General features: G+C 40.1%; 34 protein-coding genes and 3 tRNA genes. 26 read left to right on the top strand and 11 right to left on the bottom strand.

The window, feature by feature from the left end:
• Nucleotides 1–163: 163 nt before the first annotated feature.
• Complete coding sequence (locus Q1A31_RS18360; protein ID WP_299880353.1) at nt 164–913, bottom strand: GntR family transcriptional regulator; 750 nt, start codon at nt 911–913, stop codon at nt 164–166.
• Nucleotides 914–1,102: 189 nt separating this feature from the next.
• Here Q1A31_RS18360 and Q1A31_RS18355 point away from each other — a divergent pair, with 189 nt between their 5' ends.
• The 6 genes from Q1A31_RS18355 to pta all read left to right on the top strand — a co-directional run bounded on the left by Q1A31_RS18355 (nt 1,103) and on the right by pta (nt 8,671).
• Entirely contained in the window at nt 1,103–2,692 is a 1,590-nt protein-coding gene (locus tag Q1A31_RS18355) for a tripartite tricarboxylate transporter permease (RefSeq protein WP_299880350.1), read from the top strand.
• Nucleotides 2,692–3,153, top strand: a complete 462-nt coding sequence (locus Q1A31_RS18350) for a tripartite tricarboxylate transporter TctB family protein (RefSeq protein ID WP_299880348.1) — start codon at nt 2,692–2,694, stop codon at nt 3,151–3,153. Before Q1A31_RS18355 ends, Q1A31_RS18350 begins: the two co-directional genes overlap by 1 nt.
• A 146-nt stretch (nt 3,154–3,299) precedes the next feature.
• Entirely contained in the window at nt 3,300–4,262 is a 963-nt protein-coding gene (locus tag Q1A31_RS18345; RefSeq protein ID WP_299880345.1) for a tripartite tricarboxylate transporter substrate binding protein, read from the top strand.
• A 105-nt stretch (nt 4,263–4,367) separates the two neighbouring features.
• The gene (locus Q1A31_RS18340; RefSeq protein WP_299880342.1) at nt 4,368–5,786 is read left to right on the top strand and encodes an aldehyde dehydrogenase family protein; all 1,419 of its coding nucleotides are present in this window, start codon (nt 4,368–4,370) and stop codon (nt 5,784–5,786) included.
• A gap of 26 nt (nt 5,787–5,812) precedes the next feature.
• Nucleotides 5,813–7,345 carry an AMP-binding protein gene (locus Q1A31_RS18335; RefSeq protein ID WP_299880339.1) on the top strand — a complete coding sequence of 511 codons (1,533 nt, stop codon included), beginning with the start codon at nt 5,813–5,815 and terminating at the stop codon, nt 7,343–7,345.
• 354 nt (nt 7,346–7,699) lie between these two features.
• Nucleotides 7,700–8,671 carry a phosphate acetyltransferase gene (gene pta / locus Q1A31_RS18330; protein ID WP_299880337.1) on the top strand — a complete coding sequence of 324 codons (972 nt, stop codon included), beginning with the start codon at nt 7,700–7,702 and terminating at the stop codon, nt 8,669–8,671.
• Between the two features lie 168 nt (nt 8,672–8,839).
• On the opposite strand, the gene Q1A31_RS18325 is transcribed toward pta, so the two are convergent.
• Genes Q1A31_RS18325 through Q1A31_RS18315 form a run of 3 tightly spaced genes read right to left on the bottom strand, consistent with a single transcriptional unit; the run spans nt 8,840 to nt 11,406 of the window.
• On the bottom strand, nt 8,840–9,880 hold the full coding sequence (locus tag Q1A31_RS18325) for a hypothetical protein (RefSeq protein WP_299880335.1): 1,041 nt from the start codon (nt 9,878–9,880) through the stop codon (nt 8,840–8,842).
• Nucleotides 9,873–10,592: an arginyltransferase gene (locus tag Q1A31_RS18320; protein ID WP_299880332.1), complete on the bottom strand. Its 720-nt coding sequence runs from the start codon at nt 10,590–10,592 to the stop codon at nt 9,873–9,875. Before Q1A31_RS18320 ends, Q1A31_RS18325 begins: the two co-directional genes overlap by 8 nt.
• Nucleotides 10,593–10,650: 58 nt before the next feature.
• A complete protein-coding gene (locus Q1A31_RS18315) occupies nt 10,651–11,406 on the bottom strand; it encodes a Crp/Fnr family transcriptional regulator (protein ID WP_299880329.1) in 756 nt (251 codons plus the stop codon).
• Between the two features lie 179 nt (nt 11,407–11,585).
• On the opposite strand from Q1A31_RS18315, the gene Q1A31_RS18310 reads away from it, so the two are divergent.
• The 4 genes from Q1A31_RS18310 to Q1A31_RS18295 all read left to right on the top strand — a co-directional run bounded on the left by Q1A31_RS18310 (nt 11,586) and on the right by Q1A31_RS18295 (nt 14,923).
• Nucleotides 11,586–12,221, top strand: coding sequence for a DUF1287 domain-containing protein (locus tag Q1A31_RS18310; RefSeq protein WP_299880326.1), 636 nt, complete (start codon nt 11,586–11,588; stop codon nt 12,219–12,221).
• A gap of 173 nt (nt 12,222–12,394) precedes the next feature.
• Entirely contained in the window at nt 12,395–12,658 is a 264-nt protein-coding gene (locus tag Q1A31_RS18305; RefSeq protein WP_299880324.1) for a hypothetical protein, read from the top strand.
• Nucleotides 12,659–12,806: 148 nt separating this feature from the next.
• Nucleotides 12,807–13,487 (top strand): response regulator transcription factor, encoded by a 681-nt coding sequence (locus Q1A31_RS18300; RefSeq protein WP_299880321.1) that lies wholly within the window; start codon nt 12,807–12,809, stop codon nt 13,485–13,487.
• A gap of 23 nt (nt 13,488–13,510) precedes the next feature.
• Nucleotides 13,511–14,923, top strand: a complete 1,413-nt coding sequence (locus tag Q1A31_RS18295) for an ATP-binding protein (RefSeq protein WP_299880318.1) — start codon at nt 13,511–13,513, stop codon at nt 14,921–14,923.
• A 290-nt stretch (nt 14,924–15,213) separates the two neighbouring features.
• On the opposite strand, the gene Q1A31_RS18290 is transcribed toward Q1A31_RS18295, so the two are convergent.
• From Q1A31_RS18290 to Q1A31_RS18275, 4 genes are all read right to left on the bottom strand, one after another.
• Nucleotides 15,214–15,289 (bottom strand) — tRNA-Glu (locus tag Q1A31_RS18290).
• 66 nt (nt 15,290–15,355) lie between these two features.
• Nucleotides 15,356–15,430, bottom strand: a tRNA-Glu gene (locus tag Q1A31_RS18285).
• A gap of 66 nt (nt 15,431–15,496) precedes the next feature.
• Nucleotides 15,497–15,769 carry a hypothetical protein gene (locus Q1A31_RS18280; RefSeq protein ID WP_299880315.1) on the bottom strand — a complete coding sequence of 91 codons (273 nt, stop codon included), beginning with the start codon at nt 15,767–15,769 and terminating at the stop codon, nt 15,497–15,499.
• 83 nt (nt 15,770–15,852) lie between these two features.
• Nucleotides 15,853–15,928: transfer RNA gene (locus Q1A31_RS18275), tRNA-Ala, on the bottom strand.
• 314 nt (nt 15,929–16,242) lie between these two features.
• Here Q1A31_RS18275 and Q1A31_RS18270 point away from each other — a divergent pair.
• From Q1A31_RS18270 to Q1A31_RS18235, 8 genes are all read left to right on the top strand, one after another.
• The gene (locus Q1A31_RS18270; protein WP_299880313.1) at nt 16,243–18,924 is read left to right on the top strand and encodes a CBM9 family sugar-binding protein; all 2,682 of its coding nucleotides are present in this window, start codon (nt 16,243–16,245) and stop codon (nt 18,922–18,924) included.
• 52 nt (nt 18,925–18,976) lie between these two features.
• Nucleotides 18,977–21,373, top strand: a complete 2,397-nt coding sequence (locus tag Q1A31_RS18265) for a sugar-binding protein (RefSeq protein ID WP_299880304.1) — start codon at nt 18,977–18,979, stop codon at nt 21,371–21,373.
• A 397-nt stretch (nt 21,374–21,770) separates the two neighbouring features.
• On the top strand, nt 21,771–23,369 hold the full coding sequence (locus Q1A31_RS18260) for an isocitrate lyase (RefSeq protein ID WP_299880301.1): 1,599 nt from the start codon (nt 21,771–21,773) through the stop codon (nt 23,367–23,369).
• A 154-nt stretch (nt 23,370–23,523) separates the two neighbouring features.
• On the top strand, nt 23,524–24,030 hold the full coding sequence (gene rraA / locus Q1A31_RS18255) for a ribonuclease E activity regulator RraA (RefSeq protein ID WP_299880298.1): 507 nt from the start codon (nt 23,524–23,526) through the stop codon (nt 24,028–24,030).
• Nucleotides 24,031–24,185: 155 nt separating this feature from the next.
• Nucleotides 24,186–24,938 carry a hypothetical protein gene (locus Q1A31_RS18250; protein WP_299880295.1) on the top strand — a complete coding sequence of 251 codons (753 nt, stop codon included), beginning with the start codon at nt 24,186–24,188 and terminating at the stop codon, nt 24,936–24,938.
• Nucleotides 24,939–25,063: 125 nt separating this feature from the next.
• A complete protein-coding gene (locus Q1A31_RS18245; RefSeq protein ID WP_299880294.1) occupies nt 25,064–26,653 on the top strand; it encodes a vWA domain-containing protein in 1,590 nt (529 codons plus the stop codon).
• Nucleotides 26,654–26,680: 27 nt separating this feature from the next.
• Nucleotides 26,681–27,064, top strand: coding sequence for a hypothetical protein (locus Q1A31_RS18240; RefSeq protein ID WP_299880291.1), 384 nt, complete (start codon nt 26,681–26,683; stop codon nt 27,062–27,064).
• Between the two features lie 163 nt (nt 27,065–27,227).
• Nucleotides 27,228–28,397: a GGDEF domain-containing protein gene (locus Q1A31_RS18235; RefSeq protein ID WP_299880288.1), complete on the top strand. Its 1,170-nt coding sequence runs from the start codon at nt 27,228–27,230 to the stop codon at nt 28,395–28,397.
• A 66-nt stretch (nt 28,398–28,463) separates the two neighbouring features.
• On the opposite strand, the gene Q1A31_RS18230 is transcribed toward Q1A31_RS18235, so the two are convergent.
• The 3 genes from Q1A31_RS18230 to Q1A31_RS18220 all read right to left on the bottom strand — a co-directional run bounded on the left by Q1A31_RS18230 (nt 28,464) and on the right by Q1A31_RS18220 (nt 31,879).
• Complete coding sequence (locus tag Q1A31_RS18230; protein WP_299880284.1) at nt 28,464–28,802, bottom strand: multidrug efflux SMR transporter; 339 nt, start codon at nt 28,800–28,802, stop codon at nt 28,464–28,466.
• A gap of 123 nt (nt 28,803–28,925) precedes the next feature.
• Nucleotides 28,926–29,858: an amidohydrolase family protein gene (locus tag Q1A31_RS18225; protein ID WP_299880281.1), complete on the bottom strand. Its 933-nt coding sequence runs from the start codon at nt 29,856–29,858 to the stop codon at nt 28,926–28,928.
• A gap of 2 nt (nt 29,859–29,860) precedes the next feature.
• Nucleotides 29,861–31,879: a hydantoinase/oxoprolinase family protein gene (locus Q1A31_RS18220; protein ID WP_299880279.1), complete on the bottom strand. Its 2,019-nt coding sequence runs from the start codon at nt 31,877–31,879 to the stop codon at nt 29,861–29,863.
• A 247-nt stretch (nt 31,880–32,126) separates the two neighbouring features.
• Here Q1A31_RS18220 and purU point away from each other — a divergent pair, with 247 nt between their 5' ends.
• From purU to Q1A31_RS18180, 8 genes are all read left to right on the top strand, one after another.
• On the top strand, nt 32,127–32,975 hold the full coding sequence (purU, locus tag Q1A31_RS18215) for a formyltetrahydrofolate deformylase (protein ID WP_299880276.1): 849 nt from the start codon (nt 32,127–32,129) through the stop codon (nt 32,973–32,975).
• Nucleotides 32,976–33,061: 86 nt separating this feature from the next.
• On the top strand, nt 33,062–35,512 hold the full coding sequence (locus Q1A31_RS18210) for an FAD-dependent oxidoreductase (RefSeq protein ID WP_299880273.1): 2,451 nt from the start codon (nt 33,062–33,064) through the stop codon (nt 35,510–35,512).
• A gap of 108 nt (nt 35,513–35,620) precedes the next feature.
• Entirely contained in the window at nt 35,621–36,250 is a 630-nt protein-coding gene (locus Q1A31_RS18205) for a helix-turn-helix domain-containing protein (RefSeq protein WP_299880270.1), read from the top strand.
• 155 nt (nt 36,251–36,405) lie between these two features.
• Complete coding sequence (locus Q1A31_RS18200) at nt 36,406–37,503, top strand: thioredoxin fold domain-containing protein (RefSeq protein WP_299880267.1); 1,098 nt, start codon at nt 36,406–36,408, stop codon at nt 37,501–37,503.
• Nucleotides 37,504–37,741: 238 nt separating this feature from the next.
• Nucleotides 37,742–38,890, top strand: coding sequence for a GGDEF domain-containing protein (locus Q1A31_RS18195; RefSeq protein ID WP_299880264.1), 1,149 nt, complete (start codon nt 37,742–37,744; stop codon nt 38,888–38,890).
• A 149-nt stretch (nt 38,891–39,039) separates the two neighbouring features.
• Nucleotides 39,040–40,212, top strand: a complete 1,173-nt coding sequence (locus Q1A31_RS18190; protein WP_299880261.1) for a GGDEF domain-containing protein — start codon at nt 39,040–39,042, stop codon at nt 40,210–40,212.
• A gap of 525 nt (nt 40,213–40,737) precedes the next feature.
• Nucleotides 40,738–41,547, top strand: coding sequence for a hypothetical protein (locus Q1A31_RS18185; RefSeq protein ID WP_299880258.1), 810 nt, complete (start codon nt 40,738–40,740; stop codon nt 41,545–41,547).
• A gap of 191 nt (nt 41,548–41,738) precedes the next feature.
• The gene (locus tag Q1A31_RS18180; RefSeq protein WP_299880255.1) at nt 41,739–42,491 is read left to right on the top strand and encodes a Crp/Fnr family transcriptional regulator; all 753 of its coding nucleotides are present in this window, start codon (nt 41,739–41,741) and stop codon (nt 42,489–42,491) included.
• Nucleotides 42,492–42,628 lie beyond the last annotated feature (137 nt).

The following is a 42,628-nucleotide window of genomic DNA, read 5'->3' as shown; positions in this document are numbered from 1 at the left end:
AACCAGATCCTCCCAGACATAAGAAAAGCGAGCCTCAGATGAAGTTCGCTTTCTAATGGTAAACTGTGGGACAGTAGGGGGGTGTCATTTGGATAATTAAGTATTCAGTTTTTAAACTTACTAGTCATATTAGCCATTCTTCATTAGAGAAACTAACAAGGAACTAGCGAATTTCACGTTTATAACTAAATTGATCTGCACGACCTCGTGTTGTTCTCACCTCTACTATTTTACTACCACTGGTAAAAGTCGAACGATTCAGAACTACTACTGGCGAATCAATCTTGATATTCAGTTTCTCAGCGGTGTATTTATCACAGGCTTCAGCGGTTAATGTTTCTTCCGCACGCACAATTGGAATTTTATAGTGATCGACAATTAACGCGTAAAACAGGTCAGGAATATGCGTTTCTTCTTTCTCCAGATTAGGGACTAATTCGGCTATCCACCATGAGCTCTCAATAAATGTCGGCGTATTATCGACAGAACCAATACGCTCGATAAAAAGTAATTCAGTGCCCTCTTCTACTTCTAACTTCTCACAAATTTCTTTAGGACCTTTGCCCAACCAGCGATCAGTTGTTGTTTTTCTAATTCTAACAGCATGCCCTTCAGCATCCGCATAGGAGAAAAATCGAAACAGGCTGTTATTAAAATCGATGCTCGATACAAAGGTTCCTTTACCTTGATGTCGATATAGCAAACCCTGCCAGACTAGGTTATCCAAGGCTTTTTTAACGGTACCTATACTGACATCCAATTCCTTGGATAGACGAGGTTCAGACAGGATTAAATCTCCCGGCGTGAGTTCACCCTGCTCTATTTGATGCTTTATATGTTCTTCTACTTTTTGATAAAGAGGCTGCACTTGTCTTTGATTAGCACTTTCATCAATGGTTGGATTTTTAGTCATTTGTATGTGTATTTTGGTTTTTTAATAATAAATATTTGACAGTTAAACAGAGTACTACTATCTTAATATGACCAACTCATATATATGAGTTGTATGACCTTCAGATTAACTTAACTATAGTCCAACTAATCTGATATTTCTACTTACAACAATAATATAAAAAAAGACAAGAAGCATAAGAGGACCGCAGTGGAATTTCTAAATTATTTTGGTAACGTATTTACCATTTACCATATGTCTTTATTGATTGGTGGCACGCTAGCTGGTCTAATTCTTGGCGCATTACCGGGCCTGAGTCCCACAATGGCAGTCGCACTAATGATTCCATTTACCTTCCATATGGAACCTGCAGCAGGATTAATTTTATTGGGTGCCATGTATACCGCAACCGTTGCTGGTGGTGCTATCAGCGCTATTCTGGTTAATGTTCCAGGTGCCCCGGCAAATATTGCCACTGCCTTAGATGGACATAAGCTTGCTAATCAGGGTCGGGCAGCAGAAGCTCTATACTATTGTTTTACCAGTTCGTTTATCGGTGGTGTGATCGGCATCATCGTCCTGATTTTCTTCACTCCCCCATTAGCCAAACTAGCACTTAAATTTGGACCCACTGAATTATTCTGGATCGCTATTTTAGGCATTACCATCATCGGAACAATTGGTAGTAAGTCCGTCATTATGGGATTGCTCTCGGGTATTATCGGCATTGCTCTTTCCACCATTGGCGCAAATCCGATGCTGGGTGAAGATAGATTTGTTTATACCGAACACCTGGAAAGCGGTATCCATATCGTTGCTGCTTTAATTGGTTTATTCGCCATTCCACAAGTTTTAAATCTGATTGAAAAATCCAGAGATGCCAAAGATGCAGCCGTCCATGATCTGGGTGAATCCAATGTATTACAGGCTGTTTTATTTAATCTCACACGAATAAAAGCACTTTCTATTGGCTCAATAATTGGTGTCATTGTTGGTGTTATTCCAGGAGCTGGTGGACAGATAGCGGGGTTAGTTGCTTACGATCAAGCGAAAAAACTGAGTAAAGATCCTGATAAATTTGGTCACGGTGAACCTGATGGCGTGATTGCTGCAGAATCCGCAAACAATGCAATGGTAGGACCATCGCTGGTTCCGCTACTTACACTCAGCATACCTGGCAGTCCAACCGCAGCAGTTCTACTTGGTGGTTTATTGATCCATGGCCTATTCCCTGGCCCCACTTTATTTACAGATCATGCCGAAGTCACTTGGACGTTCATCAATTCATTGCTGGTCGCACAGGTCTTCATGCTCATTATCGGCCTATTCCTAAGTCGGCATAGTGGCTGGATCATAAAAGTGCCTGCGCACTTTATGGCTGCTACCATATTCATTTTAGCGGTGTTCGGCACTTACAGTATTCAATCGAGTTATTCCGATGTATTGATTATGGCCACTCTTGGTGTATTTATGTATTTCGGCAGCAAACTTGGCTTTAGTCCGGCACCTGTTGTACTGGGTATTATTCTGGGACCAATAGCGGAAGATAACTTCCTTCAGGGTAAACTTATCGGAGAAGCAGGAGATGGCGTTTTTGCTTACTTTACCTCTGGCGTTCTTAACATCACCATGATTACGCTGGTGATTCTATCGATAGCGTACAGCGCATACTCTGAAGCCAAAATGAATAAATTAAAGCAAAAGGTCTTAGCTGATAAAGAACGACGCCTTAAAAATAACAATATCAAAGGCAATAACAAAGATGATGATAGTGACAATAAAACCCAAGGAGCAATCTAATGATCTGGTTTAAATCAAAAGAACATATAGCCGCAATAGTTACTGTTGGTATAGCACTTCTTGCACTAGTCACCTCTTTTTATAAAACCGATGCTGAAGTCTATCTGTTCCCCAGAATAGCGGCGATTATCATTACTATTTTAGCGACTGTATTGATTGTTAAGGTCATTAAGAATACGACAAATATAGGATCTAACTTTCCAAAACTCATAAAATGGAAAACCCTTTTACCCGGATTAGCTGTAGGAGCTGTCTATCTATTTTTATTAGAGATAGTAGGCTTTTATGTCACCTCATTTTTCGCTTATTTTTCGATCTGTGTCATTTACGGCAGATGCGATATGACAAACCGTAAGCGTGGAATTTTCAAACTAGTCGTTTCAACAATTTTCATGATAGTACTGTTTTTACTGTTCTGGAATCTCTTGCATGTACGTACACCCACAGGATGGTTGATATAACTAACCCCTGATTAAAATAATAGACATGACGTCACTTTACACATGCGCAAATATCCTATGGAGGAAATATGATGTATCAACTAAGAAAAACGTGCCAACGAAAAAGAATGTATCAACTAACGAGTAAACTTTCAAAGCTGAGCCTTATGCTAGGGACCAGCCTATTAACTTTGGCCGCTGTCACTAATGCGAATGCCGAGGGTTACCCTGAACGTCCCATTGGTGTGATGGTTGCTTATGGACCGGGTGGCGCAACAGACTTTCAGGCACGAATTGCCACTTTATCGTCAGCCTTAGAGGACAAAGAAGGAAAGCCAGTATCCATCGGACAACCGATCTATGTCACCAACAAACCAGGTGCTGGAGGACGCAAAGGCTGGAATTGGTTTGCCAGTAAAGCACCTAAAGATGGTTATATGTTGGCAGCTTATAATGTACCCCATTTCATTGCCCAATCGATTATGTTCGACACCAAATACAATGTTGATAACCTGGAACCTGTGGGCAATTGGGGAGCTGATCCTGCTGTTCTTATTGTGGGTAAAGATAGCGAGTTCAATACCGTTAAGGATCTGGTTGATTTTGCCAAAGCAAATCCGGGGAAAATTACAGTGAGTGGCGCTGGTAAATTTGTAGGTCACCATATAGCACATCTTCAACTCGCTAAAGCCGCTGGTATTGATATCAAATATGTTCCGGGAAAAGGTGGCGTAGATGCCTTAAAACTGGTCAAAGGAGGTCAGGTAAAAGCAGGGTTTAATAATTTATCGGATGCTGCCCGTGCCAAAGGTGATATTAAAGTACTGGCGGTAGCTGACAATGAACGACATACGTTTTTGCCAGATGTACCAACATTGAAGGAATCTGGCTTTGATGTCGATGATTCCAGTGTTAACTTCCGTGGCTTGATGGTTCCAAAAGGGACACCACCAGAGGTGATTAGTTATCTTGCTAAAACAGTACCCACTATGTTCAACGATAAGAAAACACAGGGCAAAATGAAGCAAACCAACTCACCTGTAAAAACAATGAATCGCGACGAAGTAAAAGCCATGTGGGCAGCGCGTGCCAAGTCGCTTCCAGTGTTACTAAATGATTTGAAAAAATAATCTTACTGATTCAGAAAGTATCAAAATAGAAACTCTAAACCGGCAATCTCTAAACGGGATTGCTGGTTTTTAAAAAATATTTAATTAATACAATCCAGGTAGACCATGTCCAGTTCAACAAATACAGTCAGCGAATTAGTAAATAGAGCTCGCAAAGCGCAACTCATTTACGAACAATATACTCAGGAACAAGTCGATGAGGTTGTTACAGCCTTAGGCTGGAGCATTATAAAATCTGAGAATAATCAAGCGCTGGCAACCATGTCCGTCGCTGATACAGGCTTGGGCAATGTAGAAGACAAAATTATAAAAAATCACCGTAAAACACTCGGCCTTTTACGTGATTTAAAGGGTGTAAAAACAGTCGGTGTCGTCTCTGAAAACATTGAGAAAGGCATCATCAAAATAGCTCGCCCTGTCGGTGTGGTTGGTGCGGTTGTACCTTCGACTAATCCTGCAGCAACACCGGTTAATAAAACCATCAACGCACTAAAATGCAGAAACGCAATAATACTCGCCCCCTCTCCCAAAGGTGCTAGCAGTTGTGCCAAATTGGTTGAATTCATGCATGCTGAATTAGAACGTATCGGCGCACCGAAAGATTTAGTCCAGCATTTACCTTTCCCCATTAATAAAGCAGATACGCAGCAATTAATGAAGGAGGTGGATTTAGTGGTGGCTACCGGTTCGCAAAATAATATGCGCGATGCCTATGCCAGTGGTACTCCGGCATTTGGCGTCGGTGCAGGCAATGTGGTATCGATTGTAGATGAAACTGCCGATCTGGATTCAGCCGCACAAAAAATCGTCGCATCAAAATCCTTCGATAATGCAACCAGTTGCTCATCAGAAAACCAACTTGTTATCGTTGATGCTGTATACGATCAAATGATAGAAGCCTTGGCAAAACAACACGCGATTATGCTTAACGATAATGAGCGCGATCAAGTCTGTGAAAAACTGTGGCAAAATGGTTATCTTAATCAAGCGATTATCGCGAAAAAAGCCAATGAAATTGCACAGATTTGCGAATTAGACGCACCTAATCAGGACAACGCTAAAGTACTGTGCGTAGCGGCAACAGGTATCGGAGAAGGCAATCCTCTCTCGGGAGAAAAGCTATCGCCGGTATTGACGGTATATCGTGCCAGTGATTATGAAGATGCCAAAAATATCACCAATCAAATTTTAGACTACCAAGGCAAAGGACACTCTATCAGCATTCATTCAAGCAATGATGATCGAATTCTAGATCTTGGTTTAACCATGCCAGCCTGTCGAATCATCGTTAATCAAGCTCACTGTTTTGCTACTGGCGGCAGCTTCGATAATGGTATGCCATTCTCTCTCTCAATGGGTTGTGGCACTTGGGGCAATAACAATATGTCCGACAATATGAATTACAAATACTACTTAAATACCACCCGTATTGTTCGCACCATTCCTGTCAATCAACCGACTTTAGAGAGCTTATTTGGTGATTATTGGCAAGCGCATCACATATCCGCTGTTGCTGAATTTTAATCGATAAGAAATAGAGGTCTAACAATATGCCTACCAGATTACAAACTGTCAGAAAGATCATTGACCAGGGTGCAGCAAAGCATCCCGACAGACCTTTTCTTATTGCCACCGAAGGAGTAGATGAATATCTGACCTGGGCACAATTACAGAATCATGCAAAAGAAATTGATGCATTGTTGGATGAAGAACAGATAGACGTTGGTGAAACAGTCGCTTTCCTGCTCGATAACGGTTACTGGACAACAATTCTTCTTTTAGGTGTGATGTACAGCGGTCGAGTAATATTAGCGTTAAATGCGCTGAGTGGATCAGAAGCACTTAGTTATGTGACTGATCATTCAGATGCTAAAATGATATTCACAAATGAGAAGTTCACTACCAAATTTAGTGATGTTTTTGCAAAAATTCCTGCCTCGACTAAAATCATTGATACCGACGAAATGACCGGACCATCAATAAATTTTCCTGAAATAAACCCAAATAAACCTGAGAACAAAATTTGCCCAGATAGTATTGCCATTTTGATGTACACATCTGGGACCACAGGCAAGCCCAAAGGAGTTCTGCTCTCACATAAAAACGTCATAGCAGGTGGACGTAATACAGCAGTCGCACATCAGCTGACAAATGAAGATATCACCCTTTGCGTTCTGCCGCTATACCATATCAATGCGCAGATGGTTTCCGTGATGGGCGCCTTAGTAAGCGACAGTAAACTAGTGATATCAGAGAAGTTTAGTACGCGTCGTTTTTGGCAGGATATTCATCACCATCGTTGTACCTGGTTTAGTATCGTCCCGACTATTATTTCCTATTTGATTGATCATGATGGCGAAGGAATTAGCGATAAAATGATGCTGGATATAAAACTACAGGTTCGTTTTGGACGCTCCGCATCCGCCGCATTATCTCCCTCCAAACATCAACAGTTTGAACAACGCTTTGGTATTCATATTATTGAAACCATGGGATTAACCGAAACCGCTGCACAAATTTTATCTAATCCACTTCCGCCCAAAACAATAAAATACGGTTCACCTGGTACGGCTTTTGGTAATGAGGCCAAAATAATTCTCGAAGATGGCTACGATGCCCCGAGTGGAACCATTGGAGAGCTGATGATTCGGGGTGATAACGTCATGCAAGGTTATTACAAAAACCCTGAAGTCACCAAAGAAACAATCACCGAAGACGGCTGGCTGCATACAGGAGATCTTGCCTACGAAGATGACGATGGTTTTTTCTTTATAACTGGCCGACTTAAAGAACTCATTATCAAAGGCGGTGAAAATATAGCGCCACGAGAAATTGATGATATTTTATACGGTCATCCAGCAGTGCTTGAAGCTGCCGCTTTTGGTATTGATGATGAACATTACGGTCAGGAGGTCATGGCGTCAGTCGCCTTATGTCCGGGAATGACAGTCAGCCAGAATGAGTTATTAGAACTGTGCATAGACAAACTCGGAAAGTACAAATCTCCCAAACAAATCACCATTATGGATGAATTACCCAAAGGGCCTTCAGGCAAGATACAACGATTAAAATTGAGCGCTTAGCGCATAGTAATTGATCAATACCTAAGTCAATACATACTCAAGCCAATAAAAATAAATAAAAATGCCCCCCTACTTTTAAGTGACTTTTTATTTCGCTGTCTAAAATAACCAAAGGACCTTATGCTTTGCGGAACGATATTTCTACCGCTGAGGCTCGCTCGTTTTGGTCGTTTAGCAGACTTAAATAGAATTTATACTTCGCGAAGGCTGTTTTTTTTATTAAACTACCTGACCTAATATGATCAAGTTAATAACTGAGCAATGCCTTAGCATTATCCTTTGACCTGCCTTGATCTTTAACTAGCCTTGTTTCTACAAATAATCAGCTAACCAGCCTAACAAAGAAGATACACAATGAATCCTGATTTCATCGCACTAGCAAAACAATCACCTAAACGCATCATACTTCCTGAAAGTAGCGATGATAGAATTCTTCATGCTGCTGTCGCCGCAGATCAACAAGGAATTGCCAAAATTACGCTACTGGGTGATTCAACAATAGTTAAGGCACAACTGGAAAAACTAAACTTAAGTTTAGGAAATATCAACATCGTCAACCCTGAAACCAGTGACGATAAATATTCGACGATTCTATTTAAGTTACGAGAAAAAAAGGGCATGACTGAAGAACAAGCAGTCAAGATGAGTAAGCAACCACTCTATTTTGCAGACTTAATGGTGCAAGCAGGCGATGCAGATGCCTGTGTCGCTGGAGTAATCAATTCCACCGGAAATGTAATTCGTGCGGCATTGCATGTATTAGGCACAGAAACACCAACAACGCGTTTATCTAGTTTTTTCATCATGCTGCTAGAACCGCCGTTAGAAAGCCCAGTAATATTTGCTGATTGCGCCATTAATATAGATCCGGATGCAGAAATACTTGCCGACATTGCAATCCAGAGCGCAAAGAATGCTAATAAATTACTAGGTATAGATCCTAAAATTGCGATGCTGTCTTTCTCAACCAACGGCAGTGCTAAACACATCGCGGTAGATAAGGTTCGCGAAGCAACCGACTTAGTACGCAAGCAAGCCCCCGACCTCAATGTGATTGGTGATATTCAACTCGATGCGGCAATGTCAAAACGCGTGCTAGCGACTAAATGGCCAGATTCTGATTTTCAGGCACCCGCCAACATCTTTGTATTCCCATCACTGGAAGCGGGCAATATTGGCTATAAAATAGCAGAGAGATTTGGCGGAGCTACAGCGGTTGGTCCAATCCTCCAGGGATTAGCCAAACCGGTTAATGATCTATCACGTGGAGCTGATGTAGAGGCCATAATCAACACGATTGCAGTGACTTGTTTGCAGTGTGAATAATTCACTAAGTCACCCCCCTACTTTTAAGCGATTTTTATGCGACTTCGTCTTCCCTTTGGGTAAACATTATACGGCAATGCTTTTGTCTCGATAAATCTCGGCTCATTTTGTTGTTTAAAAGACCAAAGGAATTTATGCATAAATAGGCCCTATTTATATATGAAATATTTACACCACTGTTCTCCTAAGCAATAACAGAAGTAAGCTAAAAGCTCCGGATACAATACTGCTAAGTATGCTTAGCAGTAGTTCGGTGGTTCTTTTCAACACTTTAACTGTTCTTAATGCGCCTTTACCAACGAGTTTCATCATCCCTTTAGTTTGGCTACCGTATTTTACGGTGACTTTCTCTAAATGACGCAGGTCATCCGTGTTCTCAACGTATTTGAGTAAATGCAAAGTGTCAGCTGCAGAACTTGATTTACGAATTCCATTCACTTGGGTCGCAACTTTTTTGAGTGATTGAATCGCATCAGGGTGATATGCGCGTTTTGCTGCGCGTTGAATATTATTTACGCTTCTATCTTGTTTAACTAATCTGGTAAAAGCAGGCCAATCGAATATTTTCCTGCCAAGTTTTAGCAGCTGTTTTTGAAAACCTTTACTGATTCTTTGAGTTTTTACAGCCAGCTTCATCATTGAAGCACCTGTTTTGGCGGGTGCAGCAGTCCCCATAGAACCTATGGTTAATGCTGTTAAACCAATACCCGTTCCGGACAAGATAACGATTAACTCATTTACATCTTTTCCATCTAGATATTTATTGGTTTCTTTCTTTAAATCTCGCACATCACCAACCACTGTAAAATCAGCACTAATAGCACCTGCGATTCCGGCCATGTTTGAGCCATGACCTTTAAGAAATCCATCTATAAAATTAGAGGTATTATTGACGATGCGTTTAACTTGAGTGTCTTGTTCTATTAATTGTTGTTCGTAGCTTGAAAAATCTAGTGGATAGTTATGATTCTTGGCAATTTTAAGGTACATGCGAACATCATCAAAGTCTGAACGTGAGAATGCTTGTTTAATTTCAGACTCAATCGCTTGTTGGCTCACATTGCTTTTTAATTGCTTAGAAAGATCAACTAAGACTTCCTGATAATTCCAGTATTGAGTGACTTGATAAAGACTAAGCGCGAATGCACCTAAAGAGAGAATAAATATACCAAGTCCGAGTTTTGTTTTAAAAGTTTGCCACTTAAGCATCTTTTTGCAAAGCGATCCACTTTCCTTTTATTAAACCTTCGATAGGCTGGTATCGCGTTTTATAATTCATTTTTCGGCAATCTTTTATCCAAAAACCAGGATAAACAAATTCTAGCTGTTGTTGCTGTGCATATTCAACTTGCCATAAAACAGCGTAAACACCTAAACCCCGCTTATTCCCTTCTTCAGGATCAAAAAACGTATACACGGCAGATAAGCCTGATTTAACAACATCTGTTACGGCTACACCTATAAGGTTTTTATTCCCTGACTCATCCTCTGAATAGAATTCATAAAAATCAATATCACACCAATCTGCTAACAGAAATTTTTCAACACCTTCGTAGTCCTGACTTTCGTGACGACTCTCTAAATAACGTTGGTAAAGCGGTAAATATTCTTGACGAAAACCGGAGGTGTTAATTTCAACAGTTAAATCACTGTTTAGTTTCCAATTACGTCGCTGACTTTTGCTTCTGCTAAAGTCAGCGACAGGAATTCTTGTCGTTACACATTCTTCACAAGTATGACAATAAGGACGATAGACTTGTTCGCCGCTGCGCCTGAAACCATTCTGTATTAGATAATCATACACATGTGGCGTCATTTCATAGTCAGGGTCGACTACTGCATTTCTAGCAATTAAACCTGGCAAGTATGAACATGGATGCATACCTGTTGGAAATATTTTAAGTGGTTGATCAAGTTTCATAGCTAAAGATTTGAAGTCACAATTTTCAGAAGTTTTTTAATAAACATCCAGGAAACTTTTAATTACAGGCTCCCTGAGTGCACGCAGCATCTTTTAATCCTTCTGCATCTAGTATTTGAATACTACCCTTTTCCTCCTGAATGAAACCTTTACGTTTCCAGTCAGAAAAGAATCTACTGACAGTTTCGATGGTTAATCCTAACAGAGAACCAATTTCACTTCGAGATAAGTGTAGTTTAGCCCATTCTGAACCCGGCTTTCCTTGTAAAGAATCGACACTAAAGGATAAATTTTGATCAGATAAACTCAAACGCAAAATAAAACTGGCTAGTTTCTCCGACGCCTTTTTAGCACCAAGTTCTAGTAACATATCTTCTGATTGGCGTACATTCTTTATCAATCGAGCCACCATGGATTGATCAATCCCGGGCATAGACTTTCGTAAAACAGCTAATTCAGCCATTGGTAGTCGGCAAACTTCACAGTCAGTTAATGCTATTGCGGTGTTATTATAACTTTCATTGGCAAAGCCATCAAACCCAAACAGGTCACCTGCGACCAGGATACGTACTATCTGTGTACGTCCATCGGGTAAACTTTTAGTTACTTTGATTAATCCTTTTCTGAGAGTAAAAGCACTCTCTGAACTATCATCGTATTGACGAAACAACGTTTCACCGGATTCATAGGTTAAAACGGAGGTGTGAAAATCTTTAATCGTCTCTTCCAGCGTATCTTCTGGCAATTCAGAAAAAATACTTTGATGACGAACAGGACACGTATAACAATGTCCTTTGCACTTAACATGTGGCACTAGTTGTTACCTTTTTTAATTCCCTTAGATGAGTCTGTATTTACTACCTAAAGGGATAATTATTCTTTATTGGTGTCATTTTACTGAAAAAAAACTAATTCCGATATATTATTACTATCTTCAAATGATGGGGCTCATTTGAAAAACATCCAGACAATATACTAATAAAGGCTAATCTAATGAAATTTGGGGCAAAATTTTTAGCAATAACGACCTGTTATATCCTTATAACCAGTAATGTATTTTCTCAAGGAAGATCATCAGAACCTGACATTAAACGTTTTGCGTTTTCTTTGGATTTAGTTGATGCAGCACTTGAGAGACTCAAGTATAGAGTTAGATATGATGGTCGTTATGTGGCAATACCCTTTCCCTGGGGCGATGTTCCTCAGAATATAGGTGTCTGTACCGATGTAGTCGTCAGATCCTATAGAAAGCTAGGAATCGACCTTCAAGAACGTGTTTTCCATGATATGAAGCAAAGCTTTTCACAATACCCTAATTTACCAAAATGGAATCTAGTACAAGCTGACCCTAATATTGATCACCGCAGAGTCCTTAATTTACGCGTTTTCTTTGCCAGAAATGGTTCAGCACTACCCATAACAAACAGAGCTAACGACTATTTACCCGGCGATTTAGTCACCTGGGACATCATGCCCGGAATGCCACATATTGGCATCGTCACGAATAAAGTCAGTAAAGATAGAAAAAGGCCATTAATTGTTCACAATATTGGCAAAGGCCCCAAACTCGATGACGTCTTGTTTACCATGAAAATTACTGGTCACTATCGCTATCAACCTGATTTATAAGTTATTTTAGTACAAGCTTATTAATTAACTGAACTTCTGTTCAGCTTTGGTTAATTGATCAAATGATATATAGACTCTATACCAATAAATAATTAAATCTCGGGGTCATTATGAGGATAACGTTGCGTAAGCATCCTCTTATAAAATCATTACTTTTCATTTTTATAATGGGAATGAGTAGTCTTACAACTTTTTCAGCACAGGCTGAAATTATCAGTATTCCTCTAAAGAGGACTATACCTACCCAGCCTATTACTCAACTAGAAGTCATTGCTATGGTCAAAACCATTTTGAATGGTCGTGTGCTTTCTATAAAGAAACAATCTAGCTATACAAACCCAGATTGCCACCATGTAAAATTTCTAGAAGATCAAGGTGAATTCCAGATGATTAAACTGGGTTGTTACGTTGAAACTATTGCTCAAACAGAAAAATAAATGCTAACCCCATAAAAAAAATTATGCGCAGTAATTTACTGTGTATAATAACCCTCAAAGTTAATTTTTTTCGTTGCTAATTACTTGATAATTAGACAAAAGAATAACTATCAGAAGATCATAAAATACAGAAACAAATGGGGTTATTATGAGAGTACTGGTTGTCGAAGATGATGCAGATATTCGTGAACAACTCATCGATACATTGCAAGGGGAAGGCTATGTGGTTGATGCAGCAGCGGAAGGTTCTCAAGGTTTATATTACGCACTAGAATACCCAATTGATATCGCCATCGTGGATTTAGGTCTACCTGAAGTCAGCGGTCTAGACATTATTAAACAATTACGAGATGCTGGAAATGATTATCCTGTGATTATTCTTACTGCACGTACGCGCTGGCAAAATCGCGTAGAAGGTTTAGAAGCGGGCGCTGATGATTATGTGGACAAACCTTTCCATCATGAGGAATTATTAGCACGTATGCGCGCCCTACTTCGCCGAACGGGTCGTTGGTCGCAGGCAGAGTTTTCTTGTGGTCCTATTCGTTTAAATACTTCAGAGCAACGTGTTCTGGTTCATGATGAAGAAATTTCATTAACGGCTTACGAATACAAAGTCATTGAACATCTAATGATGCATGCAGGAGAAGTTATTTCAAAAACTGATTTAACCGAAAGCATGTACGATGATGAATCTGATAGAGACAGCAACGTGATTGAAGTATTTATTCGACGCTTAAGAATGAAACTTGATCCTGATGGATCGATTAATCCAATAGAAACATTACGTGGACGCGGCTACCGCTTTACACTTACTCGTAACACTTAACAAAAAACCTAAGAAAGATTTACATGAGTTCTCTTCGTAGTAGGCAATTCCTAAGTGCCCTTGCAATTATATTCCTGGGCATTCTGCTTTTAGGCAGTGTTTTATATTATGTAACACAACATAAAATGCTCAAGGACGAAGAATCATCATTAAGTGAATCTGGTCTTGAGCTAATGGGCTTTATGGATTTCAATGACGGTAAATTCGTTATTGATAACAGCTCCAAAAACGACTTCCTCGCCTTCCTGACTAAAAATAATTTCAGTAAATTAAGCTCGGAAAAGTTTGCCTATATCCAACACACTGAGACAGGAAATATTGTCTGGCATAGCCAATACCCTTTTAATGACATCAGTGCAGGACGTTTCGCCAAAGATAAGCGAAAAGTTTTCACCACTTTTTTGTTGAATATGCCTGCAGAAGTTGAAGGGGTTGATATCCTTAACCCAGAGGATACACAAGGCAGGAACGTCTCTAAGCTTGATGGCGCTGAAAACTATATCGTTTACGCACGTGGGTTTAATTACAAACCAAACGGCGCATATCAATTGATATTAGCCAAATCCGCCGAAACATTACAAAAAGGTCACGATGAGATTATCCGTAATATTTTATTACTTTTTCTCATTACAACTATTCTGGTTTTAATCTCGCAACTAGTCAGTAGTTATCTTGTAATTACACCGATTAGAAAGTTTGAACAAGAGATCAATAAGATTGAGTCTGGCGAACAACAACTTATCAGCAAAGAATATCCTACGGAACTATCAGCAGTAAAAAGTGCGGTTAACGCCCTTATAAATGCAGAAAAAGGTCAAAAACAACGATATCGCGATGCACTCGATGATCTTGCTCACAGTCTTAAAACACCTTTATCTGTACTCCAGAGCTCTGCAGAGAAAAGCCATAACGATATAATACGAACTCAAGTTGAGCGTATGGATGATATTATCGCCTATCAGCTAAGACGCGCCGTCGTTAATGAGCATGGTGGTACAATCATTAAACAACAGGCAGTAAGACCGGTTCTGTACCGTTTAAAAGACTCTTTGATTAAAGTATATCGAGACAAACCTTTTGAGTTTGTGATTAATGTTGACGATGTCTCTAAATGCCGTATGGAAGAAGACGATATGATGGAAGTCTTTGGCAATCTCGCAAACAACGCCTGCCGTTTCTGTGAAAAGATTGTAGAAATAACCGGCACACAAAACGGCGACACGTTGATTATTGATATTGATGATGACGGACTCGGTTTCCCTGATAAAAACCCTTCTGAATTATTACAGCGTGGTATTCGTGCAGATAGCCAATCAGAAGGCCAAGGCATCGGTTTAGCTGTAAGCACTGAAATAGTAGAAGCTATCGGCGGTAAAATAGAATTACTCATTTCACCCTATGTAGGTGCGAGAGTAAGATTACATCTACCTATGTAATGAGCTAGTCAGCATATCCATTAGCAACATATATTTAATAATCTCTTCCTGATTAGCTCATTCATAAGATAACTTAAAGCGCATAATTAACTTTAAAAACAATTGCGCACGATTCGTATCACTTAATAAGCACTAGATACATAAAGTCTAAATCCACTTGAGATACAAGAACACAAACGCACACACGCTATTTATCAAAATCTTTAATAAAAAAGTGCTTATAAGTAGGGGGGTGTGTTTTAAATAATTGATAACTGCCAGATTTGACAGTTAATGTATAAAGCCTTGAATGGCGTCCCCACGGGGACTCGAACCCCGGTTACCGCCGTGAAAGGGCGGTGTCCTAGGCCACTAGACGATGGGGACCTTGGATCTATTCAATTTTTTTATTCTGTGAGAATATAACAGAACAATGTAAAACTATGTAAAAAATGGCGTCCCCACGGGGACTTGAACCCCGGTTACCGCCGTGAAAGGGCGGTGTCCTAACCGCTAGACGATGGGGACACATACTTTAATGTGCTTAATCTAATCTTTACTTGATTTAACAAGTGCAGAATCAAATTAAGGACGCTACTTTTTTACATTTGGATCTAACACATCTTCGTGTAAATCCTGTAATGATCTTTTCTTATTCAGATCAGAATCATCACGGGGCGAGAACATAACAGAAGTTGCCAGACCAGTAAATAAAAAAACGAAACCAGTTGGTACTGCCATCAAAAATCTCATTGCCCATTTATCATTCCCCTGAAACATAAAGGTAAAACCTACTATGAGTCCGACGACGGTTAAAACTAAACCGATGATAAATAATATTTGGCCAATGCGTGCAAGTGTTTTCATGATCTAAGTTTCTCTCATCTCAATCGACTCTTACTATACATCGAAACTACTACTCTTATGAGCGACCATTATACATAATATAATGGTGGAGCTAGGCGGGATCGAACCGCCGACCTCTGCAATGCCATTGCAGCGCTCTCCCAGCTGAGCTATAGCCCCACTGCCAAAAGAGCGCGAATTGTGAGGCAAATCTTAAAAGCTGTCAAGCATATTATGCTGATTTTTTTAGTCTATTTTATGGTTTAACTTTCTATAGTTATTCATCTGCTAATTACACCTTTAGTCAGCGTGTATTAAGCCAAAGCCATGTACTCTTGAGAACTATAAAAATTGTAATCTCAGAAATCTGTCTATTGGGCATGAGAACTTACTGCTAGAATACTGATCATTATTATTCACTGAGGGGATTCAGGTGAATAAACCGATAATGATGCATAGTTTGCTAATTAACATGGATTGCTAAAACAATAATAATGAATGACTTACCAAAGAAGCTAAAGCCAAATTCACTGCCAAAAACAGGAGTTATCGGGCTATTATTTATTTTACAGTGCATCTTTTTCACGCACTATAGCTATGCCGGACCTAATACGCGTTCCCCGATAGGAGTGAACAGTAACGAGGTCATGGATGATGATGCCAGCATTCCTTTCATTGACGTTTTTAAAACCTCCATTCCATTTGAAGAAGCGCGCCCCTGGCTAACTAAAGGCAAGGTTGAATATGATGAGCACGGTTGGCCTAAAAATCTTAATGGCGGACAAGCAGGTACTCGCTTCCTTTATAAACTTCCTAAAGAAACAGTACCTGAAGGTAATTACACCGTCCTTTATGATGGCGAAGGTATTCTTACATATAGCGATGATGCAAAACTGGTCAGCCGCGAACCTGGAAAAGATATCATTTCAATACACGCCGGAAAAGATAATGAATTCCGCGTTAAATTAATCATCAAAAATAGTAATGCAAAAAACTATCTACGTAATATCCGTGTAATCATGCCAGGTGGCGTATGCTCGAACAATCCGTTCAAACGTGTAAAAGATAAGCGCTATTGTAAAGGCTCTCGTTATTTAGCTTTTGAAAATTACCATGAAGGTTTAATTTTTAATCCTGCATACCTAGATTATATGAAGGACTTCAAAGTCGTTCGTTTCATGAATATGTCTGGAATTACACGTAACCCTATTAGTTCTTGGGATGAACGTCCTAAATTAAAAGATGCCACTTGGGCTGGTAAACAAGGCGTGCGTGGAGCTCCTCTTGAGATTATGGTTGCATTAGCCAACCGCTTAAATGCCGACCCGTGGTTTACCTTACCGCACAAAGCAGATAATAATTTTGTTAGACAATACGCAAAGTATGTAAAAGACAACTTAAAGCCCGGATTGAAGGCTTATGTTGAATACACCAACGAAGCATGGAACTCAATTTTCACTCAAGCCCATTACGTAAAAGATATGGGTGAGCGTATGCAACTGGATGAAGACAGAGACAAAGCAGGTTACAAATACTTTTCACTTCGCTCAGTACAGATCTTTGATATGTGGGAGCAGACTTTCGGTGGCACAGATAGAATCGTTCGAGTAATGGGCAGTTGGACTGGCTGGACACGATTATCTGAAATGCTTTTATCTTACAGAAATGCTTACAAAAAGACTGACGCGGTTGCGATTGCGCCCTATTTCTTTCCTAGCAAAAAAAGCGCTCAAAAAGCACGTTCTGTTAGCCAATTATTTCAATTGATGTATGACCCAAAAGAGAAATACTCGATTCCAAAAGTACTGGGTTACATTCATAAGAATGCAGAAACAGCCAAAAAATTTGGTGTTGATCTAATAGCCTACGAAGGCGGACAACACCTTGTGGACTGGAAAAGTCGTAACGTAACGTCTCACCCTACCAAACTGATGATACAAGCCAATAAAGATTGGCGTATGGCAAAGGCATACAGCGTATTTATGCGTGGCTGGAGAGACAACGGTGGCAAGTTATTCGTCAACTTCTCTGCACCTAGAACTTATCAGTGGTTTGGTAGCTGGGGAACGAAAGAATACATTACACAGCCTATCAACAAAGCACCTAAACATCGTGCGTTATTGCAATACGCTCGCAAGAACCCTTGTTGGTGGAGAGGTTGTAGCAGCCCTACTATCGCAAGATTAGATAAACCTGCAAACAATCCTGTTGGCGATGTGTATGCATTAGTTCCTTCAAAGAAAAAGAAAAACGTTCCGGGTAAAACGCTTGCTAATCCAGCTATGATAGCTAAAGCAAAGGCACAAGCTAAACCTTCTACTAAACCTAAAACAGTGGCAAAAGTCACTACGCCTAAAGTTATAGCAAAAACACCAGTAGTTGCTAAAGCGGCAGTCAAAACTGCGACTACTGCCGCTAAAACTGCTGTGGCAATTAATAACCCTGCAACAAAAGCTGTGGTTGCAACAACAGTAGCTAAAGCTGCAGCTAAGCCAATTTGGGAATCGGCAACAGCTTCATCAGGCAATGCTCAGAACAAAGCTCCAGCAAAAACACCAAAGCCAGTTTCAAAACCTGTAACTGCTTCAAATGATCATGATGCGGTTGTTCATCGAGTTAAAGGTCGTGGACGCTTCTGGAGCAACAAAGCTGCCCTGCATTTAAGAAATATAGTGGATGGCCAGATAAATGGAGGCAGTGACCTCTCCGGCGTATGGCAAACACATTGGGATAATAAATATCTACATGTTCGCGTCGATGCACTCGATGATAAATTTATGCGTGATTCAGCAGCTCCCTGGGGAGATGATTCAATAGAAATTTTCGTTGATGCTGATGGAAGCCGCAATAATAAATTTGACGGTAAAAATGATTTCCACTTTATCTACCGCTGGAAAGACAGAAACGTCAACCTTAGCAAAAGCTCGCCTAGAAAAAGAATGCTAGGTATCAAGCAAACCATGACCAGAACAGACAAAGGTTACACCCTGGAAACGTCTATACCCTGGACTACATTGGGAGTACGCCCAGTAGCTGGAAGAAATATTGGCATTGATGTTCAAATCAATGATGATGACAGCGGCAGTGGACGTGATGGCAAGCTAGCATGGCATGCGACAAATGATCAGGCATGGAAAAACCCACAAACATTTGGCAAGTTGGTATTAGGCATATAATATGCCTAATATATAATAGAGCTCATCTCCTTCAACTTCCAAACCACTTTACATGCAGAAAATCATCAAGGGATTATTTCTCCTTGCAATTGTTTTATTGACACTTGCAGTGGGTGCGTATCTTAATCAACACTATCAAAACTATAAAAACTTTAATATGCCCGCTGCAAAACCACCTTCTGCAGAGCAATTAAAATCAGTACTCAATGCTAAACGCACTGCAAACAATCTCGATAAAAAAAACAAGAAACAACAAGATGTTTTTCTTGGAATAAATACTGCCGATATCAGAGAAGACACTTCAAGCGTTCAGTTCTTAAATTTATTTAAACCTGCAATTCCTTTTGCTGAAACAGTGCCCTGGGGTAGTAACAAAGATGTTGAATACGATAAAAACGGCTATCCAACAGACCTTAAAGGAGGCCAAGCCGGTACCAAGTTTTTAAATCGACTACCTGCTGAAACTATAGAAGACGGTTTCTATACGGTTTTATATGATGGTGAAGGCGAGATTTTTTATGGTAATGATGCCCGCTTAATCGTACATCGCCCTGGCAAAGATGTGATAGAAATTAAAGCAGGAGAAGATAAAATCCTCAACGCATCGCTGTTTATCAAAAAAACAACTAAAGATAATTACATCAAGAATATTCGCATTCTCCCTGAAGGCGGTATTTGTGATGGCTATCCTCATATAAAAGTAAAAATAGCATCAGACTGCAGCAAAGGTGAATTCCTCTCCTTTGAAAAACACCATGACAAAATTTTATTCAATCCTGATTACTTAAACTTCATGAAAGATTTTCAGGTTTTGCGCTTTATGAATATGTCTGGGATGACTCGAAATCCGGTAGAAAACTGGAGCACAAGAAACACCCTTGATAAAGCAACCTGGGGAGGACGTGCTGGACTATATTCTCGCGGAGCACCCGTAGAGATAATGGTGGCTTTAGCCAACCAGGTTAATGCGCACCCTTGGTTCTCAATGCCATACAAAGCAAATGATGATTACATTAGGAAGTTTGGCGAATATGTAAAAGCCAACTTAAACCCAAATCTAAAAGCTTACATCGAATACAGTAATGAAGTATGGAACCCGATCTTCATTCATCATGATTACGCCATAGAAAAAGGACTCGAAGAAAAACTAGATACGAGTAAATCACCCGCAGGTTACAAATGGTATTCAAAACGCAGCGTTGAAGTATTTAAAATCTGGGAAAAAGCTTTTGGAGGTTCTGAACAATTAGTGCGCGTTTTAGGTAGCTGGGCCAGTAATCAGAACATGTCTAGCCAGATACTCGCTTATGAAGACGCTTATAAACACACTGATGCAATAGCAATAGGCCCTTATGTATCTGCTCACCCGAAAGTGTTACGCAAAGCTAATAGCGTCGATGACGTATTTAAAGCAATGATGGACAAAAACTCTAAATGGGGCATGAAAACCATCATTTCCTATATTCAGAAACAACAAAAAGTAGCCTCTTCTTTTGGTGTCGACTTAATTGCCTATGAAGGTGGTCAACACCTTGTAGATTGGGATACACGAAAAGTAAATCAGCACCCTAACCCATTGCTTTATGCCGCGAATCGTGATCCACGCATGGGAATTGTCTACGATGAATTAATGAGAGAGTGGAAACAAGCTGGCGGAAAACTGTTTGTAGCCTTCAGTGCACCTCGAATTTATAGCTGGTACGGAAGCTGGGGTGTTAAAGAACACATCAGACAAGCACGTGCAGACGCACCTAAGTATGATTCTTTATTACGCTATCTAGATAGCAATCTACATCCGGAAGAAACCGAAAATGCTACGGCGCAAAGTGTCATCGTCGCAGAACAAACTGAGCTTCCAGTACCTTATGCTAAAAAACCAGAGCTAATCTGGAATATGCAACAAAGTAGAACCATACCCTCAAGATTATCTGGGGTATCTGCTAGTGACATTAGCGCGAAATGGCAATCAAACTGGGATACCAAACACCTCTATTTCAGTTTTTCAGTGAATGATAATGATATTCAAAAAGGTGATGAAATAATCTTAACGCTTGATACGAGCAATGAAAATAAAAGTAACGACAAAGACCCAAAAAACACCATAGCAAATAAAACTGACGATAATGTCAGTCAATCAGAGGATAAAATAGGGTCAGATACCGAAGAAATTAAAGCTAAGACCTTCACCTTTACCCCATTTGATTCTTTAGGTTCTCAGACACATTTAATTCAAACAGATACAGGCTATCAATTAAACGTAGCGATACCCTGGAACGAAGTTTTTGCTGAGAAATCTAAGATTCATGCTAGTAATGGCACCAAGATTGGAGTAAATATTAACGTGATAGATATTGATGAAGATATTAAAGGGAGCAAATCTTTGCATTGGGCTGATACCAATAAAGCTCTGCCAAAACTGATTTTAAAGAATACGCCTGTTACTCAATAATTATTTATTTCATTTTTTCAACTGAATTAAGTACCATTTCAGCTCTCATTTAAGTACCAGCATTACTTATTTTAGGCTTTGCAAATATAAACTAATTTAATAACTTTACTGCTTTAGTATTAACTTTTCCGTTAAAGTTATAGGATTAAAGTTAAATAAGACTATTCAGCCATAAACAATTCTAATCAGCTATCTAAAGTTCTATTTGTTACTATTCATGAGGTGAATAGTAAAAATTTAAATAAGTTACTTGTTTAATAATCCAATTCTACTACTCTTAGCCGCCACTGATGTTGCAGAGCAACATTTTAGCGGTAGTCATTTATTACGCCTTCTCAGGCACATATGGCTTTATTTTTTTAGCTCCATAAATCAATATTTAGAAGGAGGAGAACACATGTCACAGTATCAAGACGATATACAAGCTGCATCAGCTCTTAAGGATAGTAACGGATCTTCATGGGATGCGATCAACCCAGAGTCAGTTGCACGTATGCGTGCTCAAAATAAATTCAAGAATGGTTTAGACGTCGCTCAATACACAGCAGACATTATGCGTGCTGATATGGAAGCGTACGATAAAGATTCTTCTATGTACACACAATCGCTAGGTTGTTGGCATGGGTTTATTGGTCAGCAAAAAATGATTTCTATCAAGAAGCATTTTGAAGGCAAAACTGACCGTCGTTACCTATACCTTTCTGGCTGGATGGTAGCTGCGCTACGTTCTGAGTTCGGTCCATTACCTGACCAGTCAATGCACGAGAAGACTTCTGTTGCCGCTTTAATCAAAGAACTATACACATTCCTACGTCAAGCTGACGCTCGTGAATTAGGTGGTCTTTTCCGTGAGCTAGACGCTGCACGTGACGCAGACGACATGGCTAAAGCAGCTGAAGTACAAGATAAAATTGATAACCACGTAACACACGTAGTGCCAATAATTGCTGATATCGATGCAGGTTTCGGTAACGCAGAAGCAACTTACCTTATGGCTAAGCAGATGATCGAAGCGGGTGCTTGTTGTATCCAGATCGAAAATCAGGTTTCTGATGAGAAGCAATGTGGTCACCAGGACGGTAAAGTAACTGTTCCTCACGAAGACTTCCTTGCGAAGATCCGTGCTGTACGTTACGCGTTTCTTGAGCTTGGTATCGACAACGGTGTTATCGTTGCACGTACTGACTCACTAGGTGCTGGTCTTACTAAGCAAATCGCTGTATCTAACGAGCCAGGCGATCTAGGCGACCAATACAACGCATTCCTTGATTGTGAAGAAGTATCTCCAGAAGATATGAAAAACGGCGATGTTGTAATCAACCAGGGTGGCAAGCTTGTACGTCCTAAGCGTTTACCGTCTAACCTATTCCAGTTTAAAGCTGGTACTGGTGAAGCACGTTGTGTTCTTGATTGTATTACTTCATTACAAAACGGCGCAGACATGATCTGGATCGAAACTGAGAAGCCACACGTTGCTCAAATAGGCGGAATGGTTAACGCAGTTCGCGAAGTTGTTCCTAATGCTAAGCTTGTTTACAACAACAGCCCATCATTCAACTGGACATTAAACTTCCGTCAACAAGTATTCGATGCAATGGCTGAAGCAGGACAAGACGTTTCTGCATACAACCGTGACGAGCTAATGGATGTTAAATACGATGGAACTGAGCTAGCAACAACAGCTGACGAGAAAATCCGTACATTCCAGGCTGACGGCGCACGTGAAGCAGGTATTTTCCATCACCTAATCACGCTACCGACTTACCACACAGCTGCATTGTCTACTGACAACCTTGCGAAAGAGTACTTCGGCGACCAAGGAATGCTTGGATACGTACTAGGTGTTCAACGTAAAGAGATCCGTGAAGGAATCGCATGTGTTAAGCACCAAAACATGTCTGGTTCAGATATGGGTGATGATCACAAAGAATACTTCTCTGGCGATGCTGCACTGAAAGCGGCTGGTGAAGACAACACCATGAACCAGTTCTCATAATTGAGAATGCCAATTATCTATTTATAGATGATTAAAAAGTTCGACAACACGGCACACCTTTTGGTGTGCCGTGTTGTTTCTGGAATTTAAATATTGAAAGTAAAACGTTTTAAATCTTACAATCGAAAATACAAATTTAAAGGAGTAATACCCGATGCCATTTTTAACAGCCGATTTATGTGATGAGTTTTGTGGGGATAATTGTGATGACGTACAAGTTGTAGGTTCTTGCCTTAACAATTATGGCGGACGTCCGAGAATCCATGGTGAAGTCGTTACTTTAAAACTATTTGAAGATAACCAGTTAGTTCGTGATCAGGTTAACTCGGATGGTCATGATGCAAATGGTAACGGCAAAGTGCTTGTGATTGATGCAGGCGCATCTATGAATCGTGCTGTATTAGGTGACATGCTGGCAGCAAAAGCCGCTGAAAACGGCTGGAACGGCGTTATCATCAATGGCTGTGTGCGTGATTCAGTTGAAATGTCTACGATGGAATTAGGCGTTAAAGCCTTAGGAACTCATCCCCTAAAAACCGTTAAAAACGGCGTTGGTCAAACCAATGTTAAAGTGAGTTTTTTAGGATTGCACATCAATGCGGGTGATTACATCTATGCTGATGAAGATGGTGTAATTGTCTCACCAAAAGCATTAGTTTAAAGCCCTTTTAACGCGCCAATACCAAAAGGGTGTCTTTTTAATTATAAAAGGACACCCCCCTACTTTTAGGCTCTTTTCCACAAATCACATTATAAAAATACTGATTTCCTAAACTAATACTATATCCAGATTCATGCTTGGTTATAATCGGGGTATTGCAACGTGTAAAAAATACTCGGGATTTTCTTATTTTCAAGAACATATTAAAACTGACCTCAACGGGAGCCATAATTTCAATTATTTTAATTGGCTTGTTCGCGTGGTGGTTTCAAACATCATGGGTCTATATTTTAGGGTATGCTGGCATTTCTTTAGTTGCTCTTGTTTCTCTGCCATTGCTCTATCGTTTATTTGGTTATCGGCTTCAGGACGAACTCAACTGGTTAAAAAATAGAGAACTCAAAGAACATTATGAGATGCTAGATCGTTTAAAAGCAGTGACTAGTGAACTCACAAAATTAAACAATAAAGAAGGCATGCATCAAGCTAAAGTACTCACTGATATTATTGAAGACTATCACCATGTCGTAGAAACACGGTTTATGGGAAATGAACACGGCCCACTTAGCTACCTGTCATCAGCACGTACGGTGCAGTTGAATGCGCTACAAAACTTAACCGACATGGTAGCTATCGATCACAGTATTTCCAGCATTATGCGGAATAAACTAGATGAAGAAAGCGTCATTACTGATCAAATACAACAGCGTCAAGACAAGCAAATAACGTTACGCGAAGGTCAGGGAAAACGCATGGAAGAACTGGTTGAAGAAAATCGAAAACTCTTTAATGCGTTAATGGAAACTGCTGTTGAAGTTGCCAATATCCCATCTTTTAGTAAATTTGAACGCATCCATACATTGAGTAGACTGGTTAGTCTGGCAGAAGTAACAAAACTCAGAAAGTAATAAAAAAGGTATAAATGAGGGTATTAGATATGTATTTTAAGAAGTCTAACTTAGCTATTTTTAGCATTGTTTTTAGTAGCATCCTATTAAGTGCATGTGGGGATAATTTACTACCCAACTCGAATATGAGTAAAGAAGATGCATACAGCGAAATCAAAAAATTCGAAAAAAGCGTCAATCCCAGTTACAGAGAAAATAATGTACGCGCCAATATAAAACTGAGCAAAACCAACCTACTCTCTATGTTGCCTAATTTAGATGACTACCCTATTCAAGGTAATCAACGAGATAGCTCAACCGTTGAAGTTGTTGAAATTTTTACTTCATCAGAAAAAGGTGGCACCGATCGTGATGGTTTATTTGTAGATATGGCAGAAAACTTTAATCGGATGGGGCAAAAGACATCTAACGGTAAACAGGCATATATAGCTATCCGTAAAATAGCATCAGGACTGGGCGCACAGTTCATTATCTCTCAAAATTATGTTCCAGACGCATTTTCACCTAGCAACAATCTATGGGGTGAAATGCTCAATGCCAACGGCGTTAAAACCGAAACAATCGCTGAAGCAACGGCTAAAAATACAGCAGGAATTGTCGTTAAGAAATCCAAAATGGATATGATTACCGAAAATGGCAAACTGGATATGAGCAAATTACTCACCGTCGTCAGCAGTGGTGATTTTGCAATGGGTTATACCAACCCTTATCAATCAAGTACCGGACTTAACTTTTTAATTACCGTGTTGAATGCTTTCTCTGATGGTGATGAATCACAAATGCTATCACCCGATGTTGCTTCATCCTTCGAAACCTTTCAGGGCGGTGTTCCTTATGTAGCCCAAACCACATTACAAATGCGTGATGAAACGGGAAATAGCGGAGTGTTAGATGGTTACGTCATGGAAAAACAATCCTATATAAATCTTAAAGGTATGAATGACTATCAATTTATCCCTTTCGGTGTGCGCCATGACAGTCCGCTCTATGCAACGCCTGAAGCCGATGAAAGCGAACGCGAAGTGCTAAAACTCTTTGCTCAGTTTTTAGAAACTCAAAATAAACAATTGAAGAACTACGGCTTTGATCAGACCCCAGAATATAAAAGCGCCTATCAAATCAAAGATAACAACATCATTGGCGAAGCCCAGAAACTCTGGAAACAAAGAAAATCCGGCGGCAAGCCGATCGCTGCAATTTTCGTGGCTGACGTTTCGGGTTCGATGGAAGGTATACGAATTAAAAATCTAAAACGCGCATTGATAGACTCGTCTGATTTAATCAGTAGTAAAAACGCCATTGGCTTAATTACTTACAACGATAGAGTTAATGTAGATCTTTCTATTCGTCCTTACAATGTTCAACAGAAATCACTATTTATCGGCGCGGTTGAACGATTATCAGCGGGAGGCAAAACGGCAACTATCGATGCTACAGTGACTGCAATGTCTGAGTTAATTAAGTTTGACGAGAAGAACCCAGGCTATAAAAAAATAATTTTTGTACTCTCTGATGGCGAACGTACTGCCGGTCTGGACTATGACAAAGTCAAAGAAGCATTTGAGTGGTCTGCTATCCCCATACATACCATCGCTTATGAGCTAGATTCACCAGAAATGAAGGCCATGTCTGGTCTTGCAGAAGGCGCTTATATCAAATCAACCAGTAGTTCAGCATCTTACCGAATAGGTAACCTGCTCAATTCTGAAATGTAATCAACTCTTTTAACTAAGCTAAAATCGATGAAATATCTCAAAGTATTCTCGCTCTTTATTATTTTCCATGTCACAGCCTGGGCAGGCGCGCACACGTATTTCAATAGTAATAAAGAGCAAATACTCATCGTGGTGGATACTTCATATTCGATGAAACAAAAGTTTCCAGAAATAAAACAATGGATTGAAGACTACGAAAGCAGTGCGCGCTACAAAAACATCATGATCGGCACTGATAAAGCCATGTTAGGTAAACTGAGCGAACTTCGACGTAAAGAAGAAATTTTCCGGACTGCTTTTGGCATTATGAAAGAAGATAACCTTAAACGTTACCTCAATCAAAAAGGTAAAAAAATTCTATTATCTGATGGAGTAATAGCACCTGAAGGCTGGGAGATAGTAGATTTTTAATTTCCTAATGACCACTTGTCCTACATTTTAATAATAAGCTAATAAAAATGATAAAATGATTGCACACAAGTTGAACTAGCTCTTTTTAATAAAAGATAGTGTAATGCTACTAATTGCGTAACGCCACTTACAGCGTTAAACCACAAATAATAAAAAACAAAATATGGACAACATTCAATTAACTGCAGAACAGGAACTGTCCTTTCAGCAAAGCTTGAAACGTGAAAAGAAACATTCAGCACGAATTATTTCATTTCTTGGCGCAGCTTTATTTATTTGCCTGACTGCTATTAATTACCTGGCTTTACCCGCCAATGAGTTTTCTAATATTCTACCGACAACTCTCGTTACATTATTTGTTTTAGGCACTTTCTACACGCTGACGTATCGAAACTGTTTCTTCAAGCACTATAGCTTAATCGGCATGGCTACTTTTCTCGCTGTAGGCTTAGCTATTTGCATGATGATTGCGTTATCAACACCCGGAAGATATTCACACAACGTTTATTACTTAGCGCTGATGCTGTTGATCATCACAACATTTAGCTGGAGTTATATGCCACGCAGGCTATCAATTCTGGTCACGGGAATCCTGATTACGACATTTACCGCCATTAAAATTGTGATGCATAATGCATTAAATGAAGAATTATTGATTCTGGTTGTCAGCGTGTTTTTCTTAATCGCATCGGCAAGCATTGTCGCAATGGCTCAAGTATTACGTGATAAATACATCTTTAAAAACTTCCTGCTTCAGGAACAGTTACAAATAAACCTTGAAGAAAAAGCACGCGAAGCAAAACACCAAAAAGAACTCGCCAATAAGGACGCACTCACCGATTTACCAAATCGTCGGTACATTACCAGAACGCTTGATCATGCCATGCATCGAGCCAAAGAAAAGAATCTGGATTTAGTCATTATGTTCCTTGATCTGAATGGTTTTAAAGCCGTAAATGATAATTATGGTCACGATGCAGGCGATGAAATCCTTACCGAAATATCGAATAGATTAAAGACCTGTATTCGCACAGAAGATCAATTGGCGCGTATCGGCGGTGATGAATTTTTAATCGGCTTATTGATAAAGAAAAGCGAAGCGGATATACCCGAAAAAATCCGCGAAAAAATTCGCTCAACCGTTATACAACCAGTAGCTTTTAACGAACACTTGCTTAAAGTAGGCACCAGTATTGGAACTGCCAGCTACCCTGCAGATGGTCGGAATATTGAAGCCCTTATCAAACTTGCCGATGAAAATATGTATGCAGATAAATTAAGCATTAAAAGTAATCAAAAAAACGAAAAGGCAGAAAAGGCTAATGCCGCTTAATCTCGTTATCACAACTCTACTAACCATCACCCCCCACTTTTAGGGCATATTTTCTTAAAGCTTACTCTAATGATTGATACTTTTAGAAAAGAGATGAATCACAATCACACCCAATATAATTAAACCCATCCCCAGTATACTGGCCAAATCTGGTATTTCTTTATACTTCCAGGCCCCAACAATAGTCACTAATACAATACCCACGCCTGACCAGATCGCATAGGTAATACCTAGTGGAATAAATTTCAAAACCAGCGTCATAAAGTAAAAAGACACCAGATAAGCCACGATCATAATGACTGTAGGCACGACTTTTGTGAATTCTTCTGTGGCTTTTAAGCTGGATGTTGCAATGACTTCAGCGATTACTGCCAAAGCCAGAAATAAATAGGTGAATTCTTTCATGTAGTTAGCTCTTAATTAAATTCTTGTGATTGTAGATAAATATATTGGTTTTGTTAGATGAATGATTTGTAAGTGAGATAAGTTTTAAGTCACCCCCCTACTTCTAGGGCTTTTTTATAAGTCCTATTGTTTGACTTTAAACAGCTTCATTGCATTATCACGTTTAATCTTTATTGCGACATCGTCTGGTAATTGCGCCAACCAGCTTCGGTGAAATCCCCAGAATCGTCCTAACTGCTCCCAGCCGGTATCGGGCTCGCTCCAGCCATCTAGTTGGTCTACCGGCCAAACCGTATCTGAACCCACCAGAAAGCGATCTGCATATTTAATCATTAGCGCTTTCCATTCTGGCAACAGTTTTCCAGCTTCATCGGTATGCTGATTACCCACATATCGCCACGGATCACGTGCTGCCATGCCACCCCAGACATTCGGACACTTACCCATGACCTCATCCACTTGATCAGGTTTCAGTATGGCACCTGCATGCGCCCAGATGATTTTACTGTTTGGATTTTTCTCGCAAATTGCCAACATATAATTAGATTTTGAGAATTCTGTATGGATCATAATAGGTACATCGTATTCCTGCACCAATTTGAGCAAACCCGATAACACATTTGATGAATCGAGTTTACGAGCAAAGCCACCGCCCAGAATATGTAACTCGCCGACACCTTTATATTCACCTGAAGCTAGCGCTTTTCGAGCATCAACCAGCACTTTTTCATTACGTTGCCAACGATACCAATCTTGCGAATCCCGGTAAGGACTGTAGATAGCAATGACTTTTTCGGGTGCCAGTTTTTGTAGCAATAATGCATTTTTAGCAGGCTTACCAATCACCACTGCATGTGAAATATTTTGATCGGCCAAATACTGAATCGCCTGTTCTGGAGATGTAACTTCTTTTTGACTCCACTTGTAATGCATATGCATATCAAAAACAGTGTCTTTGTCTGTGCTTGCAACTGTCTCTTTAGCCGTAGCATTTACACTACCTATTAATATCAAATTACTAATAAAAAAATAACAAACTAACTTACTTAATTTCATTTCTAGCTCGCATGACTTTCACATTCAGCGATAATTTTAGCACTAATTAAACCCGCATCGTCCTCCATATCGGGGATTTCTACTCGCTCAATATTTACTGTGATATCAGATTCGTTTTGAACTTCCCCACCCTTGGTGATTAAATCCTGTTTTACTGCTGCAATAGACATTTTAGTCGCGATCTCCAATGCCTTAGTGGCTGATTCAGCGTGAATCACTTCATCTCGTGCATGAACCTGATAACCATGTTTTTCATGCAAAGTGACTTCTATAATACAGCTAGATTTCACATGACCGACAGCCGCTCCAATGGCATTTGCCACTGAACTATATTCGGGTACTAATACTTCTTTCCCCAGGCGATCGCCAACATCGGGATAAAATATTCCAGCAGGACCACCAACAGCCACCAAAGGTAATCGTGATTCAAATTTTATCTGTAAATCTTTGATAAGAGGATGCCCAGAGGCTACCGCATTGACCAAAACGTCATTATCATTAAATGACTTCTCAGCGAGTTGATCGATCATTAAACGCGTACTTTTTTCAACCACCGCTCCATGTACTTTTTGAGCGAAGGCTTGAATCTTTTCAGCGGTATTATTGTTACTCACATAACCCGTAGCACGACCCAACAATTCACAGGCATAAAAAGCTGCCTTGGTATTCCATTGTGATTGCATTCCCAATACGTGGGCCGCATCACTTGGAGTAAAGCCAGACATTCTGATCACCCCCCTACTTATAAGCCTTTTTAGGGTACTGCGATCTTTGGCAGAGACGATGACTTCACGAAAAGGGATTGGTTTCTCGGTACTTAATAAGCCTAGTAACTCTTGTTCACGCTCGCTAAAGTCAGAAGAGTCAGCGGATGATTGCAACAATAAATACTGCAATGCCGAATGCATACCGCTATCCGCTGTGAGTGCGCAGGCTAATTCTTCTTCAATATGTGGGAAACGCATCGCCAACATTGATAACGGCAATGCACGATTAGCTAATAACGTTATATTTTGTAAACCGTCAATTTCAACTTCGCTGTCGCCACCCAGACCCAGCGTTTTCATATCGATGGCTTTAACCAGAGTACGATAACCACCGACATCGGCACCCGCTTCATTCAAGGCTGGCCAGCCATCAACAACGGTTGCCACGTCCGTTGTCGTACCGCCGATATCTGAAATCAGAAAGTCCTTTTGACCGGTTAAATAACGCGCCCCGATAACACTCGCGGCGGGACCTGACAAAATGGTTTCTATCGGCGTGTACATCACAGAATCAGCACGGGCGATTGATCCATCACCTTTCACAATCATGATCGGAGCATTGATACCCAGGGTTTGCATGGCTTCACGCACCGCGCTTTCTAGTTGCACGATTAAAGAGACAATTTGTGCATTAAATCCTGCCGTTAGCGCACGCTTTGGCCCATTCAATGAATCGGAAAGATCACAAGAAGCTGTCACTGGCGCACCAGTGATTTCTTTGATTAACTCAGCCGCTTCTCTTTCATGAGATTGATTACGCACTGAATAATGACCTGCTACAGCAAATGCCTCAGCTTTGCCTATCTCACTGTTAAGTGCATCTCGAATTGTATCGAGATCTAAGGGTTGCTGTTCTTTACCGGTATAAACATGCCCACCATTGATCCGGACGATTGTTGCATCTGGTATCGCCTTTGTAATTTCAGTGCGTTCAGCCATTGCATCGTTAAAGCCCAGCAAGAAAACCACAAGAGATGATCCCTGCCCCTCAACCAGAGCATTCGTCGCCAAGGTTGTGGAAAGTGAAACCAACGCGATCTCAGAAACATCAAATGACTTGCCACTTTTATCTTTAGCAACTGTATCTGCCGTTTCGAGCGCTTGTTTCAAGGCATTGATAACGCCTAGAGACAAATTACCATGTGTGGTGAGTGATTTTGCACTGGCGAGGATTTCGCGTTTTGCGGTATCAACCACAACCGCATCGGTGTAGGTTCCGCCAGTATCAATACCTATCGTAAAGTGTTCTTTCATCTAGTTATTCTGACCTAATTTAATAAAGAAAACTGTTCTAAACTAACCTGTATTTAATCTTATCCCGACATCTAACACGACAAGTATTTCTATTTCTGTAGTGATTAAAACAACGCCTCTAATGTTGAAATTTCATTTTTTATCATTTAAATGAAATTTTTGTGTATTTTTTCATTTATTCTTCTACAATCACTTTAAATACACAGTATTAAAAACGATTTCATCGATATTACAAAGGGTCATAGCTATGCATACTTATCGTTTAACCTTCGATTGCCCAGACGCAATTGGCATCGTCAATCAAGTCAGTACTCTTATCACAAAACATAAAGGCTGGATTTCAGATGCTTCACAACATGGTGATGATGAAACTAAATGGTTTTTCTCACGCATCGAAATTCTTGCTGATTCACTGGACGTGAGTTTGGAAGAGTTTAGAGAATTACTCACGCCCTTAGCTGAATCGCTTAACTTGAATTGGAAACTAGAAGATAGTTCTGTTCCTAAAAAAGTCATCATGATGGCAAGTAAAGGTACTCATTGTTTAACTGATCTATTAGACCGTTGGCACAGTGGCGAGCTCAATTGTGAAATTCCTTGTGTGATTTCAAATCATGATGATATGCGTGGAATCGTAGAACATTACGGTATTCCTTATCACAAAGTTGTGATCGAGAAAGATAACAAGCAACCTGGATTTGATGAAGTAGAAAGACTAATTGAAGAGTATCAGGGAGACACAGTGGTTCTTGCGCGTTATATGCAAATCTTACCTCCTACGCTTTGTGCTAAATATAAACATAAAGTAATCAATATTCATCACAGTTTCTTGCCCTCTTTTATCGGTGCCAAGCCTTATCATCAAGCGTCAATTCGTGGGGTTAAATTGATTGGTGCAACCTGTCATTACGTCACTGAAAATCTGGATCAAGGTCCCATTATTGAACAGGATGTATCACGCGTTAATCACGGCGATAAAGTTGAAGATCTGGTTCGTTTAGGTAAAGACACGGAAAAACTGGTTTTAGCTCGTGGACTTAGAGCGCACTTAGAAGATCGCGTTTTAGTACACGGAAATAAAACCATCGTTTTTTAACAAACGATTTAGACACACAGCCTTAATTAATTAACAGTTAACACCACTTAACTTTTAACATTTAGATCCATTTAGAGAATAACACCATGAGTAAAGCATTACCTTCATCAGCACAAGTCGTAATCGTTGGCGGCGGCGTTATCGGTTGTAGTCTTGCCTATCACCTAACAAAATTAGGTATCACCGATGTGGTGTTACTCGAACGAAAAACACTAACCTGTGGTACAACATGGCACGCAGCAGGTCTGGTGCCTACGCTACGCGCTAATTACAGCATGTCGATGTTGGCAAAATACAGTGCGGATCTTTACGGCAAGCTTGAAGAAGAAACAGGACAGGCAACAGGCTATGTACGTAATGGCTCATTGACAATTGCGACAAATAAAGAACGCCTTGCAGAACTTAAACGTGGCGCATCTATGGCGAAAGTTGCAGGTTTCCCTTGTGATGTGATCGATCCAGATCAGGCTAAAGAAATGTGGCCATTACTGAATATAGATGATGTTGTTGGTGCCATCCACCTACCAAACGATGGCATTGCAAGTCCGGTTGATCTTACCAACGCTTTAGCACGTGGTGCGAAAAATGGTGGTGCTCAAATTTTTGAGAACACTAAAGTGATCGACATGATTATCAAAGATGGCAAAGCGGCAGGTGTGGTTACAGAGCAAGGCGATATTGAAGCTGAAATCGTAGTCAACTGTGCCGGAATGTGGGCGCATGAATTTGGTAAGAAAGCGGGGGTTAACGTCCCCTTACATGCAGCAGAACACTTTTACGTTGTCACCGAAAAAATGCCTAACCTACAAGACCATTTACCGACGATGCGCGATATGGATGGCTACTGTTACTTCAAACCAGAAGGCGGTCAATTACTGGTTGGTATGTTCGAGCCAGATGCAAAGCCTTGGGGTATGAAAGGTATTGCGGAAGACTTTAGTTTTGACCAAATCCCAGATGACTTTGATCATCTGGAACCTTACCTAGAAGCAGCCATGCATCGTATTCCTGAATTACAAGAAATGGGACTACAGCTATTCTTTAATGGTCCGGAATCATTCACCCCGGATGACCGCTTCCAATTAGGCGAATCACCTGAGTGTCGTAACTACTTTGTCGCTGCAGGCTTTAACTCGGTTGGTATTCAATCTGCTGGTGGTGCAGGTAAAGTATTGGCGGAATGGATACAGAAGGATCATCCACCACAAGATTTATGGCCCGTTGATATTCGTCGTAATAATCCATTCCAGGGAACCCAGCGTTATTTGTTTGAACGCACCACTGAAACTTTAGGTCTATTGTACGAAACGCATTACCCCTTTAAGCAATTCAGAACAGCACGCGGTGTAAGACGCTCAGTACTTCATTCTCAATTAGAAAAACTAGGTGCTGTATTTGGCTGTGAAAATGGTTGGGAACGCCCTAACTGGTTTGCTGATGAAGGTCAGAAACCTGAATACGAATACTCGTTTGGTAGACAGAATTGGTTCGACAACAATAAACGTGAACACGAAAACGTCCGAAATGGCGTAGGTGTTCTCGATCAGAGTTCATTCTCTAAATATCAGGTTGAAGGACCTGATGTAGTCAAGTTCATGAACCGCATCTGTTCGAACAACATCGATGTAGCCGTTGATAAAATGGTTTACACCCAATGGTTAAACGAGCGTGGTGGTATCGAAGCTGACGTAACACTTACGCGTATCCGTGAAGATGCTTATCTGATTGTATCGGGTGTATCTTGCCAAACACGTGACGTTGCCTGGTTACACCGCAATAAACAAGAAGATGAATCTGTTGTAATAAATGACGTAACTTCGGCTTATGCAGTAATCACAGTAATGGGACCAAAGTCTCGTGAGACCTTAAGCAAATTGACCGAAGCAGATATGTCTCACGAAGCATTCCCGTTTGCGAATTCACGCGAGATTGATGTGCAGTATGCATTAGTTCGTGCCTCACGAATTACTTATGTGGGCGAATTAGGCTGGGAGCTTTATGTCCCGACTGAATTTGCACCGAGTGTGTTCGATGCGGTTATGCAAGCCGGCGAAGAGTTCGACATCAAGCCGTACGGTTATCACACCATGAATTCATTGCGCATGGAAAAATGTTACCGTCACTGGGGACATGACATAACCGATGAAGATACTGCATTAGAAGGCGGCTTAGGCTTTGCTTCTGACTTCAATAAAGAAGGTGGATTCATTGGTAAAGAAGCCCTACTCGCACAAAAAGCAAAAGGCTTATTAACCAAGAGATTTGTCGCCTTCTTGTTTGAAGACGATCAACCACTGTGTTATCACGAAGAACCCATCTATGCGAATGGCAAAATTGCCGGCCGTGTGACATCGGGTATGTTTGGTCATACAATGGGGGCGACAATCGCTATGGGCTATGTAGAATACGAAGGTGGTATCGATAAAGCATGGTTAGAAGCCAGCGAATTTGAGATTGAAGTGGAATGCGTCCGTTACAAAGTAAAACCTTCACTTTCTTCATTCTATGATCCTAAAATGGAAAAGATTAAGTGTTAGAAATGAATTATTAGTCACCCCCCTACTTTAAGGCACTTTTTTAGAGTACATTTTGATTAATGCACAATAACATCTTCCGCAGTCATTGATAGAGAGAACACTAACCGAATGTCCAAAACCTTTACAGACAGATTAAGCGAGACAGAAGCTGCTAATGCTGAAGCTAATCAGGGCAATTTACGCCTTGGTCAGCAAATCCGTGACCTGCGTAAATCCAAAGGTATGACGATCAGTTACCTCGCCCACCAGATTAATAAATCGGTGGGTTATCTCAGTCAGGTAGAGCGCGGCGTTTCATCATTACCGATTCCTGTGTTACAGGCGATTAGCGATACGCTGGAAGTCCAGATAACCTGGTTTTTCCACACCGACACGCCACAAAAAGAAGATGAAGTAGACTATATCGTTCGGCGCAACACGCGTCGTCATCTTGAGTTTTCAGGTACCGGAGTTAGCGAAGAATTACTCTCACCAAGACTCAGTGGTGAAATCATGATGCTACAAACCACCTTAGAACCAGGCACCGTAAGCGACCCAGAGCCACGCCAACGCAAAGGTGGTGAAGATGCCGGTGTGGTGCTTTCTGGCACCCTAGAACTCACCATAGACAGCAAGCAATTTACTCTGGAAGAAGGTGATAGCTTTTCTATTTATGATGACAAACAACATTTCTACAAAAACCCATCAAAGAAAGACAAAACCGTCATCATCTGGGTACTCACTTCACAGAAGTACTAAATCATCTAGTTATAAACATTAATACTGTATCTATCTTGCCAGTAGTTAAATACAACTTTAGTGAGTTTGATGATCTACCTTAATATGTTATTTTGCCTAGTGATGTAAGCATTCCGCTTACTGCTCTAATAAAGACATAATAAAGACATAGCCTTATGAATTTACTCAATCATTTCTCATTAAAAACACTGTCAATTAAATCACTGTTGCTACTCGCTATCTGCTTCATCTACACTGGTAATTCAGTGTTTGCAGATAGCACGACAAGTGCATCTACAGATACCGCAACAACACCAGGGAAGATATTGGGTGGGGCTGACGTAGAATTCCCAGAGTGGTTCAAAGAAAGCTTTTTAGACTTTAGAGAAGATGCCGCCGAAGCTGCAGAAAACGGCAAACACATGCTTGTTTTTGCTGATTTAAACGGCTGTCCTTATTGCGCAAAGATGTTACAAGACAATTTCAAAACCGCAGAAAAAGATGGCGGCAATATGGAATTCATCAAAGCTAATTTCGATAGTATTCATATCAATATCAAAGGTGATCGTGAGATTGCATTCAACGAAGATACAGAAGTCACCGAACAGGAACTCGCCAAAGCATTAAAGGTTATGTACACACCCACGTTATTGTTTATGAACGCCAATAATAAAGTGGTTGCTCGACTCAACGGCTACCGCACACCCCGTGAATTCAAAACGGTATTGAATTACGTCAAAGATAAAGCCTACGAGAAAACAGATCTCGCCAGCTATCGTAGCGAAAATCTGAATGATGCCGTTTACGAGTTATTGCCGAATAACAACTTTACTGAAATTACCGATTTCAAAAAAGCCAGCGAACAAAACAAACCCATCGCCCTTTTATTTGAAGATAAAACCTGCGGCGAATGTTCACAGTTCCACAAAGATATCCTCGCCAAACCTGAAATTGACACGCTCATGAAAGCCTATAATTTTGTACGCCTAGATGCACTATCAGAGAAAGAAATCATCGATATAGACGGCAACAAAACCACCGCCAAAGACTGGATAAAAAAACTAGGTATCAGCTATCGACCAGCTTTGGTTTTATATGACAACGGTGAAGAGAAAGGTCGTGTTACTGGCTTATTAAAATCATTTCACATGACACAACTGCTCACCTATGTTGCCGATAAAGAATATGAAACGTATGAAACCTGGTTAGACTTTGGCAAAGTCTATGCAGATAAAATATTAAAATCAGGTAAAGATATTGATCTCTGGAAGTGATATTTCACTCTGACATTGAAACAACCTATCTAGATTTTTCAGATGCGTTCATTGGCATTTTTCCCATACGTTTAAATCAATAATAACAATCACTTCTATCACGCTTTTATTGTACAAACCACTTATCTGAAAAAGTAGTATTTAGCAGCTAATAAATTTAGTATGGCGACAATGCGGCAAACTGTTTGCTTGCAAATATATATTAATAATTATAAAAGCAGATAAGCCATAAACTAACGTGATAATAACTTCTAAACCATCCAAAGAAGAAACGGCTTCCTTCAATGAAAGCATAATAAATGAAAAAGTTTCTTCAACCCGTATTATTGTAATACTTGGGGCGCTGCTATTTATTGTTTATACGATAATGGACAAATTTGGCCTACCTGATGAAACGTTAGAAACAATTTATCTTGCTCGTGGATCACTTCTGCTGGTTCTTGCTTATATCTATTTCCTAACCTACAAACCCATATTCATAAAATATTATATTCCTATTTTAATGATTGGTTATTTTGCCTGTGGTACTACCATTTCGGTTGGCGTCTATGTTTCTCAAATGGGTGACTATTCATACGATTTGTACTTTGCTGCACTAATAATACTGGTGGCTACCTCTTTTTCCTGGAGTTATCTACCGATAAAAAGCTCAGTATTTATTAGTGCGTTTTTTATCTTAACCTACATCTGTATGAGAGTTTTTGCCCATAAAGACATAGAAGGGGTACGCTTACTAACACTAATGTCTCATGTATTTTATCTGGTATCTAGCGCGGTAATTGCAGCGACAGCTCAGTACATTAGAGATAATTTAATCTATAAAAATATTAGATTACAAAATAGCTTAATCCAGGAAGCAGAGGAACAAACAAAAGAAGCTGAAAAACAGGAAATACTCGCAAACCTGGACACACTGACAGGAATACCGAATAGACGCTATATCACAGAGTGCTTACAAAAGGCTCTAGAAGAAGCCGAACACACCAACACACTATTGGTCCTTATATTTATGGACCTCAATGGATTTAAAGCAATCAATGATACCTATGGCCATGACTCTGGTGATCGAGTATTGGAAGTCACGGCTAAACGCCTCAGACACACCATTCGTGAAGGAGATTATCTGGCACGAATTGGCGGAGATGAATTTCTTATCGGATTTAAAACGAATCGATTCTCAGCCAAGTTTATCGACAGTCTCTGTGCAAAACTAAAGAAGAATATTTTAGCTCCGATTGTATTTAACCACAGTAAATTACAGGTAGGAGTCAGTATAGGTTGCGCCTCATACCCCGGTGATGGAAAGACCATAGAAGAATTAATAAAAGCTTCAGACCAACATATGTATCTGGATAAACAAGAATCAAGACGAAGCAAAATAATGTAATGCATAACCAAAGACGAATACAGAAGCACTAAATAACAACTAATAAATAACAAAAAATAAGCAAGTACTCAAAATATAAGGATACTTCTGAGAATGGCTGTTTATATAACTTTTTAATAAAGATAAGAAACCACTAAAAACTAAAAAACGTGAACATAAACACTTTCAAAACAAAATACAAATCCATATCTTTTGGAGATAATCTGGCGGATGAAAAAGTCAATTCTACCCGAGTGATCGTGATACTCGGGAGTCTGCTTTATGTATTGTATTCAGTAATGGATTATTTTGGATTTTCGAAAGACGTCTTAATACAGCTCTATATCCCACGCGCAGCCAACCTTATCTTATACGCCTTTATATATTACCTAACCTACAAACGAGAATTCTTCCTCGAGCATTACAACAATATCCTTATGTCCGGTTATGTCGTATCCGGCATAGCGATCTGTTTTGCCATCTTCATAGCCCGAGATGGAGATTACTCTCATGGCATGTATTTCGCGGCGCTCATGGTACTTGTCTATAATTCCTTTACCTGGAGTTATCTACCCACGCACTTTTCGGTCATTCTGGGTGCCATGCTACTAGTCAGCTACGCAATCATCAAAATATACGTCCACCAAGATGCTACGGGCAGTCACTTCCTGTTATTCATTGGTCAGGTTTTTTATCTGATGTCGCTCATCACGGTCGCTGCAACGTCAAAAATAATTCGAGACAACCTCATCAGTAAAAATATGTTACTTCAGGATAAACTCACAAAGATTGCCAGGGTAAAAACCTTGGAAGCAGAAAGACATGCAAAGCTCGCGAATCTGGATGCACTCACAGGCTTACCCAATCGCCGTTCCATGACAAAACGCATGCGGCAGGCATTGGAAGAAGCAAAGCAATCTAATACCAAGCTCACCCTAATTTTCATCGACCTTAATGGATTTAAAAAAGTAAACGATCATTATGGTCACGACTCTGGAGATAAAGTCCTGGAAATCACCGCAAAACGCTTATTGCAAACCATACGAAAAGAAGACTATGTCGCACGCTTAGGCGGAGATGAATTTTTAATCGGGCTCAAAACCAACTGCTTCACCGATCAATTCATCAAAACACTGTGCAAAAAGATAAGAATAAATGTATCAGCCCACATCGCATATAATGGCTGTAAACTACATGTAGGAACCAGTATTGGAATCGCCAGTTACCCTGAAGATGGAGATAACATCGAGGAGTTGGTGAAGGTTGCCGATAGACGCATGTACATCGACAAACAACAGTGCAAAAAAGAAATAACTCCCTCCTTGAGTGAATCACTAATCTAATTCACATTAACTAAATCACGACTAAGTCACCCCCCTACTTTTAAGTGACTTTTCATTTTGTTATTTAAAATGACCAAAGAAACTTATGCTTTGCGGAATGATATTACGTTTTGTACTTTGAAAACGTAAATAGAATTTATGCTGCGCGAAGTGATTTTTCATTAATCAAAAAATGAAAATCCCAAAACTCAATTTATAAAAGATTATTTGCTTTGACGTATTTAGATCAACATCAATTAACAGCACTGTTAGTAAAACCAGACAAGACTACTGAATATCAGCAAAAGCAACCTGTAGAAAGTTGTTATCATTAAAAAATGAACACGATAGAAGCCATCAAGAAACTAACATAGATTAATCGCAATACTTTAATTTATGTTAATTTGTCATGCACGGTGAATTTTATTCGAATTAAATCCCTTATTCAGTCATATCATTAAACTGATTCAAGTTTCCATTCATCGTCTTTGATCATCATTCCCCTTTATGACGATCACTTTTATAAATTCCAAGGAGAGAACAACCATGTCAACAATAAAAATATTTACATTCTCAGCAATCATGACGCTATGCGGGGTTGTATCAGCAGATACGATGAATGGAGTTAACGACGGATCAGGTTCTGGACAAGGCTCAGGAAATGCAGCTGCAAATACACAAGGTGCAGGCAATGCAGCCGGAAATGCCACTGGTACTGGTACAGGCTGGGGCACAGGAAAAGGCGATGCCGATGGCGAAGTGGATTTCAATGTTAATTTTAAAGGTAAGGGCAAAACCAATATGGATCAGGCCCGCAGCTTTAGTGGCAATGGTCAGGGTTCAGGAAATACCGCAGCTAACGCTATGGGTGCCGGAAACACTGATGGAAACATGATGGGTAATGCACAGAACTCTAATAGAAGCGGTGGCTACGGCTCAAACATGCCTTGGAGTAACAATAACAACAATATGCCTTGGAACAGTGGCAGCAATATGCCTTGGAATAATAACAACGGTAATATGCCCTGGAACGGTGGTGGCAACATGCCGTGGAATAACAACAATGGAAATATGCCGTGGAACAATAGTGGAAACATGCCTTGGGGAAACAACCAGCCTAACAACTATGGCAACAATCGTGGCTATGCACCTCAGATGCAGATGCAAAGACAAGCAGCACCTCAAGGTTACAATGCTCAACGTGGTCAACAGGCACAGCGTCCAAACTATCAGCAAATGATGTCAGCGATGGAAGCTCAGCGTAGACAATATGAAGCGATGGCTAAACAAATTGAGCAACAACAAAAAGCCATGGCTGCTCAAGCTCAAAAAGGAAATGCAAATAAATCTCAGTAACACATGTAATATGATTCATTCCAACTTGAATGAATATTTGCAATACAGTAATCACTTGATGTAGTACGACATACAGTAATGCTCATCCTCCAAAGTGGTGGTATTAAGCGGTTCAGTTTCTGAACCGCTTTCTTTGTTTAATTTATTTACTTTCTTTTTTCTAAGATAGTCTTAAAAGCTGATGGCAAAAAATGGCTAGAAAATTCATCACTCAAGATTTACCAAAATGCGAAAATTGCGCTATTCGCAAATCTAGCCTGTTTGGTGAAATAGATACCTTTCATCTGGATAAGGTCAGAGAACTTCGAACCTCACAAATCACTTTTAACGCAGGTGATTACATTTATCATGAAGGTGATATACCCACCAGAGCCTACACACTTCATCAAGGATGGGTAAGCCTGTTCAAAACCCTCGAAGATGGTGGCAGACAAATTTTACGCTTTGCCCTACCAGGAGATTTTCTAAGCTATAAATCATCTAATCGGGCATTGGATCATTCGGCAATCGCACTAACCGACATCACTTTGTGTGCATTCCCGCTAGACCGATTTAAAACCAAACTTGCAGATTTACCCGAGCTATCCATCGCTATAAGTTCTGTTAGTGAAATGACCATTCAGCGTTGTTACTCAACATTAACGACCATTGCCAGCCATAATGCTGAAGTAAAAATAGCCTATTTGTTGCTGAGTTTATATATTCGCGAAACCTCGCTGAAACAGAATCAATCAGAGCCGATACATTTGCCTATCACCCAAGAAGATATAGGCGATGCCTTAGGCCTAACCACTATTCATGTAAATCGGACATTTAAAGGACTTCAAAATAAAGGTTTGATTGAATGTAATAATAGAAATCTACATATACCCGATCAGACTAATTTGGCAGAAGTGGCGAAAGTAAACCTGGAATCACTGAAAAAGTTGATGGTTGTGGTTTGATTACTAATGATTTCTTGCTGATACCGCTCTTTGATTTAAAAGCCAATTAATTTAAGACACCCCCCCATATATGGTCTCCTCCATTTTTGCAAAATAATATTCAACCGTTTTGACAGGGATAGATTTGCTTCCATATA

The sequence above is a fragment of the uncultured Cocleimonas sp. genome, assembly GCF_947495625.1.
Taxonomy (GTDB): Bacteria; Pseudomonadota; Gammaproteobacteria; order Thiotrichales; family Thiotrichaceae; genus Cocleimonas.
The sequence above is the reverse complement of the archived record's forward strand: the minus strand, read 5'-3'. Positions and strand labels throughout refer to the sequence as shown.

What these genes read in the sequence shown, in the direction of transcription:
- purU (WP_299880276.1), top strand. Translation starts at nt 32,127, where the DNA reads ATGCATACTTATCGTTTAACCTTCGATTGCCCAGACGCAATTGGCATC.
- Q1A31_RS18325 (WP_299880335.1), bottom strand. Translation starts at nt 9,880, where the DNA reads ATGCTTAAGTGGCAAACTTTTAAAACAAAACTCGGACTTGGTATATTT.
- Q1A31_RS18350 (WP_299880348.1), top strand. Translation starts at nt 2,692, where the DNA reads ATGATCTGGTTTAAATCAAAAGAACATATAGCCGCAATAGTTACTGTT.
- Q1A31_RS18260 (WP_299880301.1), top strand. Translation starts at nt 21,771, where the DNA reads ATGTCACAGTATCAAGACGATATACAAGCTGCATCAGCTCTTAAGGAT.
- Q1A31_RS18185 (WP_299880258.1), top strand. Translation starts at nt 40,738, where the DNA reads ATGTCAACAATAAAAATATTTACATTCTCAGCAATCATGACGCTATGC.
- Q1A31_RS18310 (WP_299880326.1), top strand. Translation starts at nt 11,586, where the DNA reads ATGAAATTTGGGGCAAAATTTTTAGCAATAACGACCTGTTATATCCTT.
- Q1A31_RS18335 (WP_299880339.1), top strand. Translation starts at nt 5,813, where the DNA reads ATGCCTACCAGATTACAAACTGTCAGAAAGATCATTGACCAGGGTGCA.
- Q1A31_RS18210 (WP_299880273.1), top strand. Translation starts at nt 33,062, where the DNA reads ATGAGTAAAGCATTACCTTCATCAGCACAAGTCGTAATCGTTGGCGGC.
- Q1A31_RS18270 (WP_299880313.1), top strand. Translation starts at nt 16,243, where the DNA reads ATGAATGACTTACCAAAGAAGCTAAAGCCAAATTCACTGCCAAAAACA.
- Q1A31_RS18320 (WP_299880332.1), bottom strand. Translation starts at nt 10,592, where the DNA reads ATGAAACTTGATCAACCACTTAAAATATTTCCAACAGGTATGCATCCA.
- Q1A31_RS18345 (WP_299880345.1), top strand. Translation starts at nt 3,300, where the DNA reads ATGCTAGGGACCAGCCTATTAACTTTGGCCGCTGTCACTAATGCGAAT.
- Q1A31_RS18295 (WP_299880318.1), top strand. Translation starts at nt 13,511, where the DNA reads ATGAGTTCTCTTCGTAGTAGGCAATTCCTAAGTGCCCTTGCAATTATA.
- Q1A31_RS18280 (WP_299880315.1), bottom strand. Translation starts at nt 15,769, where the DNA reads ATGAAAACACTTGCACGCATTGGCCAAATATTATTTATCATCGGTTTA.
- Q1A31_RS18225 (WP_299880281.1), bottom strand. Translation starts at nt 29,858, where the DNA reads ATGAAATTAAGTAAGTTAGTTTGTTATTTTTTTATTAGTAATTTGATA.
- rraA (WP_299880298.1), top strand. Translation starts at nt 23,524, where the DNA reads ATGCCATTTTTAACAGCCGATTTATGTGATGAGTTTTGTGGGGATAAT.
- Q1A31_RS18300 (WP_299880321.1), top strand. Translation starts at nt 12,807, where the DNA reads ATGAGAGTACTGGTTGTCGAAGATGATGCAGATATTCGTGAACAACTC.
- Q1A31_RS18340 (WP_299880342.1), top strand. Translation starts at nt 4,368, where the DNA reads ATGTCCAGTTCAACAAATACAGTCAGCGAATTAGTAAATAGAGCTCGC.
- Q1A31_RS18360 (WP_299880353.1), bottom strand. Translation starts at nt 913, where the DNA reads ATGACTAAAAATCCAACCATTGATGAAAGTGCTAATCAAAGACAAGTG.
- Q1A31_RS18220 (WP_299880279.1), bottom strand. Translation starts at nt 31,879, where the DNA reads ATGAAAGAACACTTTACGATAGGTATTGATACTGGCGGAACCTACACC.
- pta (WP_299880337.1), top strand. Translation starts at nt 7,700, where the DNA reads ATGAATCCTGATTTCATCGCACTAGCAAAACAATCACCTAAACGCATC.
- Q1A31_RS18245 (WP_299880294.1), top strand. Translation starts at nt 25,064, where the DNA reads ATGAGTAAAGAAGATGCATACAGCGAAATCAAAAAATTCGAAAAAAGC.
- Q1A31_RS18205 (WP_299880270.1), top strand. Translation starts at nt 35,621, where the DNA reads ATGTCCAAAACCTTTACAGACAGATTAAGCGAGACAGAAGCTGCTAAT.
- Q1A31_RS18240 (WP_299880291.1), top strand. Translation starts at nt 26,681, where the DNA reads ATGAAATATCTCAAAGTATTCTCGCTCTTTATTATTTTCCATGTCACA.
- Q1A31_RS18230 (WP_299880284.1), bottom strand. Translation starts at nt 28,802, where the DNA reads ATGAAAGAATTCACCTATTTATTTCTGGCTTTGGCAGTAATCGCTGAA.
- Q1A31_RS18235 (WP_299880288.1), top strand. Translation starts at nt 27,228, where the DNA reads ATGGACAACATTCAATTAACTGCAGAACAGGAACTGTCCTTTCAGCAA.
- Q1A31_RS18180 (WP_299880255.1), top strand. Translation starts at nt 41,739, where the DNA reads ATGGCTAGAAAATTCATCACTCAAGATTTACCAAAATGCGAAAATTGC.
- Q1A31_RS18305 (WP_299880324.1), top strand. Translation starts at nt 12,395, where the DNA reads ATGAGTAGTCTTACAACTTTTTCAGCACAGGCTGAAATTATCAGTATT.
- Q1A31_RS18265 (WP_299880304.1), top strand. Translation starts at nt 18,977, where the DNA reads ATGCAGAAAATCATCAAGGGATTATTTCTCCTTGCAATTGTTTTATTG.
- Q1A31_RS18200 (WP_299880267.1), top strand. Translation starts at nt 36,406, where the DNA reads ATGAATTTACTCAATCATTTCTCATTAAAAACACTGTCAATTAAATCA.